The sequence below is a fragment of the Undibacterium sp. GrIS 1.2 genome (genome assembly GCF_040544435.1).
In the GTDB taxonomy this organism is placed as follows: domain Bacteria; phylum Pseudomonadota; class Gammaproteobacteria; order Burkholderiales; family Burkholderiaceae_D; genus Undibacterium.
Genome location: NZ_JBEONP010000008.1, coordinates 57672 through 115342, shown reverse-complemented (window position 1 = coordinate 115342; position 57671 = coordinate 57672). Strand labels below are relative to the sequence as shown.

Below are 57671 nucleotides of genomic sequence, written 5' to 3'. Positions count from 1 at the left end.
GGTCTGGTGCATGATTTTCGTCATCTCGCACCCTGAACTGACCAATAGCACTTAATTGCGCCAATCACGTCAGGCCATATTGGTCAGTACGGTATTGTTAGTTTTATTTGGAAACTTAATTTTTTATCTGAGGAACGATCAAAATGCTGCTTCAAAAAGAGATAAAACAATGTCGTGGCTTAGCACTGAGCGTCATTGGATTAGCGCTGATCTTAAGCGCTTGCAGCAAGGCACCTCCACCCGAAGAGCCTGTAGCGGATGCATCAACGCCACAAACCCCCGCATCCGCCCCCACCGGCCTGGTCAAAAATCCTTACAAACACGGCGCCGCTGCGGACGTAACCAAGTGGATGGATATGGCCTCGACCAAGACTCCAGCGCAAATAGCACAAGAAGAAAAATTAGCGAAGGACGCCAAAGAAGCGAAGCTGGCACAAGAAGCCAAAGCTCTGGCAGCAGCAAAGGCCGCGGCAGCATCTAAAGAAGTACCTAAAGTCGCTGTGGCTGCACCTCAAATAGTCACACCAAAAGTCGTGGAGCCTATTGTCGTGGCAACAGCGCCAACGGTGGCAGCAGCTGTACCAAAGCCGACACCTGCTCCGGCACCAGCACCAGAATCTATCGTGTTAAAAGTTGTCTCCAGCGTACAACCCAAGTTTCCTAACACGGCGATACGTTCAGGTATCACGGACGGTATCGTCAAAGCGCGTATACATATTGAGACCGATGGCAAAGTATCTCAGGTAGAAATATTGTCAGCCAAGCCCACCAGATACTTTGACAAAGAAGTCATCGCTGCTGCGTCACAATGGAAATATGCACCAATCTCCAGACCACAAACTACGCTACTGGAGTTCAACTTCAAATTAGATGACCAATCCAGATAAACGATTTTGATCTATCTCCCAGGCGACTCAGCCCAATATCGCTGGGTTGAGCGTCCATGTAGCGTAGGTCAATCCCCCCGCAAAACTGACCCAGGCCAGATACGGCAGCAGCAAGATGGCTGCAGTCGTATTGAGTCGCCAAAACGCCACAATAGTCCCCACAATCAAAGCCCATAGCAGCAAGATTTCGACAAAGGCCAACGCGCCTTGATGCCAGACAAAAAATAGCCAGGTCCAAATTGCATTCGCTGCCAACTGCATCAAAAACAAACTAATCGCAGCGCTAGCTTGACGCAATCCATGTGCACGCCAAACTAGCCAGATCGCTATCGCCATCATCAAATATAAAACCGTCCAGACTGGCCCGAACAACCAAGCCGGAGGAGCCCATTCTGGGCGCGTCAATTGCATATAAAACGTACCAGCTTGTGCTGAGGCAAACGCACCAATCGCAGCAGCAGAAAAGGTCAATATCAACCAGCCGACAAAGCCGCCAATTTGCTGGCCGGATGAATAGCGAGGAGAATTTATTTGCATTTTATTTTTTCAATTAAATTGATGTCACCAGGATTTGCACATCAGCGACAGTTAGGTAGATAAACAACGAACGATACCTCTATCTTATCGCTGTTTGTTCAGTGCTGGCGGAGGGTATTGTTATGCTCTGATCATTTTTAATTGGTGTTATTAATTTTTATAGTTCTCAAATAAAACCGGAGCGCCTGCCTTTGCCGAAACAACTCGCCGCCCCTCAGAAACCAAGGCATCCTCGTCGGGCCCACTGCGGCTATTTAATACCCAGTTTTCACTGATACGTTTATGAAAAACCCAGTCACGTAAGGCCGGCAGATACCGGAAAGTAATGAAGTCTGTCCAATGCTGCCCGCAAGACATAGCGTTTTCAATTGTGAAGTAATGGTTTTTAATGGAGATATTTTTTTCATCAGCATCAAAAGGATCACACTGACCACCCTCATCTACTTTAAACACCACATGATCATTGCGCTTTACCAAAGTAAAACGACCGTCCGGATTCTGAATAAATAATAGCAGTGGTCGTGCTGGTGCCGAATCGTCACCGTTGACTGTCTTTTCATTTTTCTTGTGTAGCACAACGACATAATCGACCAGTTTATCGTCGTTCAGCTCACCACTTTGAAAAGAATGAACTTCGTAGTCCTTGGGAATCTGATCCAGAATATTTTTCGGCAAATTTGCCGCAAACACGTTGCCGCACACAGCCAATAAAGCGATGCAGAATAATGGTTGTAAGTTTGGTTTCATCGGATGTATAAAAAAATGATGCGACTAATTCAACATCGTCAGCGCCGCTCATTATGATCACAACTAAGACTTAAGTCATGTATGAGTTTCAACATCGAGCTTACTTCTTCGGATTGATTTCAATCTGAAAAAAAATAATCAGAAATTGAAGGCAGCGCATTCAGAAATCGACCAGATTTTATCGTCTGGTTTGGCTGGCCGCACGCTCTCCGGCGGCGCGGCTTTTGGGAACAAGACCTTGTATCTTGCAGGTTTGCCACCCAGCGATTCTGTCTTGAAATAATTTTCTTTACGCTCGCGTGTCAGGGCACATATGCCACGCAAGGTGAACATGGATGAAGACACCGAGCCGCCAGAAATGAGACTGACCTCGACTTCAGAGTTATCTGAGTTTCGTGCAGTTTCTAAAAAAACCATTTCCAGTGTTTTACCATTTTCTACCGCTTGGTTTTTTACTTCTAACCGGAAAAGTTTCTCCTCCGCTTGTGCAGCCAGAGCGGTGAGAGCAGTGACCGATACAGCAGCGATGATTGCAGTAGCAAAGATGTTCTTCATGGGGTTCTCCAAAGCGATTAAGTTTACTTACAGGTTTCGGCAGAATTTTTATTGCCCAGCATGTGATGCCATGAGCCATGAATAAGTTCTATTTAAATATACTCCCCCATATTTTTATCAAATATTGGCTAACGACCAGTAAATATATGGACGATTAAATATACTGCAATGGAGTATATTTATTATTGTAAAAAGACTTGTTGTCAGTGCTTGATATTTGTCACTGAATAAGCAGCTAAATATACATCTAAACACATAGCTGAATCGGCAGCAGAACTTATGGATAGCGGCGTTTCCTCTCGGCGACAGAACCGATGATAAGTTGCTCAAGGACTTTAAGATCAACATCGCTGAGCTTGCGGATGTACAAACAGGCTTTTGCTGTCTTGTGCTTTCCCAGTTTGGCTAGCAGTTCGTCATGATCGGGGAAGCTAGCTAAAATATAGATACTAATATCGCCCTTACGTGACGAGAAACCTGTCAGGCATGAGTCACCTTCGCGGCCACTCTCGTACTTATAGTGATAGCTGCCAAAACCGACGATACTGGCTCCCCACATCTGCGGTTTGTGCTTGGTCGCTTTGGCCATCAGCTTGCTTAAATCTTCACAATCCTTGCGTCTGCAGCCATCTTCAATTGCGGCAAGATAATCTTCCACGCTGGCCTCAGTCGCTTGCGTTTTGTTCTCAGCCATGAATTACCTTTTTAGGTTGAATCATATACGTGCAATTGGATAATGCTAACCGCATCTGCACTGAAATATGCAGACTTATTCCAGGCACTTCTTAGCAATATCATTCCTGAGATTTACATCCGATATTTAAACAAGTATTCAGGCTCTGGCGCTAAGCTCCATACTTATTTAGCCCACAGGCTTATTGAGTGAGCGGTCGTTGCGGCAGGCACTAAGTGGCTTTACTTTGGCTGAGATGATCTTGGATACTTCATGTGACTCGGAGTTGGCAATGAGCTTAATACATGCGCAACCATAGCCAAAATGATTGTTCGTCCTGACCCATTGCGAGGACCCGAATTCCGGCCAATCTCCGTCTGCTTGTGCGCCACCTTGCGTGCTGATAAGCCATTCACCATCGTGGTCAACCAGCGATGCGTTCTGCGGCGTGGGATTGTGAAACCAGCCGCATCGTAGCTTCGCGGTATCGGCATTCTCGCTAGCGCTGGCCGTCAATAAGAATGTCATTGTGAGTAGCAGTACGAGTGCTTGTTTCGATGTTTGCATACAAATATTTAAAGGCGAAGCCAAAGCTCAGACATGCCGCATAATGCGACTCCCTGTAAGTCATAAAAATATCATGCCGTTCGCCTTGACTGTCATATTAATTATGTACAGTTTTAAAATAGATCCTCGCTTGCTACATGTCTATGCATCAAAAATGGATGCTACATTTTTACAGGTGAGATGAGCGCATCGCAGTCGCACCTATTGGATCAATAAAAATCCCGGCATAAAACCGGGATTTTTATTAATTGACGAAACTAAAGAATTACATATTCCGCCGGTACTGCCCACCAACCTCAAACAGTGCCGTAGTAATTTGCCCCAATGAACAAACTCGTGCTGCGTCCATTAGTTTGGCAAAAACGTTTTCATCGTTGATGGCGGCTTGCTGCAATGCTGCCAATGCTTGCGGTGCGTCTTTAGCGTGACGCTGATGGAAGTCGGCCAGGCGGGTTAATTGCGATTGTTTTTCTTCGTCGGTGGAGCGGGCTAGCTCGATTTTTTGTGGCGTCTCGCCTTGTTTAGGATTGCGGAAAGTATTCACGCCAATGATCGGTAATGTGCCGTCGTGTTTCAGGTGTTCGTAGTGCATGGATTCTTCCTGGATCTTGCCGCGTTGGTAGCCGGTTTCCATTGCGCCTAATACGCCACCACGTTCTGCGATACGTTCAAACTCTTGCATCACGGCTTCTTCTACCAGCTCGGTTAGCTCCTCAATGATGAAACTACCTTGGATAGGATTCTCGTTTTTGGCTAAGCCCCACTCACGATTGATGATGAGCTGGATCGCCAGAGCGCGCCGTACGGATTCATCTGTTGGTGTAGTGATTGCTTCGTCATAAGCATTGGTGTGCAGGCTGTTGCAATTGTCGTAGATTGCGATTAACGCTTGCAACGTGGTACGGATATCGTTGAAGTCAATTTCTTGCGCATGCAACGAGCGGCCGCTGGTCTGGATATGGTATTTCAGTTTTTGGCTGCGATCATTCGCACCGTATTTGTCACGCATGGCAACTGCCCAGATGCGACGTGCGACGCGGCCAAGCACTGTGTATTCGGGGTCCATGCCGTTGCTGAAGAAGAAGGACAAGTTAGCGGCAAAATCATCAATATGCATGCCACGTGCGAGATAGGCTTCCACAAAAGTAAAGCCATTCGACATCGTGAAGGCGAGTTGAGAAATCGGATTGGCACCGGCTTCTGCGATGTGATAACCAGAGATTGACACCGAATAAAAATTACGCACTTGGTGGTGTACAAAATACTCTTGAATATCGCCCATGACTTTGAGCGAGAATTCAGTCGAGAAGATGCAGGTGTTTTGTCCCTGATCTTCTTTCAGAATATCTGCCTGTACCGTGCCGCGCACATTCATCAGCACCCATGCGCGGATTTTTGCAGCTTCATCCGCAGTTGGTTCACGCTTATTATCGGCACGGAATTTGTCCATCTGCTGATCAATTGCGGTGTTCATGAAGAAAGCTAAAATCGTCGGTGCCGGGCCGTTGATGGTCATGGACACTGAGGTTGCCGGATCACATAAATCAAATCCGTCGTACAAGACTTTCATATCTTCTAAGGTGGCAACGGACACGCCTGAGTTACCGACCTTGCCGTAAATGTCCGGACGGATCGCTGGATCTGCGCCGTATAAAGTCACAGAATCAAACGCGGTAGAGAGACGCTTGGCGGGCATGCCTTGCGATACCAACTTAAACCGTTTGTTGGTACGGAAAGGATCGCCTTCACCGGCAAACATACGGGTTGGATCTTCTCCTTCGCGTTTGAACGCAAAAACACCCGCCGTGAACGGGAATGATCCAGGTACGTTCTCTAACATCAACCAGCGCAAAATTTCGCCATGATCGACAAATCGCGGCAAAGCAACTTTGCGGATTTTTGTGCCAGACAAGGTGCTGGTGACTAACTGCGTGCGGATTTCTTTATCGCGAATTTTGACCACATATTCATCACCGGCATACGCGGCCTGCATGTCTGGCCACATGGCGATCAATTTTTTGGATTCTGCATCCAGATGATGATCGCGCTCGGTAATCAGATCATCGAAGTCTGCCGCTTTGCCGGCCTTAGTCAACATCCGTTTGGCTTCTTGCAATTGCTGGCGTTCGCGGGCGATCACGACTTGTTTGCCGGAGTGTTTGTGGAACTGACGTACCGTATCAGCGATCTCTGCCATATAGCGGCTGCGTGCAGGTGGCACGATGACGTTTTTACCGCTGGAAAATTTGGCACTAATCGGTGCGAGTTTGCTCGGCACGGCTTTGAGTCCGCGCTCGGTCAGTGCGGGCAAAATACCTTGATATAAAGCGGTAACACCATCATCATTGAAGCGCGATGCTTGCGTGCCATACACCGGCATTTCTTCCGGTTTTTTGGTCCACAGTTCGCGGTTGCGTTGGTATTGTTTGGCGACGTCACGCAGGGCATCTAGTGCACCTTTGCGGTCAAACTTATTGATCGCAACAAAGTCAGCAAAGTCCAACATGTCGATCTTTTCTAGCTGCGATGCAGCGCCAAATTCTGGCGTCATCACATACATACTCAAATCCACGTGCGGCACGATTGCGGCATCGCCCTGACCGATACCGGATGTTTCAACGATGATCAGATCAAAGCCAGCAACCTTACAAGCAGCGATCACATCCGGTAATGCTTGTGAAATCTCAGACCCAGCTTCGCGTGTCGCCAGCGACCGCATAAAAACCTTTAGCTTGCCACCCCAAGGACTAATCGCATTCATACGGATACGATCGCCCAGCAGAGCACCGCCCGATTTACGACGTGAAGGATCAATGGAGATCAGCGCGATATTCAACTGATCGTCCTGGTCTAAACGAATCCGGCGTATCAGTTCATCCGTCAAGGAGGATTTACCAGCACCACCAGTGCCGGTGATACCAAATGCCGGCGTCTTGATGTTATCTGCGGCGGTCTGAATTGCATGACGCAGTTCGGGCGCGACACGATCATTTTCCAATGCGGTGATGAGTTGCGCCAGAGGACGATGTTTAGCGACCATATCATCGCCTTGCAAACTGGTCATCTGTGTCGGCGCATAGCCGGATAAATCGGTATCGCAGGCCTGTATCATCGACAGAATCATGCCGACCAGACCCAGGCGCTGTCCGTCTTCTGGACTAAAAATACGGGTCACACCGTAGGCATGCAGATCGGCGATTTCATCCGGTACGATCACACCGCCGCCGCCGCCAAATACTTTGATATGCGCACCGCCACGTTGCTTGAGCAAGTCGATCATGTATTTGAAATACTCCACATGGCCGCCTTGGTAGCTGGAAATTGCAATACCTTGTGCATCCTCCTGCAAAGCGGCAGTGACGATTTCTTCTACTGAGCGATTGTGACCTAAATGGATGACCTCTGCACCGTTTGCCATCAAGATACGGCGCATGATGTTGATCGAGGCATCATGGCCATCGAACAGAGAGGCTGCGGTGACAAAACGTACCTTATTGGCAGGTTTGTATTCGGTTAATTTTTGGGCGATGGACAGGTCAGTCATGTCTTCCTCAACGGTCAGGATTTTTTGTATGTTTTATCGATTTAGCTATGAATGTTCTTGCTAATGGCAACGCTTCAATCGGTAAGCTAAGTTATATGACGTTAACGTAAACGTCAATGTCAAAATTCAAAACTGGATGTCCATTGTTTATAAGGCTTACGGGCCAAAAATGGCTTGAGCGGCTTATTTTTAATGGACATCTCTTTTCAATACTATAAGGCAATCTTAGATTCAAACAATGCAGTCGGCTAGGCAACTCGTACGATCTCGCCGATCACTTTGGCTTTTGGCTTCTGCAACAAGCTGGCTTGTTCAGCATAGTAGGTTTCCATCGCTTTTTCTTTGACGTGACCAAAACCACGGACTTTCTCGGGCAAATTGGCGACTTGCACTGCCTTGTCCAGATTGTCTTTGTTTAAGTTAACGATCAGGCTTAACACGGTGTCGCGGTAATTAACGATCAAGGCGCGCTCGGATTTGCGCTCTTCTGTGTAGCCGAAGATATCCAGTTTGCTGCCGCGCAAACCCTTGAGTTTGGCCATTAATTTAAAGGCTTGCCATACCCAAGAGCCATACTGCGCTTTAATCAAATGACCTTGTCCGTCTTTTTTAGAAAATAGCGGCGGTGCTAAGTTGAACTTGAGGGAGAAGTCGCCTTCAAACTGCTGCTTGAGTTTGTCAGTAAATTGTCCGTCGGTGTACAAACGTGCTACCTCATATTCGTCCTTGTACGCCATCAACTTAAACGCGTATTTAGCGACCGCTGTTGTCAGCTTATTTCCCAGACCCGATGCTGTCTCAGCAGCGCGGACCTGGCTGACCAAATCCTGATATTGCTGCGCATAAGCGGCATTTTGGTAGGCTGTCAGATAGTCGACACGACGTTTGATTACGCTATCCAGACTTTGCGGCATTTGCACGACGACTGGTGAAGTCGGTATGGCAATTTTTTCTACTTTAGCCAAATCCACTGCGGCACGACGTCCCCATAAAAAAGCTTTTTTATTGGATTCGATCGCAACGCCATTCAATTCCACTGCGTGCATCAAAGCGGTTTCAGATACGGGGATGGAGCCTTTTTGGTAAGCAAAGCCGAGCATAAATAAATTCGTCGCGATGGAGTCGCCCATCAATGCGGTCGCTAATTTAGTTGCATTAATAAAGTCCACCTGATTACCAACAGCTTCTGCAATGAGCTGCTCGACAGATTCAGCGGGGAACTGCCAATCAGGGTTTTTAGCGAAAGGTCCTGTCGGTTGTTCATGCGTATTTACCACCGCACGAGTGCGACCAGCGCGCATTTTAGAAATGGCATCATGCGCACCGGCGGTCAACATATCGCAGCCCAAAATCAAATCCGCTTCGCCAGTAGCAATCCGTTGCGCACGCAAACGGGCAACATTATCAGCAATGCGGATGTGAGACGTAACCGAGCCATTTTTTTGCGACATACCTGTCATGTCCAATACCGACACACCCTTGCCTTCCAAATGCGCCGCCATACCGATCAATGCACCGATAGTAATCACACCAGTTCCGCCGATACCATTGAGCAAAATGTTGTAAGGCACAGCGCAGGTCGGCAAAACGGGAGCCGGCAAACTACCAAAGTCATCGGTCTTTGCCGTACCAGTTTTAGACTTGCGCAAGGTGCCGCCTTCTACCGTGACAAAACTAGGGCAAAATCCTTTGACGCAGGAATAATCTTTATTGCAGGAGGATTGATCAATCGTGCGTTTGCGACCGAATTCGGTTTCCAGTGGCATGATGGAAGTGCAGTTGGATTGCACACCGCAATCACCGCAGCCTTCGCATACGGCTTCGTTAATAAACATGCGCTGATTTGGATCGGGGAATTCTTTCTTTTTGCGGCGACGACGTTTTTCTGCAGCACAGGTCTGGTCGTAGATCAAGACGCTGGCACCAGTCAGTTCACGCATTTCACGCTGAACTGCATCCATATCTTTGCGATCATGTAGCGTCACCAGATCGGGTAATGCAGAACGATCTGTATAGCGGGATAAATCTTCAGTCACTAGCGCAATTCGCTTTACGCCTTCGGCGGCCATTTGCTGCGCCATCATGTGGACGCTGATCGTGCCGTCAACTGGTTGACCGCCGGTCATCGCAACGGCGTCGTTATACAAAATCTTATAAGTGATATTGACCTTGGCAGCCACAGCAGCGCGGATCGCTAAATAGCCAGAGTGAAAATACGTGCCGTCACCCAGATTTTGAAATACATGCGGCAACGTCGAAAACGCAGCTTGTCCAATCCACGGAGCACCTTCACCCCCCATGTGCGTCGTCAGTTTATTAAATTCGGGATAAATGGCGGTCGCCATGACGTGGCAACCAATACCTGCCAGCGCGAGACTACCTTCTGGCACTTTTGTCGACGTATTGTGCGGGCAACCGGAGCAGTAATAGGCCGGACGCGGAGGCGTATTCACGTCCTTGTTCAGTACCACATCTTTTGCCTCCAAAAACGCCAGGCGTGCCTTAATCAGATCACTAGTGTGGAAGCGCGCAATCCTTGCCGCGATGACGCGAGCAATTTGGGCGACAGAAAAATCTGCCTTGGACGTCAGCAACCAGTCACCACGTGGATGTACCCATTCGCCTTTTTCATCGAACTTACCGATGACACGTGGACGAACATCGTCGCGCCAATTGTAAAGTTGTTCTTTAAGTTGATATTCGACCATCTGGCGTTTTTCTTCCACCACCAGAATCTCATCCAAACCTTGTGCAAATTCGCGTACACCGTCAGGCTCCAGAGGCCAAGGCATAGAAACTTTATACAGGCGGATACCAATCTCGGCAGCGAATTTCTCATCAATGCCAAGTTCTTCCATCGCTTCTAATACATCGAGATACGACTTGCCAGAGGCAACAATACCGAGCTTGGCATTAGGACTATCAATCGTCGTGTGATTGAGTTTGTTGGCGCGCGCATAGGCCAGTGCTGCGTAGATTTTGTAATCTTGCATCAAGGCTTCTTGCTTGCGTGCTTGTATGCCCAAAGTATCTAATGATAAACGGGTATTCAAGCCGCCTTCTGGCATCACAAAATCTTCTGGGATCGTAATCTTGAGACGGAAAGGATCAGCATCAGCGGAAGAGCTAGATTCCACCGTATCGGCCAAGGCTTTAAAGCCCACGGCGCAACCAGAGAAGCGCGACATAGCCCAAGCATGCAAACCCAAATCCAGGTATTCCTGAACATTGCATGGGTACAACATAGGGATCATGCATGCAGAAAAAATATGGTCAGACTGATGCGGCAAGGTAGAGGAGTAAGCACCATGGTCATCACCGGCCACCAATAAAACACCACCATATTGTGCAGTACCGGCATGGTTCATATGTTTAAACACGTCTCCGCAACGATCTACGCCGGGGCCTTTGCCATACCACATGGCAAACACGCCATCGTATTTTGCGGGACCAATCAGATCAACCGTCTGGGTACCCCATACTGCGGTAGCTGCCAAGTCTTCATTTACGCCAGGTACAAACTTGACGTGACTTGCATCCAGTAATTTTTGGGTCTTCCACAAGGTTTCGTCCAAACCACCCAAAGGTGAGCCGCGATAACCAGAAATAAATCCTGCCGTATTCAGGCCTGCGGCCTGATCACGCAATTTTTGTATCATCGGCAAGCGCACTAATGCCTGAATACCGGATAGAAAAATGGTGCCGCTAGTGGCGGTGTATTTATCGTCAAGTTTGACGTCATGCAGCTGGGGAATGTCACCAGAAGATGTGGCGGAAAAGGAAGGGGATAGCGAGGAGAGTCCAGCAGACTCCATGGTGGTGTCGGACGACATGTGATGCTCCAAAATTTGTGATTTAGATTACAAAGAGCATGCGCTGTATCCGGTAAGACACAAGTTTGCTCGGAACCGATAGCGAGGTATCAGAAATCGGTTCTCATTGCGGTGGCTGTGATAGCAACCATTTTATTCGAATTCGATGAAAAGTACGATGGTGAAAAGACACCTTCGCTGCATGCTTTGCAGGTCGATCACGACTTGTTTGCTCATACCAAGCAAAAATCATTATCAAACTACTACATGTTATTCCCATCGAATAACAAAGACATCAAAAGAAGCTTTCGAAATGATGCTGCAGCGCCTCTTCGACTTCCTTTGAAATCTGCTGTGTACACATTGTAGGCAGGGATGCGTATTTGTAAAAATACGAATTTAAAATAGGGCTATCATAATTTATGATAGCTCTTGTTTTTGAAGAACACTGACCGCGTGCTTAAGTAATCTCTTGAGTAGTTTTTATGTGCCGTCGCTATCCGGGTGCGGGATATGCTGATCTGTTTTATTAGGAAGAAGTATGGTTGCAATCAAACCGCCGTCGCGATGATTTTCCAGTCGCAACTCTCCGCCATGTGCTTGAACAATACTATGGGCGATACCCAGACCTAAACCCATACCACCCGCATTTTTATGTCGACCGTGCTCCAGTCTGACATAAGGCTCCAATAAATGAGTGAAGTCTTCTTCTGGTACACCCGGGCCATGATCTCGGATTTCTATGGCGATCTGATCAGATTGTTCAGAAACATTAATCTCTACCTGTTTGCCATAGTGGATCGCATTGTCCAGTAAATTCCCGACCGCTCGCTTGAGGGCAAGCGGTTTCGCAAAAACGGTTAAACCAGATTCAATAAATAGAATTTCATGCCCTGCTAAGTGCGCACCTTTTACCATCCGACCTAACAAAGCATCAAGTCTGATTTCAGTCGGATTTTCATAAATATCACTATCCTTCACACATTGCAGCGCACCTTTGACCATCATATCCAGCTCGTCCAGATCATCATGAAATTCGGCACGGACAGCATCATCGTCAAGTAATTCTGCACGCAATTTCAGACGCACAATCGGTGTCCGCAAGTCATGAGAAATCGACACAAACAACCGCTCACGGTCATCAATATAACGCTGAATCCGCTCCCGCATTTCGCCAAAGGCCCGGGCTGTTTTTACAAATTCTTTGCTGCCGGTTTCAGGTAACGGTGGCGTATGTTCACCGTTACCAAATGCTTGCGCTGCCTCAGATAAAGCAGCTAGCGGCCTGGTTGTCCAACGTACGACTAAAATAGATAAAACCAAAACGGCGGCAAGTGAAAGTAGCTGGAGTAATACACGGTCAGAGGAAAAAGGATCGCCACTTTTAAAAAAATAAGGATTAGGCATTAAGGTCGCAAGATATAACCACTGACCGTCTGCCATCTCGGTTTGGATCACTAAGATAGGAGCAGGATTGGGCTGGGTGATCAAAATATGCTGTACCCATTTTTCTGGTACTTCACTAATTTGGGAGCCATCATCCGAAACGACCAAATCGGATGGCCATGCAAATCCGATTTTTAATTTATCTAAGGCTGGCAGCTCTTCTTTGAGGGAGGCTTGGATGTCCTGCACTGCCATGCTAGCCAGACGATTGCCAGTCAATTCGTTTAACTTGATCGCATTTTTGTTGATACTGACAAAAAACCGTGTCCCCCCCATTTCACGAAATAGCTGTATCGTCAGAGGCCGATAATTGGATGGAAGACTGGCAAAATATCGCATCGTACTGGCGGCACTGCGGGCGACATGCTGGGAAGAAGCTTTGGTTTCGATCTCGGATTCTTTACGAACCTGGGCTGTCCAGAACGCATTGCCAACAAATTGCGTCAACATCACCCCGGCAACCATCACCACTGTTAATCGTCCCAATAAAGAATGGGGGAGGATTTTTTGCAGAATCCGCTGGGAATGAGAAATGGTCGACATAGGCAGGCGTAACAATCGGGGAATAATCGAGGAACAATCGAGGAATAAGCGGGTAAAAATCGGAGAGTAATCAAGTAATCGTCAGATAATAGTCACGCAACAATCAGGCGTGAGCAGAACTGACATCTGCGGAAAAAACATAACCCGCGCCGCGTACGGTTTTGATGAGGGCTGGCTGCTTACCATCATCATGCAAACGCAAGCGAAGGCGACTGATTTGTACGTCTAAAGAGCGATCCAAAGGACCTGCATCACGACCACGCGTCTCTTCACACAATACGCTGCGATCCAGAATGTCGCCAGGATGCTCAACAAAATACTTGAGTAATTGAAAATCCAGTCCCGTCAGCGCAATCACGGTTCCATCACGGTCACTGACGGTGCGTTCAACGGTATCAAGAGTAAAGCCGACAAATCGATAATAGCGCGGAGCAGCTAGATTCTCACTACCAGTACGCCGGAGTATTGCTTTAATGCGAGCCAGCAATTCTCTAGGGCTATACGGCTTAGAAATATAGTCATCTGCCCCTAGCTCTAAGCCAACGATACGATCGGTCTCGTCTGAACTGGCCGTGAGCATAATCACGGGAACGTTGGAGCGATTTCTCACCACTTTGCACAATGCAAACCCGTCCGTATCAGGCAGCATGACATCTAAAATGACCAAAGATAATTCATCGGCATAACGATGAAACTCGGCTAAAAAAGATTCCCCGTTATGTGCCAGCTTGACCTCATATTGATTTTTTTCCAGATAGGTCTTTAACAGAGTTCTGGTTTTTTGGTCGTCATCGACTATCAGTATTTTGCGCATTATTACTTTCAATATTCTATTTTTATTTATGTCTTTGGAAGCGAGCGTGCGATGGCGGCTAATCGACGCTGTGTATCACCTATCGACATTTTGTCGTCGATAAAAAAGCGGACGATCTCAGCAATAATCGCGTCTTTAGAAATTTCGTCGGTCGCCATCCGGTGCGCAAAACTAGGCACTTGCGCGGCACTTCCCACAGAAAATGCTTTGAGCGACGCACGGGAGCAGCTATCCATTTTCGATGAATCCTGATTGCGTAAAACAGAAATAGAACCTTTGACACGGTTGTACTCTGTTTGCAGCGCTGGCGATACGACAATTTGAGCGAGCTTTTCTTGCGCGGCTCTGTGCGATCCATCCAGCGTCAGCATGACAAGGGTATCGATATCATATAGATGATAATTTTCTGTGCCTGGCACCGCCATGCAACTAAAACCAACATCGGTTGCCAATCCCCAATAATTTAGCTCGGCTTTCGCCCAGTCTCCCATGATAAACATGGCTGCATTGCCATCGGCAAACTGGCGCGCCATTTCTACCCAAGTACGCTCTTGTGAGGATACAGACATCATTTTTTTGAGCGCGCGTAAGCGTTTTAAGGCATTGGCAAAGCGCGCATCAGAGAATGCCTCGACGTCTTTTTTGACAAATAACTCGTTATAAAAACCCGCGCCTGCCTCGGATAACACCAGGTTTTCAAATAAAGTCGCAACCTGCCATGGTTCGCTGCTTTGTGCCAACGGTATCACGCCTGCCTGTTTTAATTTTTTTGCGACGACTTCAAACTCATCCCAGGTTTCAGGCGGTTTCAGATCATATTTTTTGAATACTTTTCGGTTAATAAATAATGTATTAATGCGATGAATCCCCAGCGGCGCGGCAACCAGACGTCCTTTGGGTTGCACCAAGGTCCAGACCAGCGGAAATAAAACTTTGTCCCATTTTCCAGCCGCACCAACGGCGTCAAAATCCAGCAGCAACCCCAGGTCTGACCATTCGCTGATCAGTACGCCGTTGACCTGCGATACCTCGGGCGCGTTACCTGTGAGGATGCGACTTTTAAGAACGATGCCCGCACCTATGCCTGACCCGCTAGGGATCAACGCATCGCGCCAAATAATATTTTCTTGGGCTAATTTACTCGCCAACACATCGACAGCCTTGTGCTCACTGGCGGATTTCCACCAATGCAGTACCTGCAATGTCTCTGCCCATGTTGTAGAGCTGGTCACCAGCAACAAAATGGGCAATATCAAGTTACGCACTATCTGCTGTGAGGATAGCTGGTAACGACGAGCACATTCTGCATGGGGCAACAATCTTATTTTTACTGTTTGCACCTGAGGATCCTTCTTTGTCTCGGGGGTGACTATAACGTAACTGAATGTTGTTGCGAAGGTAAATAAGCATCGATATTTGTAATGAACTGTGAGCTTACATTGCAATTTATTGCAGGCAGAAAACACATCGATTTTGCTCGTGCTCCGCTATGAGCTATCGGCGAAGAATTGCAAAAAAGCAAAAATCCCAACGTAAAGTTATGTAACAAGCCGACTTTAGCTGATTTTCAATTTTCTTATAAAAATCAATTACTTAACAGGTGATGACCAGATTGCAACTCAGGGTGTGGTGTCACAGTATCTGCGGTGCTAATGTCTGCTCGCCGCAACAATAAGTGCCAATACGGATGCTGGATTAGTACCCCGTTTTGGACAAATGATGGTGAGAAAAATTGGGCAACCATCTGCAGTAGATTAAATCCGGGAAATACCGGACATGACAGCATGCTCAAAAGCAGCGTCAGCTTGCTTGCGAGCGATTAAAAATACACAGGAGACATAATGAGTAAAACTGCATTCAGAGCGTTACCGCTCGCCCTTTCACTTGCCTTTACTGCCGGCGTAGCACATGCCAGCGATGCTGAAGGTGAGTTCCATGGCTACTTGCGCGCTGGCGTAGGCTCTAGTTCACAAAAAGGTCCACAAAGCTGCTACGACTTGGGTGGCAACACCATGAAGTATCGCCTCGGCAATGAGTGCGATAGCTACTTTGAAGGCGGTTATACAAAGGAACTGGCAAAATCAGAAAACGGCGTAAGCTGGGTCGGTACTTTGTGGATCGACGCTTACAAAAACGGTTCTGATTTCGGCAATGCCAAACCAGAAATCGCCAAAGCTTATGTAGAAGCCAAAGGGCTCGATTTCTTAAACGGTGGTACTGCTTGGATTGGTAAGCGTTACTACTTCCGTCCAGATATCCATATGCTGGATCTGCAATACATCAACTTAAATGGTACAGGCGGTGGCTTTGATAAAGTTGGCGGCTTTGGCCCTGGCAAATTCGGCTATGCCGTGTTCAAAGATAACGACACCAACGACATTGATGCGACGACCGGCAAAGTGCTCAATACGCCAGCAGCAGTGCGTCAGAACTTTATCTATGAAGGTGTGCCCGTCAACGAGAACGGTACGATTGATATGGCGATGTCGCTGATCAGTGCCCAAGGACAAAACCGTCATAACGGTTGGCAGTTCTCGATCTTCCATAAGCAAGATAAAGTACTTGGTGGCGCAAATACTGTTGGTATTCAATACGGTGTTGGTCCAGGCACTGGTATTGGCGGACCATGCTGCGACCGTATCGGTAGCTCCGGTAGCACAACGTTGGGTTCTGACGTTACCCGTTTGCGCGTATTCGATAATCTGGTGATCCAACCTACGACACAATTCAGCACTGAATTTATCGCTTTAATGCAGCGTGATAAGTCGGATGCACAGGGTTCCTCCACCTGGACTACATTAGGCGCAAGACCGGTGTATGCGTTGACTAAAAACTTTAAGCTGCAAGCAGAAGTTGGCACCAGTCGCGTCACACAAGCCAATGGCGGCGACGCTTTACGCCTGACCAAAATCACCTTCGCACCAACGCTGTCTATGGGTGAAGGCTACTGGTCGCGCCCAGAACTACGCGCCTTTGTTACCTACGGCAAATGGAATGATGCGGCAACCGCCGCTGTCAACGCCAGCAATAACTCTGGTCCGGTATATGGTAACAATACTAGCGGCACCTCAGTTGGTATTCAATTAGAAACTTGGTTCTGATACGCCTATCGGTCACTTTTACGCTCGCTTTTAAATTTGATCTTTATGACTTAGCTCATTTTTAGTCAATTTTACCGACTGCCCAGATGTGTCTGAACAAAAAAATATCAACACATCTGGCGACAGCAAAATAAAATCATTTAAAAACATTCCCCAAACATATTGGAGTAGACAATCATGAAATTGAAACAAATCGTTCAGGCAACTATTGCAGCCACAGCGTTGATCGCTGGCGCGCAAGTTCAGGCAGCAGAAGTCGAAGTCTTACATTATTGGACTTCCGGTGGCGAAGCCAAATCCGTCGCTGAATTGAAAAAAATGATGGAAGCCAAAGGCATCGTCTGGAAAGATTTCGCCGTAGCTGGTGGCGGTGGTGAAAATGCTATGACTGCGTTAAAAGCACGCGTCATTTCTGGTAGCGCACCGACTGCAGCACAGATCAAAGGCCCATCGATTCAAGAGTGGGGTAAAGAAGGCGTGTTAGCGAATATCGATGCCGCGGCGACCGAAGGCAAATGGGATGCAAGTTTGCCAAAAGTCGTCTCCAATATCATGAAGTATCAAGGACACTATGTTGCCGCACCGGTCAATGTGCATCGTGTCAACTGGTTATGGGTCAATCCAGACGTCTTAAAAAAAGCAGGCGCCAAAGCGCCGACCAATTGGGACGAATTTTTTGATGCCGCTGACAAAATCAAAAAAGCCGGCTTGATTGCCATTGCACACGGCGGTCAGCCATGGCAAGACGCGACGGTATTTGAATCCGTCGCACTCGGCGTCGGCGGTCCAGATTTCTATAAAAAAGCAATCGTACAACTGGACCCGGCCAGTCTGACTGGTCCAACCATGATCAAAACCTTTGATACCTTAGCAAAGATCAAAACCTACATCGATAAAGATGCCGCTGGCCGTGACTGGAACCTGGCAACAGCCATGGTCATCAATGGCAAGGCTGGTATGCAATTTATGGGCGATTGGGCGAAGGGTGAATTTACTGCGGCGGGCAAAGTCGCTGGTAAAGACTTCTTGTGTCTGACTGCGCCAGGTACCGAGAAAGCATTCACCTTTAATATCGACTCTCTGACGATGTTTAAAGTTAAAGATGCTGATCAGCAAAAGGCCCAACTAGTCTTGGCAAGCGCGGTGATGAGCCCGGAATTTCAGGAAGTATTTAACCTGAACAAAGGCTCTATCCCTGCCCGTGCCGGTGTCTCACGTGCTAAGTTTGATAGCTGTGCCATCAAGTCGATGGATGACATGGACGCGACGAGTAAGAGCGGTGGTTTAGTCCCTAGCTTTGCACACGGCATGGCAATCGACTCTGCTAAAGCCGGTGCGATTCAGGACGTGATTGCGAAGTTTATGAACTCCACGATGACCTCGCAAGCCGCAGTACAAGCATTAGCAAAAGCGGCTAAAGCGAAGTAAAGTAAGCTGCAGTAATAGCGACGTGATACAGAAGTAAGCTGCAAATAAGCTGGAAGTAAGCTGTAAAACAAGGTGGCAAACGTCATACGCACTGAATGAGATAACAACTCGCTGGTGCGTATGGCGGGCAGTAATGAAAATGGTGTGGAATTTTGCTTATTTTCATATACTCCCCCTTATTTTTAATAAAAATGCCTTAGTGTCCAATGATTATATGGACAATAAAATATACTCCCCATAAGTAATTGGAGCGATCATTGATATCGCTCTGGAGATTCTTGATGTCAGTTACCCCCACAGCAATATCGGGCCGCAGTCAGGCTGTCGATCACGCTCAGCGCCCCAAGGTCGCCCAAAGGCTCGCCAGTTTTGCCGATGTCTGGCTACCGCGCATCGTGTTGTCGCCAACGGTGTTGACTTCCCTCATTTTTGTCTACGGTTTTATCGGCCTGACAGCGTATCTGTCTTTGACCGAATCACGCTTGATGCCGAATTACACCTTCTCAGGATTTTCGCAATACAGCGCCTTGTTTGAAATTGACCGCTGGTGGGTTTCTGCCACCAACTTAGGCATTTTCGGTGGATTATTTATTTTGATTTGTCTGGTTGTCGGACTCTTGCTGGCGATTTTTTTAGATCAGCGTATCCGTGCAGAAGGTGCGTTACGAGCAATCTATTTATATCCGATGGCACTATCGTTCATCGTCACGGGTGCTGCATGGAAATGGATACTAAACCCAGGTCTGGGTTTAGAAAAAATGATGCATGACTGGGGCTTTGCCAACTTCTCTATGGACTGGCTAGTCGATTCTGACATGGCGATTTATACCGTCGTCATAGCGGGCGTCTGGCAATCCTCAGGATTTGTAATGGCATTGTTTTTAGCGGGATTGCGCGGGATTGACGACAGCATCATGAAGGCGGCGATGGTGGATGGTGCCAGCCTGCCGACGATTTATCGCCGTATCGTCATCCCCTCTTTGCGCCCCGTGTTCTTTAGTGTCTTGCTAGTGTTATCTCATATTGCCATCAAGAGTTTTGATCTGGTCATGGCGCTGACCGCTGGCGGTCCCGGCACCTCATCCGACGTACCTGCCATTTTTATGTACCAATTTTCTTTTACCCGCGGACAGCTAGGCTTAGGTGCAGCATCCGCAATGATGATGCTGATGACGGTACTGGCAGTATTAGTACCCCTGATTTATCTTGAAGCAAAAGAGGCACGTCATGGTCGCTAATTCTTCTCCGTCCTCTAAATTCTCTGAGGCAAATAATCCCAATCGCTCGCGGTTAAATATCGGTCGTATCTTTATCTACGTGCTCTTATTTTTATGCGCACTGTATTACCTGGCACCTTTGTATGTGATGCTGACCACCTCAGTCAAATCACTGGATGAAATCCGGAGTGGAAATTTACTGGATTTCCCTTTGCATCCAAACACTGCCGCATGGGCAAAAGCCTGGGGCTCTGCCTGTACTGGTGTGCAATGTGATGGCCTGGCACCGTATTTTTGGAACTCCGTCAAAATGGTGATACCGGCAGTCTTGATCTCCACCTTGATCGGTTCACTGAATGGGTATGTGCTAGCCCACTGGCGCTTTCGCGGGTCAGAGATTTTATTTACGGGCTTGATGGTCGGTTGTTTTATCCCGTTTCAGGTCGTAATCTTGCCTATGGCGCGCTTGCTGGGCCTGATGCATCTGGCCAATACAACGGCGGGTTTGATATTAGTGCATGTGATTTATGGCATGGCATTCACGACGCTGTTTTTCCGTAATTATTATGTATCGGTGCCAGAAGAATTGGTCAAAGCTGCCCGCATCGACGGCGCAGGATTTTTGACCATTTATCGCCGGATTATTTTCCCCTTGTCCTTGCCAATTTTTATGGTGTGCTTTATCTGGCAGTTCACCCAGATCTGGAATGACTTCTTATTCGGCGTGGTGTTCGGCGGCTCTGATGCGCAACCCGTCACTGTTGCCCTAAATAATCTGGTCAATACTTCGACAGGTGTGACGGAATATAACGTCAATATGGCAGCGGCGATTATCGCAGCACTGCCGACATTGGTGCTGTATCTGATCGCAGGAAAATATTTCGTCCGGGGGCTGACTGCCGGCGCGGTCAAAGGCTGATTCCTGATAACGACGACCGGTTGGACAAGGTCACAATCACATTAAAGTAATCGTATTTAATCTATTCAGAAGAAACGAAATAACCATGGCAAGTTTATCCATACGCAATGTACGCAAGGTCTATCCCAACGGCGCGGAGATATTAAAGGGCATCAATCTTGAGATTCAAGATGGCGAATTTTTAATCCTAGTCGGTGGCTCTGGTTGTGGCAAATCCACCTTACTGAATATGATCGCCGGCTTAGAGCCTATTTCTGATGGCGAGATTTATATCGGTGATCGCTGCATCAACGCTGTTCCTGCCAAATCGCGTGATATCGCCATGGTGTTTCAGTCGTACGCACTGTATCCGACCATGACTGTCAGAGAAAATATCTCGTTTGGATTAGGCATACGCAAAGTACCCAAAGACGAACAAAAAAAGATCGTAGAGCGGGTTGCCGAGACTTTACAAATCACCCACTTGCTAGACCGTAAACCAGCATTACTGTCCGGTGGGCAACGTCAACGGGTCGCCATGGGTCGTGCTATTGCCCGCGATCCAACGCTGTTTTTATTTGATGAGCCGCTCTCTAATCTGGATGCAAAACTGCGGGTAGAGATGCGCGCTGAAATTAAATTGATGCACCAGCGACTAGGCACGACGATCGTCTATGTTACCCATGATCAGATTGAGGCAATGACGCTGGGTGACAAAATCGCCGTGATGAAAGATGGCGTGGTACAGCAATTCGGCAGTCCGCAAGATATTTACGATCAACCTAATAATTTGTTTGTCGCAGGATTTATTGGCTCACCTTCAATGAACTTCTTAAAAGGCAAATTAGTCCCGCATGCTAATGGACTGGCATTTACTCTGGAGCATGCGGGCCAAACTAGTTTATTACCTCTACCGACCTCTTTTGCAGAACAACTCAAAGCAGGGCAATGGGCGGAGCGCGAGATCATACTCGGCATACGACCTGAACATGTGACCGACACTATCAGCGCCCGCCGCTCAGAAAGTGAAGAAGATTATCGCCCGACAGAAGTGGATTGCACAGTCGAACTGACCGAGCCAACTGGCCCTGACACTTTAGCATTTATCTGGTTTAACCAAAGCCGCATCACCTGCCGCACTCATCCACGTGCGATGGCTTTACCAGGTAAAAGTATGCGTCTGGCATTTGATTTATCGAAAGCGATTTTGTTTGATCCTAAGACGGAACAAAGAATCTCTTAGTGCATCTTGATGAATCTTGGTACATCTTATTTTTGCTAAATTTGTCTTAGCTCTTCATGATTAACTAAGGCTTTTGGTTCCTATCCATATACCGGATTCACATAAGTCATGTGCAACTTGTTGTACCAGTTTTTCTACTGCCATTGCAGCATTGGTTAATGGAATATTTTTAGAAGCGCATAGAACAACTGTCCGGGATAAGGGCGCGCCACTGATTGCATGTGCGCTTAATTCACCACGCTGTATTTCCGAAAGTAGCGGAGAGACCGGTAATATCGTAGCGCCCATATCAGCCATCAATGCCGATTTTAAAATCGCAATGGAAGTAATATCGATCACATGATCCGTCTTCAAACCAGCTTGTCTGACAACACTTTCTATCCGTGGCCTGACACCGTGCTGCACGCTAGGTAAAATCAAAGTAGCTTCCAAGGCTTTGGCTAAAGTGATGGTTTTACGCTTGCACGCAAATTGCGAGTCGCGGCGAGTGATGTACATCAGCTCTTCTTCTACTAAGGTCTTAGTAGAAAAACTGCCGAGCTGTCCGTCGTCAAACAATATCGCTAAATTCAAACGTCCCGACTTTAACTGTTCGGTCAAATTACCGGTTAATTCTTCCGTCAACTGAAACACAATATCAGGATAAGTCGCGCGTACCGCCTTCAGTAAAGGCAAGGCCAACGCGCCTGATGCGCTTTGCGGAATACCAAGAGCAACCGTTCCACTTGGTCTGTCAGAAGATTGACTGACCGCCGATTTAGCATCACTGACTTGCTTTAAGATAGCTTGTGCGTGCTCGTAAAAAATCTTACCGGCATCGGTGGCTTGCATGCCTTGTGCGGAGCGATGCAATAACAAGCACCCCAATTCGTCCTCTAATAACTGTAATTGCTGTGTCAATGCTGGTTGCACTATGTGCAGCACTTTAGCGGCACGTGACAAAGAGCCGTGATCGACTATCGCAACGAAATAGCGGAGTTGGCGCAGTTCCATTTAAGTTTGATTTCTTATAGTGTGATTTAATTCTGTCTTCATCGAAAACATCGATTTTCAACATCACGAAAACCCGTTGTTCAAGTATGCCATCGATACTCAGCTAAAACCCAGATGGGTTTCATCTATTCTGAGTCTTTAAAAATGGTTTGAAGTAATGTAACTGATTTATCTTTATTGATGTGTTCAAAAAAACTACTTGAGCACTATTGATACTGACCGCTCTGATTTCTCTGCCTCCAGGAAAAATATGTCCCGTCTGCCACGCTCTGTACTGATTGCTTTACTTACCGTCTACGTGGTGTGGGGATCAACCTATTTCGCTATCCATATCGCGCTGGCATCTTTCCCTCCGTTTATGTTAATGGGAACCCGTTTTCTGGTCGCAGGTGGTTTGCTATTTGCCTGGCAAACATGGCGCGGCGTAGCTCATCCCAGCTTAAAAGAATGGCGTGATGCGGGCGTCGTTGGAGTACTGATGCTCGGCGGCGGGATGGGCTTAACTGCGGTCGCGCAACAAAGCATTTCCTCAGGATTGACCGCGGTCTTCATTGCTTGTTCACCGATGATTTTGTCGTTTTGTGTTGGTTTTTTCGGTGACTGGCCTAACCGACGTGAATGGACAGGGATAGTGATTGGCTTTGCGGGCGCTGTGATGCTGGCATTTGGTGGCGAATTTTCTGCCAAGCCAATTGGTGTGATTAGTTTAATCGGGGCGATTTTAAGCTGGGATATTGGCTCAGTACTGTCACAGCGAAAATTAAAAATGGCGCCGGGTGCGATGGGATTTGCCAGTGAGATGCTGTTGGGTGGCGCATTTTTGATGCTGCTTGGTTTTTTGATGGGAGAAAAATTCAACACGCCAATCACTGTCAATGCATGGCTGGCATGGTCTTACCTTGTGGTTGCCGGGTCTTTGCTCGCATTTACTGCATATATGTACTTGCTAAGCGCAGTACCGCCCGCACTCGCTGGCAGCTACGCCTACGTCAACCCGGTGATTGCGGTAATTTTAGGAGTGACGTTGGGAGGAGAACAAATCGGAGGACGTGAGATGATTGCAATGGCCGTGATTTTAGGAAGTGTGATCTTGCTCACTACCGCACGCAAAAAAACTGATGCTGCGCTTGATGCAGAGCACAGCTAGGTTTTAGAAAAATTCTGCTGTGTCGTTAGACTTCTCTGCATGCAAATCGCCGCTCTCGACCAAGCTATCGTAGTAACAGGTGCGATTTCTTCCATTGCTTTTTGCAAAATATAAAGCCTGATCTGCGCGTCCCATAATCGCAACCGCAGGTTCAAACGGATCTATGCGGGCAAAGCCCACACTAACTGTAACCTGCCCGACTTGCGGAAATGGATATTGCTCTACGTTTTCGCGGAAACGATCAAAAATATGCTGAGCATCATCTTGGGCAGTAGCACGCAATAAAATCACAAATTCTTCGCCACCGAAGCGGAACAATCTGTCAGTGGGACGGAAAGACGAACGTAATAAATTAGCGATCAAAATCAATACCTCATCGCCATACAAGTGACCAAATTGGTCGTTCACCCGCTTGAAATGGTCAATGTCCAACACCGCCAACCAATGCGGCTTTTCGGGTTCGACAGCACGGCGATCTTGCTCGGGCTCGATCACTGTTTCAGTATTATTTTTTTGCTGGGAACTGACGCGCAAAATTTTTGAAAAATTATCATCAAAAGTTTTACGGTTTAATAATCCGGTCAGTGAATCACGTTCACTGTAATCCAGCAGATTCTGAAAATTGCGGTAAACAATTAAAATACCTTCCATCACTTGGAAAGTATTTTCATTGTAAGAATCAGGATTAGCGATTTCCAGGCAGGTACTGACTTTTTCATTGGTCCAGATAGGCAACCAAATCAAACGCTTACCGTCTTCTGATGATCCTTCAATCAGATTCTGATGCCTCGAAATACCATCTTCCAAATTAGGATACTTAGCAATCAAATCACCGGCGGCGCTAATAGTGCTGACGTCGACAACTTCAAGTACCTTGCCATTTTTGATCGTAATTTGGGACTGTACAAATGTTTGTCGACCCACAGTCGTGATATCCAACACGCGTGCGTATTCAGCGCGTGTTAATTCACACAGAGCCGAAATGACTGAAATATTGAGGAGATCATGGTCGCGATGACCAGTAATTTCCACAAGATGTTTAATGATGGAATCCATACTCTACTAAGAGTTGACTGCGATAAGCGAATTAAGTGGGACTGACAATACCTTAGCGACGATTAAGAAACAATAAGTTAACAACAATTTACAACATCTTTGTCACAATTACTTATTTTCATTCGCTTTATTATAGATATTTACTGCAACCAATGCATTTTGGATGCATCAACTAAGACAAAGTGACATAAAACTATTTTTGAAATAATTTTGCATTATCATGACTGACAGACGATTCGAGCTAGCTTTATCAGCCAAAAACTCAGTTTACAGAGATTATGCAGGGTAGCTTAAAAAGTTAGCTAATCATGATATCCGGTGCTTTGAAGAGCTTAAAAACCACGAAAAAACATTATCGACTATATCTATATATCTCTACGATTGATCTAGTGAGGAGAAATGCCATGATACAAAATATGAAACATACTCAATTGGCAGCCATTGCTTTTGCTCTTTTATCAGGCGCATATACATTACCAGCACACGCTGATCATGTGATTCAAGTACTCGACAACACTGGCAAACCTGTTCCTGACGCAGTGGTGTATTTCGACAATGGCAGTATCGAAAAAACCAAATCTGCCAAAGTCGATATTGAGCAAAAAGATAAAAAATTCATCCCTCTGGTGACGGTAGTACAGACTGGGACAGCCATCAGCTTCCCCAACAATGACACGGTACGGCATCAAGCTTACTCATTTTCGCCAGCGAAGCCATTTGAATTAAAACTATATGCAGGCAAGCCCGAAGCACCGATTACCTTTGACAAACCGGGGACTGTGGTAGTCGGCTGCAATATCCATGATCAGATGCTGGCATATATCCAAATTGTCGATACCCCGTATTTTGCGAAAACAGATGCCGGTGGCAAAGCAAAAATTACTATCCTGCCTGCTGGGAAATATAGTTTAAAAACTTGGTACTATCAACAAATGGCGAATAGCCCAATAAGTGAGCAAGCCGTTGTAATCAAGGACGACAATTCTGCGCTTGTTGTCAAATTGAATTACAAAGTAAATTGAACTTGATCGCAGTGTTCCGGGATTGACTGAGTGAGTTACGCTTGTAGTAAGTTGCCATTATTATGGTTTATCGACCGGATATTAAAACAGCATGCAGTCATTTCAAAAAAATGAAAATCGCCACAAATCAGCAAGGATAGTTCATGCGTTTGCATAGTCTGGAAAGCCGCGTCGTCACTCTGTTTATCGCCCTGACCCTGATGGTTCAACTCGCAGGATTTTTTGTTATTCAAAATACGATTTATCGCAATGCGCGTGCCTCGATTCAGGAAGAACTGAAGCGGAGCGAAAAAATCTTCAACCGCTTACTAGATCAGAATGCACAAAAACTGATACAAAGTGGCGAGGTGCTTGCTAAAGATTATGCGTTTCGTGAGGCCATTGGTACCAACGATACTAAAACGATAGAGTCTGCCTTAATCAATCACGGTGAAAGAATCGGTGCCAGTTTTTCTATGGTAATAGGCCTGGATCGCAGCATTACGGCAGCCACCAGCGATGTTTTTGCAAGTAGTTTTCAGCAATCAATTTTGCCTTTGGTGATACAGGCAGAACAAGTCGGCAGTTCGTACCGCAATGCCGTCGTCAAGGGTAAATCTTATCAATTAGTGATGGTGCCGATTAAAGCACCAGTTACTATAGCCTGGGTGTTGATGGCAATCCCGATTGACCAACGCATCGTCGCTGACATGCGTGAATTGTCAGGCTTACAGATATCACTGCTGACCGAGAATCATGCTGAAGGCAATAAATGGATGCCGGATGTGTCTACTCTCAATGCAGAACAAGTCGCCATACTAGCAACCCAGATTCCCAAAATTCAAGATACAAGCCAATCCATCGCAGAACTACGCATCGGCGATGAAGACTACAGCGCGCACGTCCTTAAATTAGCCGAAAACGAGAAGTGGATTACGGTCGCCGTATTGCAGGTCTCGCTGAGCGAAGCCATTGCGCCCTATAAACAACTGCAAAGAGATCTGCTGATACTCACGATACTTGGGGTCATCATCGCCAGCATTATTAGCGTTGTCACCACTAAGCGAATTACTGGCCCTATGCGTCAGTTAGCGGATACTGCCAAACGGTTAGGCGCGGGTGACTATACCGCCACGATCAAAGTGCAACGCAATGATGAAATCGGCGATCTGGCGCGGACTTTTCTGGTCATGCGTGATGGCATTGCCAACCGCGAAAAAGAAATCCGGCGCTTAGCGTATTGGGATATTTTGACCAATCTGCCAAACCGGGCACTGTTCGTCAGCATGCTGCAAGATGCGATTACACAAGCAAGGGCAAAAAAAACTACCTGCTACATTCTGATGATGGATCTGGATCGGTTTAAACATGTCAACGATGTGATGGGACATGGTTTTGGTGATCAATTACTAACGCAAGTTGCCCTCAGACTGACTAATGAGCTGGGACAAGGCACCATCAAACCTGCGCGTCTGGGTGGTGATGAGTTCGTCGTGCTGTTACCCGACTCCACTCTGTTAGAAGCACAAGAGCTGGCTGCAAAAATTTTAGCGTCCTTAGAAAAACCAATTTCGATCGAAGATCAAACCGTTGATCTGGGTGCGGGGATTGGTATTGCCGGCTTCCCCGACAATGCCAATGATGCAGAATCCCTGTTAAGCCGGGCGGAAGTGGCGATGTATGCCGCCAAGCGTGCCAACAGCGGCGCGGTAACCTATGTGCCAGCCATCGATAAATCCAGCCAGCAAAGTTTGTCTTTGCTGAGTGAATTGCGCACCGCGCTGGAACAACAGCACTTCCACTTGTATGTACAGCCTAAAGTCGCATTGGATACAGGCAAAGTAATTGCTGTCGAGGCGCTAATCCGCTGGATACATCCAGAACGCGGTTTTATTTTCCCCGATCAATTCATCCCATTTGCAGAGCAAACCGGCTTTATTCGCCAGTTAACCCGCTGGGTACTGAATGATGCCGCCCGTATCTGTAGCCTATGGATAGCGCAAGGTCTGAACCTGAAAATGTCGGTCAACCTGTCTACCCGCGATTTACTGGATCAGGATTTGCCGAATAAGTTTGCCGATATTCTGGAGCGACATCACATTACGCCTGCTGCGTTTTGTCTGGAAATTACCGAGAGTGCGATTATGGATGACCCGATCCGGGCGCAGCAGACCTTAGAAGGTTTGCATGCGATGGGCGCCGATTTGTCGATTGATGATTTCGGTACTGGCTACTCCTCACTTGCGTATTTAAAAAGCTTGCCGGTGGATGAATTAAAGATCGATAAATCCTTCGTTCTGAAAATGGAGAAAGATATTGATGACACTAAAATCGTCAAATCAACCATTGATCTTGGTCACAACATGGGATTGAGAGTGGTGGCAGAAGGAGTCGAAAATAAAGAAGTCATGCAACTGCTCAAGGACATGGGCTGTGATCAGGCGCAAGGCTATTACATCAGCAAACCCATGCCAGCCGAGCAGATGCTCACTTGGATGGCGCAATGGGATGCAAGACAAGCGACACCAGACGCTGGTAGTTAGCTTCGTTGTTTAACTAAGCAACCAATATACTCATGGTAAGTATTATATAGCTGTCCATACAATCATTGATCTGCAAGCTAATTTTACGAAAAATAATGGGGAGTATATTAAATCCTAGTCCTCATACCAAATGCATTTGGTGCGATTTGCGATCTCTTTTATGGTTGTACATACGACTGTCGGCAATCTTAATCAATCGTACATAATCATCACCATCCTCAGGGAAACACGCCCAGCCAACAGATACGCCGACACTGACCATAACATCGTCCAGCGCAATCGGCATTTCTACCAGGGTAGAAATTTTCTCTACCATGTTGTGAATATCGATAGAGCTTTTGGTGTCTTTGAGTAAGAGCACAAATTCGTCACCGCCATAACGCGCCACAACATCGGTTTCTCGAATAGACGCTTTTAGCCTGGCCGCGATGATCACCAAGGTGGCGTCACCGGCGTCATGCCCATAGTTATCATTGATAAATTTAAACCGGTCCAGATCGACAAATAAGATAGTGAATACGGTGTGCTCATGGGGATTATTTTTTGCGTGTTTTTGCAGATAACTAATTTGTGCGAATAAGGATTCCCGGTTGGCGACTTGCGTTAATTTATCAAAACGCAGCTTCTTTTCCATCTCAATAAATGTTTGAGCAAGAATGCCAATTTCATCATCGCGCCGGATATCCAGCTCTGGCAAAGGCTGACCTTCACCAAATTTTTCTGCTGCGCCGGTGAGTTTGCGGATGTCGCGCATTACCCGATCAACGATGGTCAAACCTATCGTCAATGCAAACAGAATACAGGCCACTGCAATTAACAGGCTCTCAAAAAAACCTTGGTTAACGCTACTCATAAAATCGGAGCGCGGTACAGCAACCACAGTCAGCCAGTTCAAACCTTGCTTATCACCCAAAGCCGCGACTGCCACATCGACTGTGCCAGTTGCCAGGGTAAATGACTGGGTTGACGAGATTGATTTGTCGCCTTGCAAAATTTTTCTTTGCCAGGCATAACTACGTTTATAAATCTCGCTGATTAGTGGCGTCTTCATTTCTGATGCACGCAAGCGCTGCGGCGCATCGTTTGGACTTACACGTGTTACAGCCAGCTCATCACCAGAGGTGGCGACGATGTAACCCTCACTGTCGATGATGTAAGCGACACTGTTTTTGCTGATTTCTAAAGTCCGTAAAAAATCTGACAGTACTTTTAATGTTACGTCGGTAGCGACCACGCCGATCAAAGTATGGTTGGGCTGAAATACGGGCTTAGCCAAAGTCACGGTCGGCTCTGCCGAGGTAAAGTCATTATAAATTTGCGACCATACTGGCTTATCGGATGCAATCGCCGCACGATACCAAGGCCGCAAACGCGGATCGTATTGATCCGTACGCAATAACACCGACCGGTCGCCTGGTGTTTTTGCCTGATAGACCTGGCGCTGGCGCGCGCCGGGTTCATGCCAATACACTTCAACGAAATCAGGTTTGATGCGAAATACACCAACCATGCGGCCATCCTGACCGCCGTAATAGACGTAATTATTCACATCCATAAACAGGCTGCTGGCGATCCACAATTTGGATTCCAGCAAACCAAGATCATCCGAGAATTTTTGTACTGCCGGGGCGTTTTTAGGATTAGGGGCGATCGTATCCAGTGCCACTAATGCGCTATCTAAATGCTTTCCGGTAGCGCTGCTGATACGATTAACCATATCGGTCAAAATATGTTGCGTCAGCGTGTTCACCGCATCGGTTCCGGCCCTCATTGATACCCAGCCAATAGCCGCAGCGACGCCTATTACTAAAATAGTAATAGGGACGACTAACTCACGGCGTAAGGAGGACCGGCTCATCTGTTTTCGTATAACAAAGTGTTAAATATCGTAATCTGGCTTGAGAAAAATAATGAAGAATAAGCTTAGTTTTATACGATATCAGGAATGTAGGTTCAATCAAAATCCTGATATGGCTTTGCTCGGGCAGATTTAGTTTTTTTTGGTAAAGTGTTGCGTAATTTAATGGTGTGAGATCTTTTCATATCAAGATGTTCATATTATCGATACACAAAATATCAACACCGTAAAACATCCGTAGCAAAAAGCTTAGCAATACCGATCGAGCACCAACGCTCTTTAGCCACAGGTCATTTGATGTACATAAAAAAAGTAATCGTAATCGCAAGTAATGCGCTCTTTTTTTATTTGTCCTCGCCATTATTTGGACAAGCAGCCAACGCGCAAAATTTGGCCTTGCCCGACATGGGCAAATTGACAGCGACCGGCGGTGTCAGTCAGCTAGAAGGCGCTGGCGGCGGTGGCATTACGCCTTGGGCACTGATCACCGGTTACGGCAGCGAAGATAGCTATGGCGTCAACGCACATATCACGCAAGTGGACACGCAGGATTACCGCCTTAAAACTTACGGCGTCGCGCTGGGTTTTGCTGACAAACTGGAAGTGTCTTTAGCTAAACAAGAGTTCACCGGCAGCCGCGCCCCCTTGGATCATCTCAATATTCAACAAGATATTGTCGGCATTAAATTGAAATTGTCCGGCGATGCCGTGACCGATCAAGACACGCTGTTGCCACAAATTGCGCTAGGCGTGATGTTTAAGCGCAATAACGGTGTGGCGGGACTTGGGGCACTTGGCGTCACTAATGTAAAGCAGCTTGGCGCAGTCAGTGACAACGGCGTTGATTACTACCTGTCTGCGACAAAACTATATCTGGCACAAAGCCTGTTAATCAACGCCACACTGCGGATGAGCAAGGCAAACCAAATGGGCTTGCTCGGTTTTGGTGGTGATAAAAACGATCAATATAAACCCCTGCTAGAAGGCTCTGTGGTCTATCTGATCAATCGTAAATGGGTCGCAGGGATGGAATATAGAATGAAGCCGCGCAACCTCGGTGTTGATAATGAAAAAGATTATGCCGACGTGTTTTTGGCTTATTTCCCGACCAAGAATTTTTCTGTCACTGCGGCCTATGCCAAATTGGGTGACATCACGGTGTTTAATCCCACCACGCAGCGCGGCTGGTATTTATCACTACAAGTTGGTAACTAGTAAACGACAAGAGACAATACAAATGAACGCGCGAACAGTTTTAAAAATCTCGGCTGTAAAACTCTTGAAAGCACTGCTGTTCGTCGTGCCCATGTTTGCAGCAAATTCAGACATCTACGCAGAGTCCGCAATACAGACCGATGCGCTTTATCAAGGCTTGGGTAGTGAGGCCGGCATTGGCAATATTGTTGATGATTTGATTCCATTAGTGCTGGCAGATCCACGTATCAAAGAGTCGTTCAAAGAAACCAATATGAAGCGACTGGCCAAGCTATTAAAAGAACAATTTTGCGTTCTCAGCGGTGGTCCTTGCACTTATTCTGGCGACAGCATGAAGGTGTCACACGACAAGCTCGGCATCACTGGTGCTCAGTTCAACGCCCTGGCAGAGGATTTGCAAATCGCGATGGAGCAACAGCATATTCCTTCATCGGTACAGAACAAACTGATTGCCAAACTTGCGCCGATGAAGCGGGACATCGTTGAACCGAAAAAATAGCCGCATACGATTTGACAATATGTCACACAATATTTGTCGTTATCTCGCATTGGCTTGAATCCGGTTTGCTAACGCCAACGTATTTCTTCCACGAGACGCTCGTTGCTGAGATGCTCCCAACCCACCTATCAGCGAGGAAATGACTATGTATTTGACGATGTATCTAAAGAACCGAGCTTTACAAGCCGCCATGATCAGCAGTTTTGCCATTTTCTGTCAGCAGGCGAGCGCCCAAACTAACGCACCTGCCAGCACATCGACATCAGCCGACACACCATCCAGCATGCGACCCGACATGGGCAAACTGACCGCAACCGGCGGCGTTAGCCAGCTAGAGGGCGCAGGCGGCGGCGGTCTGACGCCTTGGGCATTAATCACAGGTTATGGCACACGCGACAGCTATGGTGCGAATGTGCATTACACCCAAGTTAAAACTCAAGATTACGGACTCAGAACCTATGGCGTAGCCGTTGGTATCGCAGACCGGGTCGAATTGTCCCTGGCTAAGCAAGAATTTACCGGCAGTCTGGCACCACTTAACTCACTCAACATCCAGCAAGATATTCTTGGCATCAAAGTCAAAGTCGCGGGTGACGCCGTGTATGACCAAGATAGCTGGATGCCACAAGTTGCCGTCGGCGCGATGATCAAACGTAATAACGGCATCGGCGGCCTGGGCGCTCTGGGCATCACCAATGTCAAGCAACTAGGTGCCAAAGATGATCGCGGTGTGGATTACTACGCTTCAGCCACTAAAGTGTTTTTGGAACAAAGCCTGCTGCTGAACGGCACTTTGCGGATGACCAAAGCCAACCAAATGGGTATTCTCGGTTTTGGCGGTGATAAAGAAGACAAGTACAAGCCTATGCTAGAGGGCTCTGCTGCTTATTTAATCACCCGCAAATTAGCCTTGGGGGCAGAGTACCGGATGAAGCCACGTAACCTCAGCGTCGATAACGAAAAAGATTACTACGACGTGTTTCTGGCTTATTTCCCGACTAAAAATGTGTCGATCACTGCGGCCTATGCGACTTTGGGCGATATCACCGTATTTAATCCGACCAATCAGCGTGGCTTTTATTTGTCGCTGCAAGCCGGATTTTAATCTGACTGTATCGCGCAACACAGCACACAGGCTAAAACACATACAAGAACTGACCTATTTTAGAAAGACATGATCATGCAAACACGTCTCAGCTCCAAGCTCGTCAAAGCAGCTGTTATTTTCAGCTTTGGCATCAGCGCTACTATCGCCACTAGCACCGCGGCATTCGCCCAGACCACGCCCGACGCGGTGTACCAAGGCTTGGGTGGCAAAGAAGGCATCAATAAAATTGTGGCTGATTTTTTGCCGATAGTTTTAGCAGACGACCGCATCAAAGACGCATTCAAAGAAACTGATATGGAACGCTTGGGTTTAATGTTGGCAGAACAGTTTTGCGCACTGACTGGCGGCCCATGCAAATACAGCGGTAAAGAGATGCAAGAAGCGCACAAGGGGATGAATATCAATAATGCACAGTTCAACGCCTTGGCAGAAGACTTACAAATTGCAATGGAAAAAAATAACATCCCCTCTTCGGTTTCTAATAAGCTGGTAGCGAAACTGGCACCAATGCAACGCCCCATCGTCACCAAGTAATTTCAACCGAGATAATCCATGCGCCGTCATTCCGTCATCCGCTTACTACAAGCCAGTTTGTTCCTCAGCAGCTTTGGCCTGCTGTCCAGCGCATGGAGCGTCACCATCAGCGCCAGTGCGGTGGATAAAAATGGCGCCTTAATGCCAGATGTTGTGGTGTACGCGACGCCGATCGGCGCGCCCTTGCCGCCAGTTGGAAAAACCGAGACTGAGGTGATTGCCCAGCGCGATTTGCAGTTTGCGCCCTATGTCACACCGATACGTGTCGGCACACAAGTCAAGTTCCCCAATTACGACAAGCTGGAACATCACGTTAAGTCTTTCTCGCCCGCCAAAGAGTTTGAAATCAAAACCTACGACAAAGGCGTGACGCCACCACCCGTCATTTTTGATAAAGCGGGCATCGTCGTGGTGTACTGCTTACTACACAACTGGATGCGCGCCTATGTCTTGGTGCTCGACACACCTTATTTTGCCAAGACGGACGACAGCGGCGTATTGAAATTAGAAAATCTGCCCAATGGTCAATACGAGATCAAGGCCTGGCACCCGAATATGGGAAGTATCAAGCCGCCTTTGACGCAAACCGTCACCATCAATGGCCAATCAACACTTCTGAAGTTCCAGTTTGATTTTGTGCCTATCGCCAGAAAACCAGCAAAGATGTAATGAGTTGGCCAGGTATACTGATAGGGTGTATAGGAATAAATCGCCTTATTGTAAAGGAAATATATGGCCAATTAAATATACTCCCGTACTTTGCAATATTGAGCATGGAGGAATCCGTCGCTGAAGAGGCTTTGAACGCAATTCCAAAGTAACGCCAACTCATCCCAATGCTAAGCAGCTACCAGCTCGTGATATCGACCCCGGTATTGAAGACGTGATTTCGCGTGTAATGTAATCCACGAACAAACTCCCACCCAGGACTCCCCATCTGCGCTGGCTTGCGGTATCCTTGCACCCATCTTCTTCATCCATAAAAAAATCGAAAAAATGGCAAATTACGTCTACACCATGAACCGCGTCGGCAAGATCGTGCCGCCTAAGCGCCAGATTCTTAAAGATATCTCGCTCTCGTTTTTCCCTGGCGCCAAGATCGGCGTCTTGGGGCTGAACGGCTCCGGAAAATCCTCACTGCTTAAAATTATGGCAGGCATTGATAAGGACATCCAGGGCGAAGCCGTGCCGATGCCAAATCTGAACATTGGCTATTTACCGCAAGAACCGCAACTTGATCCAGAGCAAACTGTGCGCGAAGCAGTCGAATCCGCGCTCGGTGAAGTATTCGAAGCCAAGGCTAAGTTAGAGCAAGTGTATGCCGCCTATGCCGAGCCAGATGCCGACTTCGATGCCCTCGCCAATGAGCAGGCGCGCCTAGAAGCCATCATCTCCACTTCTAGCGGCGACAATGTTGAACTGCAATTAGAAATGGCCGCCGACGCATTACGCCTGCCGCCATGGGATGCCAAGATAGCCGTGTTGTCCGGCGGTGAAAAACGTCGCGTCGCGCTGTGCAAATTATTGCTATCCAAACCCGATATGCTCTTGCTCGATGAGCCAACCAACCATCTGGATGCAGAATCAGTCGATTGGCTGGAGCAATTTTTATTGCGTTTCCCTGGCACAGTGGTGGCAATTACCCATGATCGCTACTTTTTGGATAATGCCGCTGAGTGGATTCTGGAACTGGATCGCGGCGCAGGTATTCCATGGAAGGGTAATTACTCCTCTTGGTTGGACCAAAAGCAAACCCGCTTGAAGCAAGAAGAAGCGACCGAATCTGCCCGCCAACGTGCTTTGCAAAAAGAGCTGGAATGGTCACGCCAAAATCCTAAAGCACGTCAAGCCAAGAGCAAGGCACGTCTGGCGCGCTTCAATGAAATGAGCGAGCACGAGTACCAAAAACGTAACGAGACTCAAGAGATTTTTATCCCGGTCGCAGAGCGTCTGGGTAACGAAGTCATCGAATTTAAAAATGTCTCCAAAGCCTTTGGTGATCGTCTGCTGATCGACAACCTCAGCTTTAAAATTCCACCTGGCGCGATTGTCGGCATCATCGGCCCTAACGGTGCCGGTAAATCGACGCTGTTTAAAATGATTAAAGGTATAGAGCAACCGGATAGCGGCGAGGTGGTGCTGGGGCAGACTGCCAAAATCTCGCTGGTCGATCAGTCCCGCGAAGATCTGGGCAATACTAAAACTGTGTTTGAAGACGTCGCTGGCGGTGCGGACATTTTGACAGTCGGTCGTTTTGAAATGCCATCCCGTGCTTATCTAGGACGCTTCAACTTTAAAGGTGGCGACCAGCAAAAAATCGTCGGCAATTTGTCGGGCGGTGAACGCGGTCGTCTGCATCTGGCCAAGACACTGCTGCAAGGCGGTAATGTCTTGCTGCTGGATGAACCGTCCAATGATCTGGACGTGGAAACTCTGCGTGCGCTGGAAGATGCCTTGCTAGAATTTGCTGGCAGCGTCATGGTAATCTCGCATGACCGCTGGTTTCTGGATCGTATTGCGACACATATTCTGGCGTTTGAAGGCAATTCGCAAGTCAGCTTCTTTGACGGTAATTACCAGGAATACGAAGCTGATAAAAAGAAACGTCTGGGTGAAGAAGGTGCCAAGCCAAAACGGATACGTTACAAACCTTTGTCGGTGTAATTTACACGCGCAATTTGTCGGCACAATGTACAGAGTTGAACGGAGTTGACGATCGTTGACATATTTCTCGGCTTTGTTTTGCTGTGCTGATTTAAAATTAAAACGGATGAATGCTCTTCGTCCGTTTTTTTATGGATTTTCCGCTCATTGTTTCCCCATTGCTTCTTCATTACCTCCTCATTATTTCTACTTTTAACTCGCTGTTTTTAATAAAAACGAGCCGCATATGACGCCGCCAAGACTTCACAAAAATCTCCTGCTCAATTTGCTATACATCATTTTAATTTGCCTGAGCAGCACGTTATCGGGCTCGGCGTTTGCCAATTCGGGAGCGAAAGAAGGCGGCGGCGGTGGCAATATGACCAAGCTGGAAGCGTTCACCGTGAATTTATCCACCTCTGAAAAATACCTGCAAGTCAGCATGACGCTTCAGTTAGCTAATCCAGAAATTGCAGAAAAAATCAAAGTCTATCTGCCAGTAGTAAGGCATGTGATTTTAGTGAGCCTGAGTGGCAAAGAGCCTGGCGATATTCTCTCTTCCGCAGGGAAAAAGGAGTTAATAGAAGAAATCCGCGATACGGTCAACAAAGCGCTGGACGTCAAAGAACATGACGGCGTGACCAATATTTTCTTTGAGAATTTTGTTATTCAATAAATCGGGGCTTACAGAAAACCGTCCCAGTTGCGTTGCAGCGATAGTATTTTGTAAATTAGGTGCTAAAGGGCTGTCGTCGCTATGCCCGGCTAGGACAATTTTCCGTAAGTCATAAAAACTGAAAGCAGGATGTGAGATTGCTTCAGATTTACCTGTATTTACTTCCTCAAAGTTGAATGGTATTGAAAAGCATTCTCATTTAGATTAAAATCTAGGCTGAACTCTCCAAGCCTAGCCATATAGTGACGGTAGGGGTATGCATCACTAACCTCGTACCGAAAGCAATCACTATGAATCACCGCAAGCCCATTGCAGCAGCATTATTGACGCTGTTCGCCAGCCCGCTGCCTTTATTAGCGCAACAAACCAGCTCTTCCTTGCCAGAAATCGTCATCCAAGGCGCAAAAAATGATTTCGCGCCGGGTGCAGTGTCTGTCAGCAAATTACCTGCTGATCCACATGACATCGCGCAATCCGTCACGGTCGTGAACAAAGCTCTGATGCAATCGCAAGGTGCCAACTCCCTGGCAGATGCCTTACGCAATGTGTCTGGTATTACTCTGGGCGGTGCAGAAGGCGGCCAGATCGGCAATAACGTTAACCTCAACGGTTTCTCAGCGCGTACTGATATTTATCTGGATGGATTCCGCGACCGCGGTCAATACTATCGCGATACGTTCGCATTAGATTCGATCGAAGTCTTGATGGGGCCTTCTTCCATGCTGTTTGGGCGCGGTTCAACTGGTGGTGTGATTAACCAAGTGACCAAAAAACCTATCCTCAAGCAACAAACAGAAATCGGCGGATCAGTGACTAGCAATGGCTTGGTCAGAGCCACGGTGGATTACAACACACCAACTTCTGATACGTCCGCTGTGCGCGTATTAGCTATGGGGCAAAGTGGCAATGCCACCACCCGTGATCAGACTAAATTGCAAGACTTTGGTTTTGCACCATCGGTCAAATTTGGTATTGGCACTGCGACAGAAATCACCTTGTCCGCTTTGCTGCAACACAATCACGACATGCCAGACTATGGTCTTGGCCCGCTGAACGGCGCACCAGTCAATGTGGATCGCAAAACGGCGTACGGCTATAACGATGACCGTACCGATTCCGACATCGCCTCACTTAACAGCACCATCATCCATAAACTATCGTCAGAGGTCACATTACGCAATCAGACGCAATTCAATTACGTCAAAACTAGCGCGAGAGAAACCGCACCTAACACCATCGGTACCGTTTCTGCTAGTGGCTTTACCGCGTTGTCACCAGCAGGCATCAGTAGCTTGCCGCTGTCTAGCTTGTATGAGCGCCTGCAAAGCCATGACCGCGATATCCGCGACTATTCTTTCTTTAACCAGACTGAACTGGTCGCCAATCTGACAGCAGGTGGCTTCAAGCATAATCTCTTGGCCGGATTAGAATTAGGTCATGACGGTTACGACAATCAGAATTTTTATCGCAACGGCACATGCAATGGCAAAAACCTGAATGCCGCCGGCACTACCGCGGGCTACGTTGCCTGCGTCCCTTTGCTGAATCCGAGTAATGGCGATTCGCCAGCGGCAGTGCCAACTACTCTAGGCAATCGCGCCGGCGGATCGGCTAATACGGTGGCGACTTACGTCAATGACACGATGGAATTAAACCCTGAGTTTAAACTCGCGGGTGGCTTGCGTTATGACCGCTACACTGCTGGCATCAGCAACTCTATCAATGCCAGCAATACGACTGGTAGCACAACCCTGGCAGGCGCTAAGCAAGCGATTGGTTTCACCAGTGTGCGTTTAGGCGGCATTTGGGCGCCAGTCAAAACCCAGTCTTACTATGTTTCTTACGGTACTTCCTTCAATCCTTCACTGGAACAATTGACGGGCACAACTGGTCAGCAAAATCTTGATCCGGAAAAAAACCGTTCGTATGAATTGGGCGGAAAATGGGATTTAGCTGACGGCAATCTGGCATTGAATTCTGCCCTGTTCCAAGTGCAGAAAGAAAATGCCCGCAGTCTGATCAGCACCGGTGTGTATGAGCTAGAGGGCACAGTGCGGGTCAATGGTTTCCGTGCCGGTGCGACTGGCCGCGTGAACAAAGAGCTGCAACTTGCGCTGAATTACACCTACCTGGATGCCAAGATTGTCGGCGCATCAGCATTGGATGGCACCTCAGGCAAAACACCAGCTAACACCCCAAAAAACACCCTGACCGCCTGGACCATTTACGAGCCAGCGCCGCATTGGGAAGTGGGCGGTGGTCCAGTTTATATGTCGGAACGTTTCGCCAGCAACACCAACGTAGTCCGTGTCGGTGGTTACACCCGTTGGGATGCCACAGCAGCTTACAAACAGCCTAAATACGAACTCCGTTTAAACGTGTTTAATCTGACGGACAAAATGTATTACGACGCTCTGATCCCATCTGATGGCGGTCGTTCGGTCCCGGGTACCTCACGTGCTGCGATGATTTCATTCACTTATCGGATGTAATGCATAAAGTGAGGCAACTATCTTATTGCAGTAATTAAGTAGCGACTAAGTAATAACTGAGTACCAACTAAGCGCTAGCGAACAAACCGGAGTTGCAAGATAATTGCTGCTCCGGTTTTGTTATTGCGCCGGACAATGTTCAATTTCTAACCAATCAAACTTAGCAGAAAACTCCATGCTGGTTCATATTCCCAACGTTCTTGATACTCCGCAGTTAGACGCCGTACGGACGCTACTCAGCCAAGCTGGTGATGCCTGGGTCGACGGACGAGTAACAGCCGGTTATCAAGGTGCTGCGGTCAAGTTTAATCAGCAAATTGATGAGCGGTCCGAGGTCGCACATCATTGCCAACGGTTGATACTCACCGCGCTTGAGCGCAATCCTTTGTTCATCAGCGCCGCTTTACCTAATATCGTTTATCCGCCGATGTTTAACCGCTACAGCGAGGGCATGACCTTCGGCGCGCATGTCGATGGCAGCGTGCGGATTCATCCACATACCGGCAACAAACTACGCACCGATATTTCCGCCACTTTGTTTTTGGCTGACCCACAAGACTACGATGGCGGCGAGCTACAGGTAGAAGACACCTACGGTATGCATGCAGTCAAACTGGCGGCGGGCGACATGGTGCTGTATCCCGCAACTAGCTTGCACAGAGTCACACCGATTACCCGTGGCATGCGCCTCGCCTGTTTTTTCTGGGTACAAAGTCTGGTCAAAGACGACGGTCACCGCAGCTTGTTATTTGATATGGATAACGCGATTCAGACACTCAACCAAACCCAGGCAGACGAGCGTGCGCGCGTCAAACTAGTAGGCTGTTATCACAACTTGATGAGACAATGGAGCGAGACTTAAAATAGTTCTCAGCCTGAGTAGAACTATATACTCCCCAATTTTTTCCAAGAAAATAGCATATTGTCCAGTAAATATATGGACAACTCAAATATACTCACCGGATGTATTTACTGGATGTATCAATTAGCCGCATTCGCCAACGCCGCAATCGAGATTAAAAAAAGTCGCTTTCTAGGCCAGCTGTATCCAGTTACCAGCCGCGCAGAAGCACGTGCAATTTTGGCGAACTTACGTGCCGAACATCCGAATGCCGTACATGTTTGCTGGGTACTGATCTGCGATGGCGATTCTGGTTTGGATGATGACGGCGAACCCTCAGGCACCGCCGCCAAACCTATGTACAACGTGCTGGTACACAAGCAACTGCACAATATTCTGGCAGTAGTCGTGCGCTACTGGGGAGGTATCAAACTAGGTGCCGGCGGATTGACCCGCGCCTATGGCCAAGCCATTTCAGACGCATGTAAAACCGCAGAATTAATTCAGATCGAGCTGATGTGCGAACACGTCTATCAACTGGCATTCGCCGATGAGTCGCAGTTGCGCCGACTGTGCGAGCAACACGGCGTGACCATCATCCGCGCTGCTTATGGCGACGTCGTTGAACTGCAGTTAAAGATGAAACAAAGTCAAAGCGATGGCTTTGACCGCCTGGCAGCTAACTTGTTACGCGGTGCCTTGACGATACAAGCAGAAGACCAACGTTAAACTTATCTCTGATAAAGCTCCAATGAAACTCTGATGCAAGTTGAATTGAATTCAGCTTAGCTGGGCTACTATCCCCCTCCACTTCCATCGAACCACCTCACAAATCAGTTGCGATTTTGTATTAGCTCAAAATTTCTATGAGGCATCTTTACGTCGTGTCGGTAAATTTTACAATTAGACACAAACTTTTCCACACGAAAAGATAAGTGCTTGAAAGAAAACAAAATTTCATCACTGGCACAATATATGCGGTAGGAATTTTCGCGCACGACGCAAACAGTAGAAATAATAAGCTAGTCTAAATATCGAACGACCAATCACAAGGAGAGGTAATGTTACGTCAGAAAAGCATTTTCACAAGAGTCGCAGGAATGGCACTGATCGCCGGTGCAGTTTTCAGTTCACAAGCGCAAGCCGCAGCAGTCGATGGTACTTTTACTCCGCTCATCACCGCGGGTGCATTACCTGATACACCAAACGCACACATTGATCCAAATACACCAAGCTCAGCATATTCTGGTGTAGTCAGCATCAACATCCGCTATGACGGTCAATCTTTCTTGTGTTCCGGCGCATTAGTTGGCAAACGTCAGGTGATCTCCGCCGGTCACTGCGTTGATAGCGACGGTAATGGCCATCTGGTTGATATCAACAAACCGGGTAACGATGTTCGCGTCGTCTTCAATAGCAACGGCAATGTCAATGCATTGATTACCGCATCGAAAATTTCTATGAATCCTAACTACAACGGTTTTGGTAAGTGTCCGGCGGGCGTCAATTCATTCTGTGTGAACGATGATATTTCGGTGATCACTCTGTCTCAAGATGCGCCGGCAAGCGCAAAAATCTATAGCATCTCCGGCAATCCTGTGACCTCTGGCACACATATCATTATGGCGGGCTACGGCACAACAGGTGATGGCGTAAATGGCTATCAAAGTGGATCCGCCAGCTTTACAAAAAAACGCACTGGCGAAAACTATATCGACTTATTTGATGGTGATGATGAGCAAAATTTTGCGGGACCGAATGAAGTCTATTATGCGGACTTTGACGGTGGCGGAAAAGATACTTTCTGCACCCAATATGGTGTTTGCACTCCACAACTGGCAAACAACAAAGAATCCGGTATCGGCGCTGGTGATTCAGGTGGACCATCATTCATAACAGATCCAACTACTGGTGAATTATTGCTAGTCGCAAATAATACCTTTAGCGGCACATTTACTGGTCAGACTCCTGGTACTTTCGGTACTTACTTCGGTGGTATCTTGCTCGCAAGCTACATTCCGTATTTGGTAGAAGCAACTGGTGGTCAAATAAATGTCGTTCCAGAACCAGGTAGCATCATGATGCTCGGTTTAGGTTTAGGCATGTTGTTGATTGCACGTCGTCGCTCAAAAATGTAAATTGAATCGCTCAAAAAACGGCGACCTTTTGGTCGCCGTTTTTTATGCTGAAACACGTAAAACCAGTTCTAAATAACAGATGCTTTTTTAGCTGAATCGTCATTGCCAAAAACTAACTTCTGATAAAAGTCTAAGAAAAATTAATCTGAATTTGATTGCGCTTTCAGTACGAATCCGCTACGGTTAGTATCCCCCTGCACAATAAAAATTCCCAATAGAATTCATATGAAAAAAATTACTTTAGCGTATTATTTTTTAGCGATTTTTATTGTTAGCTCTATGACGAGTAATTGCCTCGCAAGTGACTTTCCAACTCTAGTAAAAACACTCAAACCGTCGATAGTCGCGATTGGGACTTTTCAAAAAACCCGTAGTCCGGCTGTGAATTTTTCTGGCACTGGATTTGTGGTTGGAGATGGACTTACTGTCATCACCAATGCGCACGTTGTTAATGGTCTTAGCTTACTCGCGAGTGATGAAATAATCGGTATTTTGACCGCAAAAGGCGAATCAACTGAATTCCGGTCCGCCGTAGTGATTGCCGTTGATGAAGAACATGATCTGGCGCGCTTAAAAATTTCTGGTGCGCCACTGCCAGCAATGGAATTAGGTAGCCCGGACAAAATAGCAGAAGGTCAGGCAATAGCGTTTACTGGTTTCCCCTTAGCCGCAGTATTGGGATTTCATCCTGCAACACATCGTGGCATTATTTCTGCGATTACCCCAGTGACTAAACCGACTCCAGATTCAAAACGGTTGGATGCCAAAGTCATTACCCAACTGCGACGTTCTGCGTATCAAGTTTATCAATTAGATGCAACTGCCTACCCAGGCAATAGCGGCAGCCCGGTTTATGACCCAGAGTCTGGCATCGTCGTCGGCGTTATTAATAGTGTGGCAATTAAAGGCTTAAAAGAAACCGCGATTACCAACCCAAGCGGTATTTCATACGCAATACCTGTTAACTTTGTGCATGAATTACTGATGAGAAAGTAGTTAAAAAGCGACTCTGTTGTAAATATTGGCTATGATTCTAAGGAATCCTGCGTCACGTTCTCATACAAGCATCAGCAGATATTGTGACTTTTTATCGTATCTGTTATATTGCTCAAGAATTATTATCAAAATGGAAATTTTATGGATATAGTTGGTGTCGTCGGGCTAGGTTACGTTGGCCTGCCTTTGGCTGTTGAGTTCGGCAAAAAAATAACAACAATTGGCTTTGATCTCTCTGCCAGCAAAATTGCTAGCTACAAAGAATTCATCGATCCCACCGGAGAATTATCGTCCGATGATCTGAGAGCAGCTGGCCATCTGAGCGTCAGTACAGATCCATCGGATTTGGCAAAGGCGAATTACATTGTGATAGCGGTACCAACTCCAGTGGACGCTGCGCACAATCCAGATTTCAGACCATTAATCGGCGCTAGCGAGAGTGTCGGCAAGCACTTAAAACGCGGCAGTATCGTGATTTATGAATCCACTGTTTATCCTGGCGCGACTGAAGAAGTCTGTATTCCTGTACTGGAAAAACATTCTGGATTGAAATGGAAAGAAGATTTCCATGTGGGCTTCTCACCTGAGCGAATCAATCCGGGCGATAAAGAACACACACTGACCACGATTTTAAAAATCGTCTCCGGTGATGATGCTGACACTTTAGATAAAGTTGCCAAACTCTACGAGAGAATTATTGTGGCAGGCGTGCATAGAGCGACGAGTATCAAAGTAGCAGAAGCAGCGAAAGTGATAGAAAACACTCAACGTGATTTGAACATTGCGCTGATGAATGAGTTGTCGATCATTTTTGACATGATCGGTATCGATACGCTAGAAGTCTTGCAAGCAGCTGGCACGAAATGGAATTTCCTGAACTTCCGTCCGGGTCTGGTTGGCGGACACTGCATCGGTGTTGATCCCTACTACCTCACGCACAAAGCGGATATGCTGGGCTATCACCCTCAAGTCATTTTGGCCGGACGTCGCATCAATGACGGCATGGCAAAATTTATTGCGGAAAAAGTCGTTAAAGAAATCATCAAATCAGGGCATCACGTCAAAGGCTGCGTCGTCAATGTAATGGGACTGACATTCAAAGAAAATTGTCCTGATCTGCGCAACTCCAAAGTAGCTGACATGATTTATGAACTGCAATCCTATGGCGTCGATGTGCACATCCATGATCCTCTGGCAGATGCAGACGAGGCTCAGCACGAATACGGTTTAAAACTGGAAACATGGGACAATCTACCCCGTGCTGCCGTCATTATTGCCGCCGTATCACATGACCAGTTGATGCAACGCCCGCTGTCCGATTACAAAGCAAAAACGATCGACAACGCCTGCTTTGTTGATATCAAATCGAAATTTGACAGAGCAGCTTTACATGACGCAGGCTTTAGCATCTGGCGTCTCTAATTTAGCGCATCCATTTATTTAGCAAAAAAATGACAACATATCAGACGATCCAGCAAGAATTGAAGGCGAAGCAATCTTGTTGGCTAATTACCGGAGTAGCGGGTTTTATTGGCTCCAACCTGCTGGAAACCTTATTAAAATTAAACCAGAAAGTAGTTGGCCTGGATAATTTTTCGACAGGTCATCAGCACAATCTGGATCAGGTACGTGATCTGGTCGGCGCAGAATTATGGCCGAATTTTACCTTTATTCAAGGCGATATCAGAAAGTTGGAAGACTGCCAGTCTGCGAGTCAAGGTGTTGATTATGTGTTGCATCATGCGGCCTTAGGTTCGGTACCTCGCTCGATAGAAGATCCTTTGCTGGCAAATGAAAATAACGTCACCGGCTTCATTAATATGCTGACGGCTGCCAGAGATGCCAAAGTAAAACGCTTCATCTATGCGGCATCCAGCTCGACCTATGGTGACCATCCTGATTTACCTAAAATCGAATCGGTGATCGGTAAACCATTGTCGCCATACGCGGTCACTAAGTATGTCAATGAGTTGTACGCCGACGTGTTTGCACGTTGCTATGGAGTCGAGTCAGTAGGCTTACGCTACTTCAACGTATTTGGCCCAAGACAAGATCCGAATGGTGCTTACGCTGCTGTAATTCCGCAATGGATCGCCGCATTAATCCAGAACTCGATATTACGTATTAATGGCGATGGAGAAACCACCAGAGATTTCTGTTTTGTCGATAATGTCGTGCAAGCCAATATACTAGCGGCGCTGAGTCAAAACCCAGACGCGGTGAACCAAATCTATAACGTGGCACTCAACGACACCACTAGCCTGAATCAGCTTTATCATATGATGCGTGATTTATTGCTCGATAGTTTCCCGCACGTGCAATCGCATCAGCCTAAATATGAAGCGTTTAGAGATGGCGATATCCGTCATTCTCAGGCCGACATCAGCAAGGCAAAAACATTGCTGAATTTCGCGCCAACCCATAGCGTAGATAAGGGCCTGAGAGAAGCAATGGACTGGTACAAAAAGAACTTAACCAGCGCTAGCTCGTAACAGCTAGTACCGGACACAGCCAGTACCTGAGCTAGCAACACATGGCTGGCAACCCACAGTCAACCCATGATTCATTCAAAGGGCGTTCACAAGAAAAATTGAACGCCCTTTGCCTCCCTTCTCTACACCTTATTGCCTTCATGCCGAGGTTGTTTTAATGAAGAAGGTTCGCGTTTACAAAGACTTCAAAACACTCCCTGCCACTGGCCTGCAGTTGTTTGAATCAACAACGTCGCACAAAAATATCTTCGCCAGCCTCGCCTGGCTAAAAAACTTAGATCTGTCTGCGCGACCTGCTAATAGCGCTTTGCATATTTATTGCCTCGAATCAGAAACCGATGCAAATCCAATGACAGCAGCACTACCGATGTGGGCGGCGCGGTACTCGCAACTTGGCTTATCTATCAACACGCTGACCTCTTTGTCGAATTTTTATACATCGCTGTATTCAGTGATTGCACACAATGATGGCGAAGCTCAACGTAGCGATATACAAGCATTAATCGCTATGATGGCGTCAGAAAAACCACGCTGGGACGTAATCAATTTCCATCCTATGGATCCGCTAACTTCTGATTTTGACGCGCTAGAAGCTGCGCTGAAACGTGTCAACATGGCGATACAAACATATTTTTGTTTCGGCAATTGGTATCTCGATATCAGGGGACGCTCATATCAAGAATACTTTGAACAACTCCCGTCAAAATTAAAAAATACCATACTCAGAAAATCCAAGCAGTTGATTAAAGCCGAGCGCCTAGAGATGACTATTTTTCAGCAAGGCGAGTCGCTAGATAAGGCGCTTCAGGATTACCAAACTGTGTATGCGGCAAGTTGGAAAAATTCAGAAACTTATCCTGCATTTATCCCGCAATTGATCGCATTATCGGCGGACGAAGGCTGGCTGCGTCTGGGTATTGCCTACATTGACGGGCGGGCAGCGGCAGCGCAAATCTGGCTAGTTCATCACCAAGTCGCATCCATCTACAAACTCGCTTACGATGAGCAATATGTCAAATTATCAGTCGGCTCTATCTTGACTGCGCATGTGATGCGACATGTGATTGATATCGACAAAGTGACTGAGGTGGATTACCTGACCGGAGACGAACCGTACAAGCAGGAGTGGATGTCGCATAGACGAGAACGTTGGGGCATTACGGCCTTCAATCGCGGTACGCTTGTGGGAGTTGCTCTGGCTGGTCGGCATATCCTTGGGCGACGTATAAAAATTGGACTGCAATCTTTAGCTGGATTCCTGAATAAGTCCGTCTCAAAAAACGACATAAAGTAAAGAGTAGCTCGTCTTTATTACCTGAGAGCATATTTCGTTTTATCGCTGTGGGAATCAGTTTAAAAATAGTGTAATCTCGGCAAAATAACTTTAAATAAAAAACAGAATGGGAAGACAACATAAGATTGCGAAAAATAACGCTGCGTTCCGAGATTCATGTTGGCTGGCCCTACCAGGCAAGTCAACTGCAACGCCAAACGCGGGAGCAGCAAATGTCGGTCTATCCGCTCCGAGGTACATCCATCATTATAAAATATACTCTTAGCGAGTATATTTTCAGTGTCCATATAGTTACTGGACAACTGAGCATTAATTAATATTTTTATGGGGAGTATATAGAAATCGATCTAGAAATCGATCGGTTTTAGACTATCGCAATTGAGGTATATCGAAGTTGCGCCAAGATCCATCGGTTATTGCTACTCCATACATCACCAACCCGCATTCATTTGAGTTATAGGATAAACATATGTCACGCAATCGCAACAAACAAGCATCAGTCGCCATGCTGTCAGCAACCGTTGTACTCATAGCAAGTTTGGGTGCCTGCAGTAAGACACAAAGTTCAGAAAAACTGCTCGCCGAAGCTAAGCAATATCAACAAAAAGGCGACACCAAAGCAGCGATCATCCAGCTCAAAAATGTTCTCCAAAAAGATCCTGACAATAAAGACGCCCGCTTCTTACTCGGCGCTATTTATAACCAGACCGGTGATGCAGTATCCGCAGAAAAAGAAATTCGTAAAGCGATCAGTTTAGGTGCTGATCAAAACGCCTTAATGCCGGATTTAGCGAAAGCCTTACTAGCCCAGGGTCAGTTTCAAAAAGTCATAGACGAAACAGACAAAGATCCTAAATCAAAAACAGACCCCGATTTATTGACGCTACGCGGTAATGCGTTTTTGTCGCTCGACAAGTCACCAGAAGCAAAGGACGCGTTTGAGCAGGCATTAAAAGCCAAGCCAGATTTTCCAGATGCGTTAATCGGTATGGCTAAATATTCGTATGCCACCAAGAACATGGAAGAGACCGTTCGCTATACAGATCAGGCGGTCACAAAAAATCCTGCGAGTATCTCGTCATGGTTATTTAAAGGTGATTTGATGCGCGCTCAAGGCAAGTTGGACGAAGCCTTGGTTGCCTACACCGGAACACTGAAATTGCAGCCAGAAAACGCGTCAGCGCTGCTCGTCAGAGCTAATCTGGAAATTGGCATGAAAAAATTCGCCGAAGCCAAACTAGACATTGATGCTGCAAAAAAAGCGTCCAGCGGTAATTTGCTAGCGATGTACACACAGGCACTGCTGGACTTCAGCCAAGGCAAAAATTCTGCGGCAAAAGAATCGCTGCAACAAGTCTTGCGTGTTGCCCCTGAATATATGCCTGCCGTTTTGTTATCTGGCGCAGTGCAGTATGCGTTGGGTGCGACACAACAAGCTGAGCAAGATTTAAAAAAATATCTGGAAAAAGTACCAAGTAGTATCTACGCACAGAAATTACTGGCTGCCACAGTACTTAAAAATGGTGAGCCGCAAAAAGCGATTGCCTTAGTCGAAGCTGCACTCAAATCTAGTCCAGATGACGTTCAGTTGCTAGGCTTAGCCGGTGAAGCGTATATGCAGGCAAAAGACTATACCAAAGCAGCAGAGGTGTTTGACAAGGCAAGTACATTGGCACCCAAAACGGCGGAGTATCATACTGCGCTAGGTATGAGTAAGCTGGGACAAGGCGACAGTACTCAAGCGATTGCAGAATTAGAAAAAGCCGCCGCGATGGATGACAAGTCACCTAAAGCTGACGTCTTGTTAATCATGACTCATCTCAAACTAAAAGAATACGATAAGGCGCTTGCTGCAGCAAAAGCGGCAGAGAAAGAACAACCTGAGAATCCGGTAATACAAAATCTAAAAGGCGGCATTTATCTGAGCAAGAAAGATCCTGCCAATGCACGTGCCAGTTTTGAGCGTGCAGTGAGTTTGCAAGCAAACTTTTTCCCTGCGATCGCCAATTTAGCCAGACTCGATGTTGACGAGAAAAAACCTGACGCTGCAAAAAAACGCCTCGAAGCCGTCCTGGAAAAAGATAAAAAAAATCTTGCGGCAATGACTGCTTTAGCAGGACTCGCTTTATCTAAAGGTGATAATGAAACTGCAAAAACCTGGTTGGAACGTGCCAACGCAGATCACCCGGAGAATGCACAAATAACGCAATTGCTAGCAACGCAGTATCTGCGTATGAACGACAAACAAAAAGCGATTACGTTTGTGAAAAATGCGCAAGCGACTAATCCAAAGAGTCCCGACTTGATTGCCCTGCTCGGGCAAATTCAGACAGCAACGGGTGATAAAGCCGCTGCGCTGGATAGTTTTACCAAGCTTGCCGCTCTATTGCCAGAATCCGCGCCAGCACAATTCCAAGTCGCCGCCACGCAGATGTCTATGGGGAATGAGGCAGCAGCGATGGAGTCACTGAAAAAGACTTTGCGTCTGGATGCTAAATTTTTGCAAGGTCAACTCGCAATGGCTAGCCTGCAAATTAAGAATAATAATTTTGATGAAGCTCTCGCTATTGCTCGACAAATACAAAAGCAAGATCAAAAAGTACCAACAGGATTCCTGCTTGAAGGCGATACATTAACGCTGCAAAAAAAATCCGCTTTAGCGATCAAAGCCTACGAGCAGGCATTCAAAATCAATGCGAACGGGCAAACTGTCGTCAAATTGCACAATGTCATGATCCAGGATGGCAAAACTAAAGAAGCAGATGCCCGTGTAGTCCAATGGCTTAAAGATCACCCGGACGATAATGCAGTACACATGTATTGGGGCACGTACAACCTGACTGCCCCTAAAGGCAAACAGATAGCGATAGAACAATTCCAGATTATTTTAAAAAGCGATCCTAATAATATTGCCGCGCTAAATAATATTGCCTGGGCTTATTCTGAAGAAAAAGATAAACGTGCCGTTGAATATGCGGAACGGGCCAGCAAACTAGCACCCGATAATCCAGCGATTATGGATACGCTAGGATGGATATTGCTTGATCAGGGCAATACCGCACGCGCTTTGCAATTGCTGCAAAAAGCGAGTGAGTTACAGCCAGATGCCTTGGATATTCATTACCATTTCGCGGTTGCGTTAGCTAAATCCGGCGACAAAGTCAAAGCAAAAAAAGAGCTGGAAATGATTACCGCACCAGGTAAAAACTTTGCAAAAACAGATGAGGCAAAGACGTTACTAAAACAACTGTAAGCTGATCTGATTTGGTGATGTAAAGTGATCAAACTAAAAGCAGAGCTGAGGTAAAGCTCTGCTTTTTGATATGCAGCCTTAATGTCGGGCAATCATTACCAGTTCCCACATTGATGGCTTTTAGATTTTCCACTAGAGCAGCAACCAGTAGGCATATGGCGAACTAAGCCACCAGATGCGAGGACGATACAAACAATATTTTCTGTATCTTGCCCAGATAATTGTCGCTGTAACGCTTGCAGTCAAATGGGAAGTCTGGATGCGATATACTACCGGCAAGTATATTTTGATTGTCCAGAGAATCATTGGACAATGAAGCATAATTGAAAAAATATTGGGGGAGTATAAGCAATATGTTTTTACCCAATAAGAAAGCCACTTCTAAAAAATCAGAAGTGGCTTTCTTGTAAGGAAATTTGATTTTCTTAAGTTTGATCCACTTAAATCAAATGAAACCTTGATGTAATTTCTTTTCGAAGATTTCGCAACACTTAAAAAAAGCTTTGCGGAATTACCAGAATATCGCCAGGACGCACTGGTACGTTAGCAGAGATATCGCCATCTTTGATCAGGTCATTAAGACGTACATTCAAAGATTGTTGCTTTCCATCGATGGTGCGAATAATGTTTGCTTTATTGCCGGAAGCGAATTCTGTCATGCCACCTACGGCGATAATCACATCCATCACAGACATCCCTTTGCGGTAAGCCAGTGCTTGTGGTTTAGCTGCCTGGCCGATGACGCGAATCTGTTCTTCGTAAGGACCGGCAAAATTAGTCACGATCACTGTCACAACTGGCTGCTGAATAAATTTAGCGAGGGCCTTTTCAATATCTCGCGCTAGTTCGGTCGATGTTTTGCCGATAGCGACGACGTCCTCTACCAACGGCGTAGTAATTTTACCGTCCGGTCTGACTGACACAACCATTGATACCTCTGGATTGCGCCAGACAATGATGTTGACCGTATCGCCAGCACCGATCAAATAATCGTGAGTAGGCGCTTGCGATTCCGCCGTCGGCGCCGGGGTTAAGTTGCTCGCGCATCCGCTAATCGCCAGCATGAGCAATGATGCTGAGATAAATGAAAGCCATCTTAATGTTTTGGTATGTAGCTTTTTCACGCGAGTCCCCTATTCCTATTTACGATGATTGAGTGTCCTGCCGCATCAAGCCGCGTATATACGACTCAACAGAAGTTAACAACATGATGGTACCACCAACAGGCTTAAAAACAAGACAATAAATTGCTATTAAAGCATAACTTTATTGACATTTTTAGTCGGATTGTGGGAAAAAATAGACAGTAACTTTCTACAAAAACGAAAGCTTATGTCAAATATGTTATTCATAGAATGAACAGAATTCAGTTTAAAAATAGGACTTATTTCAAAAAGTATTGGCAGAGATGCAAAGTATGCACAACTCTCGAAAGAAAACTCGTTTTAAGGTCATACTTTCATTGTATTTAGCGCGCATCGCATCAAGAATATACTTGTTTTTTTTATATTTACATAATATTATGAGGCACAAAATAATCGTGCTTTTATATCCGCGCCGATAACTGATTGCAACTACAAATTGCTACTGAAAATAGCTCATATGGAGACTTTAAGAAGATGGAGGAACTGGTAACGCAGCTACAATCCCTGTTGAGGGGTGGGTGGAAATATCGCTGGTATGCAGTAACGATAGCCTGGCTCGTTTCTCTATTGGGTTTTGTGGTTGTTTACACGCTTCCAGATAATTACCAGTCCTCTGCACGTGTTTTTGTAGATACCCAAAGCATTTTAAAGCCGCTGCTATCAAGCATGACCAGCGTCCCCAATGTAGAACAACAAGTCTCTATCATGAGTCGTACCTTACTCAGTCGACCTAACGTTGAGAGAGTCATGCGTATGGTCGATTTGGATATCAAAGCCAACACTGGTAAAGATCGGGAACGTCTGATCGAAAACCTGATCGCTCAAATAAAAATTGGCGGCACGGTACAAAACGATATTTATACAATTACTTACAACGACGAAAATCCGAAATTAGCAAAAGATGTAGTTCAGGCGCTGTTGACGATTTTCGTTGAAGGAAGTTTCGGCGATAAAAAACAAGACTCTAGCAAAGCCGTCGTGTTTATTGACGGACAAATCAAAATATACGAAGAAAAATTAGTCACTGCAGAGAATGCTCTGAAAGATTTCAAACTAAAAAACATGAGCCTGCTGCCTGGGCCAGGTAGTGACTCTGGCACCAAGCTGTCGGCAATGACAGAAAGTTTGAACCAGGCTCGGTTAGAACTAGTAGAAGCTGAACAAGCTAGAGATGCAATTAAACGGCAAGTTTTAACCACTGAAAATACGCTTAAACCAGGTCAAACCTCCTCTGCGCCAAATCCAGAGATTGATACGCGCATTCAAACCCTTAACAAAAATCTGGATGCACTACGCTTACAGTTCACAGAAGAGCATCCAGATATTGTCTCCACAAAACGACTGATCGCACAACTTGAAGCGCGAAAAATTGAAGAGGCAAAAGTAAGGAAGCCTGACGCAGAAATCGTTTCAGCGAATCCTTTGTTGCAACAATTGAAGATTTCTTTGTCTGGAGCAGAAGCTCGGGTGGCGTCAATGCGAGCCCGCGTAGATGAGTATGCAAATCGTAGTACAAAACTAAAAGCGCTGAGTATTGCTGCGCCGGAAATAGAGTCTCAGTTATCGCAATTAAACCGCGACTACCAAATTAATAAAGAAAATTACGAAAAATTAGTGGCCAGCAGAGAATCGGCAAAATTGTCAGGTGATTTGAGTACCACGACAGAAATGATGACTTTCCGCGTTGTTGATCCACCTACAGCGCCGCTTACTCCGATAGGTCCAAACAGAATAAGACTGTTATCACTGGTGTTTCTCGCAGCGATTGCAATAGGTTTGGCGGGCGCTGTTTTGATGAGTAAAATCAGACCAACTTTTCTATCTCATACCGACTTACTGGAAGTTACAGGATTACCAATTCTTGGTACGGTATCAATGAATTGGACAGACAATGAAAAGAAACGCCAGAAACAAAGCCTGTATGGTTTTGCGGCATCTTCATTCGTTCTATTCGCTTTTTTTGCGGCAATCATGGGCATGGTTTATCTAAAATAATAATCAGCCCTTAAGTACCATTACAATGAGCCGATTCAAATCAGGATCCGGCCGTAAAAGAAGTAAATTTATTTGGAGTTAGCGTGAGCATTATTGAAAAAGCGGCGAGTAGATTAGAGCAAGGAAAAGCCATTGCTGCGCATCCAATCGAAGCGCCAGTAGAAGCTACGCCGCCACAAGCAGTCACAAATAAACCTGCCATTAATGACATCGTAATTAATCCACAGCAGGCTCCTGGTAAAAATAGCACCAGAAAAGTTGAAATAGACATCGCTCAATTGCATCGCTTAGGCATGGTAACGCCTGATGCAGAGCGCACTGCCATCGCTGAAGAGTTTAGATTAATTAAGCGTCCTCTTATCGAGAAAGCGTTTAATCAAAAAAATGGTCCGATTCACCATGGCAATTTAATTATGGTGACCAGCTCATTACCTGGAGAAGGTAAGACCTTTTGCGCTGTCAATCTAGCGATAAGTATCGCGATGGAATTGGATCACACAGTTTTATTGGTTGATGCGGATGTAGCCCGCCCGTCAGTTCCAAGATATTTAAATCTACAAACAACCGGTGACACCACAGAAATCGGACTATTGGATGTTTTACTCGATGACAAACTTGATCTGGCAGACGCAATGCTCAGAACTAATATCGATACTTTAAGTATTCTGAGAGCAGGGAATAGTCATAAACGATCAACAGAATTATTAGCCAGCCAAGGTATGAGTAATTTGCTCAATGAGATCGCAAGCCGGTATCCAGATCGTATTGTGATTTTTGATTCACCACCTTTATTGCTGACGACAGAAGCGAGAGTATTAGCAAATCAGATGGGGCAAATTGTCTTGGTGGTTGAAGCAGAGTCAACAACTCAACACGTAGTGAAAGAAGTATTAGGCCAATTAAAATCTCGCTCCAATGTGAACTTAATTTATAACAAAGCTAAAGCGTTCTCAAATGGGGATTACTATGGCCATTATTACGGTTAAGAAATTACCCGTTTCGGCGCTCATGGCGATTCCATCTCGCGTGGTGTCGAGCATACCTTTGATCGGCTTATTATTTGCGCAACCTGTTCTGGCAGCAGAATGGAAGTTTGTGCCAAGTGTCAATTTGAGTGAAACTTATACTGACAATGTGCGCCTGTTACCAAAAGGCAATGATGAGAGCTCTTTCATTACACAGGCATCTCCGGGATTCTCGCTGACAGCAACCGGTTCGCAATTAAAGTTGCATGCAGACTATGCCATGCAAAATCTTTATTACTCGTCAGATAGTGCTGGAGTAAGGACTAACCATATACTGAACGCTACGGCCAATAGCGAACTTATTCGCGGTCTTTTTTTTTTAGACGGTAGTTCAAATATTAGTCAGCAAAATTCATCGCCATTTCAAAGTGCTGCCGCTGACAATCTTAATTTATCAAATAATCGTGTCGAGGTAAGAACCTATAGCGTTTCTCCGTATTTCCGCAAAAATTTTGATAACGAATTTTCAAGCGAACTACGCTATACCAGAAGCAGTGTCGCTACCAGCGTGCAAAATGGCTTAGATAGTAAGGCTGACCAGTTACAGCTCAGCGCAAACAGCGGCTCCGCATTTAAAACAGTCACTTGGGGACTGCAATATAACGACCAAAAAATCCATTATCCTCAGCAAAGCGATGTCACTTTTCAAACGACAACGGCTAATGCCAGTTATTTCATCTCGCCTCTATTCGCTATTACCGCAACTGCTGGTTATGAGGATAATAACTATAAAACTACGGGTGAAAAACCATCTGGATATTTTTGGTCAGGCGGCTTTGCTTGGACGCCGACAGAGAGAACTAAACTGGCCGTCAGTGCGGGGAAAAGATTTTATGGCTCGACTTATTCGTTGACTGCAAATCAAAGAACACGAGGCAGCATCTGGAGCCTAGGATATAACGAAGACATTACGACAACACGTGGACAATATTTAGTCGCGGCAAGCGTGAATACATCCGATTTCCTTAATCAGCTATGGAAAGCAAGCGTTCCTGACAATGCAGCCAGACAGCAATTAATTGATAACTTCATTAAAGATACCAACCTGCCGGCTAGCCTCTCTCAACCAGTAAACACAATAACCAATCGCGTTTTTCTGCAAAAGAGTCTGCAGGGATCGGTAGCGCTCAACGGCGCAAGAAATACTGTTATTTTTAATGTGTTCAGAATCGGACGTGAAGCGCAATCGATCAGTGATGTTGATGTGGCTTTATTGGGCGCCAATGATCCAAGCCTGCTCGACAACACCAGACAGACTGGCGCTAATGTAGTCTGGAATTGGCAATTGTCTTCCAGAACAAATGCCAATGTCAGTGCGACTTTTACCAGAGTCAATTCGCTTGCTACCGATATTAAAGACAATAACAAATCGCTACGCGCCTCTATTTCCAGGCAATTACAAGCGAAACTCCGAGCCACGCTTGAAGTACGCCGAGTCGAAAAACAATCGACATTAAGCAGTAACAGCTTCACAGAAAATGCAGTCACACTATTTTTATTGCTAGGTTTCTAGCGGAGTCAGGTATCAGATGTATGAGTTACATTACGGTTTTAGCGCAAAACCTTTTCAATTAAAACCAGATCCACGCTTTTTCTTTGGTAGCAAAGGACATAAGCGTGCGATGGCATATCTGGAATATGGTATTTCACAAGGCGAGGGCTTTATTGTCATCACGGGTGAAGTTGGTGCGGGCAAAACAACCCTGATGCGCAATCTATTTTGCGAACTGGAATCTGAAAATATTCTTGCCGCACAAATTGTCAATACGCATGTGGGTTCCGATGACATTCTGCGCCTGGTTGCTTCAGCATTCGGCGTTGAATATGAAAACGCATCAAAAGCAACTCTGCTGACGCGTTTGGAGCAATTTCTTAAGCAATGTGATCAGCAAGGTAAACGTGCGCTATTGGTAGTTGATGAAGCGCAAAACCTGACACCAAGAGCTGTAGAAGAACTACGAATGCTATCCAACTTTCAGACAGCGGACAAATCATTGCTACAGACCTTTTTGCTTGGTCAGCCTGAGTTTAGGCGAACCCTACTGAGCGACGATATGCAGCAACTATTGCAGCGGGTGATTGCCAGCTATCACCTCGGGCCACTCGACTTAGCTGAAACGCAGTCTTATATCGAGCATCGCTTACACACCGTCGGCTGGAAAAATGATCCTAGTATTGATGCAGGAGCATTTGCGGCTATTTACAACTATAGCGGTGGCATCCCAAGAAAAATTAACTCTTTATGCGACCGTCTGTTCTTGATGGGTTATCTGGAAGAATTACATGCATTCGGAGAGGCTGAAGTCAATCAAGTGATTGCCGATATCAGACAAGAGTTTCAATTACCCGCTAAGGATGCCGATCAAGGTAATAACGTGTTGAATGCAAGAGATTCGTCAAATACCAGTTTGGAAAATATAGACGACAGAATGGCAAAAATGGAACGCTCTATCCTTTCAGTAATTGATGCCTTAAAAAAAATGCTTCCACCGACACGAATTAATCAATATTCTGAGAAGGACAATTAATGCAGGTTTTAAATCCAAGTTCAAGCGGCACGAGCAGCATTATCTGCGTCGTCGGTGCGCGCCCAAATTTTATGAAAATAGCGCCTATCATGGCCGCTCTGAATGCATTAAAACCTCATCTAAAAGTGACCTTATTACATACAGGTCAGCACTATGACGTCGCAATGAACGAACAGTACTTTGACGC

44 protein-coding genes (1 of these 44 only partly in view) are annotated in these 57671 nt (G+C 46.5%); 30 read left to right on the top strand and 14 right to left on the bottom strand.

Annotated elements, in window-relative coordinates; genetic code table 11:
• The first annotated feature begins 143 nt into the window (after window positions 1-143).
• Entirely contained in the window at window positions 144-887 is a 744-nt protein-coding gene (locus AAKU61_RS05315; RefSeq protein WP_354330263.1) for an energy transducer TonB, read from the top strand.
• 27 nt (window positions 888-914) lie between these two features.
• Here AAKU61_RS05315 and AAKU61_RS05310 read toward each other — a convergent pair whose 3' ends face one another.
• From AAKU61_RS05310 to AAKU61_RS05265, 10 genes are all read right to left on the bottom strand, one after another.
• Window positions 915-1424, bottom strand: coding sequence for a TspO/MBR family protein (locus tag AAKU61_RS05310; protein WP_354330261.1), 510 nt, complete (start codon window positions 1422-1424; stop codon window positions 915-917).
• 150 nt (window positions 1425-1574) lie between these two features.
• Window positions 1575-2171, bottom strand: coding sequence for a hypothetical protein (locus AAKU61_RS05305; protein WP_354330259.1), 597 nt, complete (start codon window positions 2169-2171; stop codon window positions 1575-1577).
• Between the two features lie 138 nt (window positions 2172-2309).
• Window positions 2310-2726, bottom strand: coding sequence for a hypothetical protein (locus AAKU61_RS05300; RefSeq protein ID WP_354330257.1), 417 nt, complete (start codon window positions 2724-2726; stop codon window positions 2310-2312).
• A gap of 277 nt (window positions 2727-3003) precedes the next feature.
• The gene (locus AAKU61_RS05295; RefSeq protein ID WP_354330255.1) at window positions 3004-3420 is read right to left on the bottom strand and encodes a DUF1801 domain-containing protein; all 417 of its coding nucleotides are present in this window, start codon (window positions 3418-3420) and stop codon (window positions 3004-3006) included.
• Window positions 3421-3588: 168 nt separating this feature from the next.
• Complete coding sequence (locus AAKU61_RS05290) at window positions 3589-3966, bottom strand: DUF4087 domain-containing protein (protein ID WP_354330253.1); 378 nt, start codon at window positions 3964-3966, stop codon at window positions 3589-3591.
• 265 nt (window positions 3967-4231) lie between these two features.
• Window positions 4232-7510, bottom strand: a complete 3279-nt coding sequence (icmF, locus tag AAKU61_RS05285) for a fused isobutyryl-CoA mutase/GTPase IcmF (RefSeq protein ID WP_354330251.1) — start codon at window positions 7508-7510, stop codon at window positions 4232-4234.
• Window positions 7511-7758: 248 nt separating this feature from the next.
• Window positions 7759-11343: an indolepyruvate ferredoxin oxidoreductase family protein gene (locus AAKU61_RS05280; RefSeq protein ID WP_354330249.1), complete on the bottom strand. Its 3585-nt coding sequence runs from the start codon at window positions 11341-11343 to the stop codon at window positions 7759-7761.
• 462 nt (window positions 11344-11805) lie between these two features.
• Window positions 11806-13311, bottom strand: a complete 1506-nt coding sequence (locus tag AAKU61_RS05275) for an ATP-binding protein (protein ID WP_354330247.1) — start codon at window positions 13309-13311, stop codon at window positions 11806-11808.
• 103 nt (window positions 13312-13414) lie between these two features.
• On the bottom strand, window positions 13415-14128 hold the full coding sequence (locus AAKU61_RS05270) for a response regulator (RefSeq protein WP_354330287.1): 714 nt from the start codon (window positions 14126-14128) through the stop codon (window positions 13415-13417).
• Window positions 14129-14151: 23 nt separating this feature from the next.
• Complete coding sequence (locus AAKU61_RS05265; RefSeq protein WP_354330245.1) at window positions 14152-15465, bottom strand: ABC transporter substrate-binding protein; 1314 nt, start codon at window positions 15463-15465, stop codon at window positions 14152-14154.
• A 501-nt stretch (window positions 15466-15966) separates the two neighbouring features.
• Between AAKU61_RS05265 and AAKU61_RS05260 the strand changes: the two genes are divergently transcribed.
• The 5 genes from AAKU61_RS05260 (at window position 15967) to AAKU61_RS05240 (ending at window position 22012) form a co-directional block, all read left to right on the top strand.
• A complete protein-coding gene (locus AAKU61_RS05260; protein WP_354330243.1) occupies window positions 15967-17226 on the top strand; it encodes a maltoporin in 1260 nt (419 codons plus the stop codon).
• 177 nt (window positions 17227-17403) lie between these two features.
• Window positions 17404-18654: an ABC transporter substrate-binding protein gene (locus AAKU61_RS05255; protein WP_354330241.1), complete on the top strand. Its 1251-nt coding sequence runs from the start codon at window positions 17404-17406 to the stop codon at window positions 18652-18654.
• A gap of 281 nt (window positions 18655-18935) precedes the next feature.
• Window positions 18936-19892, top strand: a complete 957-nt coding sequence (locus tag AAKU61_RS05250) for a carbohydrate ABC transporter permease (protein ID WP_354330240.1) — start codon at window positions 18936-18938, stop codon at window positions 19890-19892.
• Complete coding sequence (locus AAKU61_RS05245; protein ID WP_354330239.1) at window positions 19882-20790, top strand: carbohydrate ABC transporter permease; 909 nt, start codon at window positions 19882-19884, stop codon at window positions 20788-20790. Before AAKU61_RS05250 ends, AAKU61_RS05245 begins: the two co-directional genes overlap by 11 nt.
• Before the next feature lie 85 nt (window positions 20791-20875).
• Window positions 20876-22012 (top strand): ABC transporter ATP-binding protein, encoded by a 1137-nt coding sequence (locus tag AAKU61_RS05240; RefSeq protein WP_354330237.1) that lies wholly within the window; start codon window positions 20876-20878, stop codon window positions 22010-22012.
• A 60-nt stretch (window positions 22013-22072) separates the two neighbouring features.
• On the opposite strand, the gene AAKU61_RS05235 is transcribed toward AAKU61_RS05240, so the two are convergent.
• Window positions 22073-23005 carry a LysR substrate-binding domain-containing protein gene (locus AAKU61_RS05235; protein ID WP_354330235.1) on the bottom strand — a complete coding sequence of 311 codons (933 nt, stop codon included), beginning with the start codon at window positions 23003-23005 and terminating at the stop codon, window positions 22073-22075.
• 250 nt (window positions 23006-23255) lie between these two features.
• Between AAKU61_RS05235 and yedA the strand changes: the two genes are divergently transcribed.
• Window positions 23256-24152, top strand: coding sequence for a drug/metabolite exporter YedA (gene yedA / locus AAKU61_RS05230; protein WP_354330233.1), 897 nt, complete (start codon window positions 23256-23258; stop codon window positions 24150-24152).
• Between the two features lie 3 nt (window positions 24153-24155).
• Here the strand turns inward: yedA and AAKU61_RS05225 are convergent, their stop codons facing one another.
• On the bottom strand, window positions 24156-25208 hold the full coding sequence (locus AAKU61_RS05225; RefSeq protein WP_354330231.1) for a GGDEF domain-containing protein: 1053 nt from the start codon (window positions 25206-25208) through the stop codon (window positions 24156-24158).
• 404 nt (window positions 25209-25612) lie between these two features.
• Here AAKU61_RS05225 and AAKU61_RS05220 point away from each other — a divergent pair, with 404 nt between their 5' ends.
• Window positions 25613-26230 carry a methylamine utilization protein gene (locus AAKU61_RS05220; protein ID WP_354330229.1) on the top strand — a complete coding sequence of 206 codons (618 nt, stop codon included), beginning with the start codon at window positions 25613-25615 and terminating at the stop codon, window positions 26228-26230.
• Between the two features lie 143 nt (window positions 26231-26373).
• Window positions 26374-28752 carry a putative bifunctional diguanylate cyclase/phosphodiesterase gene (locus tag AAKU61_RS05215; RefSeq protein ID WP_354330227.1) on the top strand — a complete coding sequence of 793 codons (2379 nt, stop codon included), beginning with the start codon at window positions 26374-26376 and terminating at the stop codon, window positions 28750-28752.
• 121 nt (window positions 28753-28873) lie between these two features.
• Here the strand turns inward: AAKU61_RS05215 and AAKU61_RS05210 are convergent, their stop codons facing one another.
• Entirely contained in the window at window positions 28874-30610 is a 1737-nt protein-coding gene (locus tag AAKU61_RS05210; RefSeq protein WP_354330225.1) for a sensor domain-containing diguanylate cyclase, read from the bottom strand.
• A 405-nt stretch (window positions 30611-31015) separates the two neighbouring features.
• Here AAKU61_RS05210 and AAKU61_RS05205 point away from each other — a divergent pair, with 405 nt between their 5' ends.
• From AAKU61_RS05205 to prsT, 16 genes are all read left to right on the top strand, one after another.
• Complete coding sequence (locus AAKU61_RS05205; protein ID WP_354330285.1) at window positions 31016-31825, top strand: DUF3034 family protein; 810 nt, start codon at window positions 31016-31018, stop codon at window positions 31823-31825.
• Window positions 31826-31847: 22 nt separating this feature from the next.
• Entirely contained in the window at window positions 31848-32324 is a 477-nt protein-coding gene (locus AAKU61_RS05200) for a group I truncated hemoglobin (protein ID WP_354330224.1), read from the top strand.
• Between the two features lie 283 nt (window positions 32325-32607).
• Entirely contained in the window at window positions 32608-33429 is an 822-nt protein-coding gene (locus AAKU61_RS05195) for a DUF3034 family protein (protein ID WP_354330283.1), read from the top strand.
• A 75-nt stretch (window positions 33430-33504) separates the two neighbouring features.
• On the top strand, window positions 33505-33966 hold the full coding sequence (locus tag AAKU61_RS05190; protein ID WP_354330222.1) for a group I truncated hemoglobin: 462 nt from the start codon (window positions 33505-33507) through the stop codon (window positions 33964-33966).
• 18 nt (window positions 33967-33984) lie between these two features.
• Complete coding sequence (locus tag AAKU61_RS05185; RefSeq protein ID WP_323492769.1) at window positions 33985-34635, top strand: methylamine utilization protein; 651 nt, start codon at window positions 33985-33987, stop codon at window positions 34633-34635.
• A gap of 327 nt (window positions 34636-34962) precedes the next feature.
• Window positions 34963-36630, top strand: a complete 1668-nt coding sequence (gene ettA, locus AAKU61_RS05180) for an energy-dependent translational throttle protein EttA (protein WP_354330220.1) — start codon at window positions 34963-34965, stop codon at window positions 36628-36630.
• A 226-nt stretch (window positions 36631-36856) separates the two neighbouring features.
• On the top strand, window positions 36857-37285 hold the full coding sequence (locus tag AAKU61_RS05175) for a flagellar basal body-associated FliL family protein (RefSeq protein WP_354330218.1): 429 nt from the start codon (window positions 36857-36859) through the stop codon (window positions 37283-37285).
• Window positions 37286-37575: 290 nt separating this feature from the next.
• Window positions 37576-39777 carry a TonB-dependent receptor gene (locus AAKU61_RS05170; RefSeq protein WP_354330216.1) on the top strand — a complete coding sequence of 734 codons (2202 nt, stop codon included), beginning with the start codon at window positions 37576-37578 and terminating at the stop codon, window positions 39775-39777.
• A 175-nt stretch (window positions 39778-39952) separates the two neighbouring features.
• Complete coding sequence (locus AAKU61_RS05165) at window positions 39953-40639, top strand: Fe2+-dependent dioxygenase (RefSeq protein WP_354330214.1); 687 nt, start codon at window positions 39953-39955, stop codon at window positions 40637-40639.
• A 75-nt stretch (window positions 40640-40714) separates the two neighbouring features.
• The gene (locus tag AAKU61_RS05160; RefSeq protein ID WP_354330212.1) at window positions 40715-41347 is read left to right on the top strand and encodes an IMPACT family protein; all 633 of its coding nucleotides are present in this window, start codon (window positions 40715-40717) and stop codon (window positions 41345-41347) included.
• A 332-nt stretch (window positions 41348-41679) separates the two neighbouring features.
• Window positions 41680-42756, top strand: coding sequence for a trypsin-like serine protease (locus tag AAKU61_RS05155; RefSeq protein ID WP_354330210.1), 1077 nt, complete (start codon window positions 41680-41682; stop codon window positions 42754-42756).
• 225 nt (window positions 42757-42981) lie between these two features.
• Window positions 42982-43752, top strand: a complete 771-nt coding sequence (locus AAKU61_RS05150; protein WP_354330208.1) for a S1C family serine protease — start codon at window positions 42982-42984, stop codon at window positions 43750-43752.
• A 141-nt stretch (window positions 43753-43893) separates the two neighbouring features.
• Window positions 43894-45174 (top strand): nucleotide sugar dehydrogenase, encoded by a 1281-nt coding sequence (locus AAKU61_RS05145; protein WP_354330206.1) that lies wholly within the window; start codon window positions 43894-43896, stop codon window positions 45172-45174.
• A gap of 29 nt (window positions 45175-45203) precedes the next feature.
• The gene (locus AAKU61_RS05140) at window positions 45204-46244 is read left to right on the top strand and encodes an SDR family oxidoreductase (RefSeq protein WP_354330204.1); all 1041 of its coding nucleotides are present in this window, start codon (window positions 45204-45206) and stop codon (window positions 46242-46244) included.
• 157 nt (window positions 46245-46401) lie between these two features.
• On the top strand, window positions 46402-47538 hold the full coding sequence (locus AAKU61_RS05135; RefSeq protein WP_354330202.1) for a GNAT family N-acetyltransferase: 1137 nt from the start codon (window positions 46402-46404) through the stop codon (window positions 47536-47538).
• Window positions 47539-48007: 469 nt separating this feature from the next.
• Window positions 48008-50791 (top strand): XrtA/PEP-CTERM system TPR-repeat protein PrsT, encoded by a 2784-nt coding sequence (gene prsT / locus AAKU61_RS05130; RefSeq protein ID WP_354330200.1) that lies wholly within the window; start codon window positions 48008-48010, stop codon window positions 50789-50791.
• Between the two features lie 491 nt (window positions 50792-51282).
• Here the strand turns inward: prsT and AAKU61_RS05125 are convergent, their stop codons facing one another.
• Complete coding sequence (locus AAKU61_RS05125; RefSeq protein ID WP_354330281.1) at window positions 51283-51855, bottom strand: XrtA/PEP-CTERM system exopolysaccharide export protein; 573 nt, start codon at window positions 51853-51855, stop codon at window positions 51283-51285.
• A gap of 555 nt (window positions 51856-52410) precedes the next feature.
• On the opposite strand from AAKU61_RS05125, the gene AAKU61_RS05120 reads away from it, so the two are divergent.
• From AAKU61_RS05120 to wecB, 5 genes are all read left to right on the top strand, one after another.
• Window positions 52411-53931: an XrtA system polysaccharide chain length determinant gene (locus tag AAKU61_RS05120; protein WP_354330198.1), complete on the top strand. Its 1521-nt coding sequence runs from the start codon at window positions 52411-52413 to the stop codon at window positions 53929-53931.
• A gap of 83 nt (window positions 53932-54014) precedes the next feature.
• Complete coding sequence (locus AAKU61_RS05115) at window positions 54015-54917, top strand: XrtA-associated tyrosine autokinase (RefSeq protein WP_354330196.1); 903 nt, start codon at window positions 54015-54017, stop codon at window positions 54915-54917.
• The gene (locus AAKU61_RS05110) at window positions 54898-56469 is read left to right on the top strand and encodes a TIGR03016 family PEP-CTERM system-associated outer membrane protein (RefSeq protein WP_354330194.1); all 1572 of its coding nucleotides are present in this window, start codon (window positions 54898-54900) and stop codon (window positions 56467-56469) included. The genes AAKU61_RS05115 and AAKU61_RS05110 overlap by 20 nt, the downstream gene beginning before the upstream one ends.
• A 16-nt stretch (window positions 56470-56485) precedes the next feature.
• Entirely contained in the window at window positions 56486-57484 is a 999-nt protein-coding gene (locus AAKU61_RS05105; protein ID WP_354330192.1) for an XrtA/PEP-CTERM system-associated ATPase, read from the top strand.
• A protein-coding gene (wecB, locus tag AAKU61_RS05100; RefSeq protein WP_354330190.1) for a non-hydrolyzing UDP-N-acetylglucosamine 2-epimerase crosses the window boundary here: on the top strand, window positions 57484-57671 show its start. The gene runs 979 nt beyond the window's last position; only the first 188 of its 1167 coding nucleotides appear in the window; its start codon is at window positions 57484-57486; its stop codon lies beyond the right edge, outside the window. The genes AAKU61_RS05105 and wecB overlap by 1 nt, the downstream gene beginning before the upstream one ends.

What these genes read in the sequence shown, in the direction of transcription:
- AAKU61_RS05315 (WP_354330263.1), top strand. Translation starts at nt 144, where the DNA reads ATGCTGCTTCAAAAAGAGATAAAACAATGTCGTGGCTTAGCACTGAGC.
- AAKU61_RS05310 (WP_354330261.1), bottom strand. Translation starts at nt 1,424, where the DNA reads ATGCAAATAAATTCTCCTCGCTATTCATCCGGCCAGCAAATTGGCGGC.
- AAKU61_RS05305 (WP_354330259.1), bottom strand. Translation starts at nt 2,171, where the DNA reads ATGAAACCAAACTTACAACCATTATTCTGCATCGCTTTATTGGCTGTG.
- AAKU61_RS05300 (WP_354330257.1), bottom strand. Translation starts at nt 2,726, where the DNA reads ATGAAGAACATCTTTGCTACTGCAATCATCGCTGCTGTATCGGTCACT.
- AAKU61_RS05295 (WP_354330255.1), bottom strand. Translation starts at nt 3,420, where the DNA reads ATGGCTGAGAACAAAACGCAAGCGACTGAGGCCAGCGTGGAAGATTAT.
- AAKU61_RS05290 (WP_354330253.1), bottom strand. Translation starts at nt 3,966, where the DNA reads ATGCAAACATCGAAACAAGCACTCGTACTGCTACTCACAATGACATTC.
- icmF (WP_354330251.1), bottom strand. Translation starts at nt 7,510, where the DNA reads ATGACTGACCTGTCCATCGCCCAAAAATTAACCGAATACAAACCTGCC.
- AAKU61_RS05280 (WP_354330249.1), bottom strand. Translation starts at nt 11,343, where the DNA reads ATGTCGTCCGACACCACCATGGAGTCTGCTGGACTCTCCTCGCTATCC.
- AAKU61_RS05275 (WP_354330247.1), bottom strand. Translation starts at nt 13,311, where the DNA reads ATGTCGACCATTTCTCATTCCCAGCGGATTCTGCAAAAAATCCTCCCC.
- AAKU61_RS05260 (WP_354330243.1), top strand. Translation starts at nt 15,967, where the DNA reads ATGAGTAAAACTGCATTCAGAGCGTTACCGCTCGCCCTTTCACTTGCC.
- AAKU61_RS05255 (WP_354330241.1), top strand. Translation starts at nt 17,404, where the DNA reads ATGAAATTGAAACAAATCGTTCAGGCAACTATTGCAGCCACAGCGTTG.
- AAKU61_RS05250 (WP_354330240.1), top strand. Translation starts at nt 18,936, where the DNA reads ATGTCAGTTACCCCCACAGCAATATCGGGCCGCAGTCAGGCTGTCGAT.
- AAKU61_RS05245 (WP_354330239.1), top strand. Translation starts at nt 19,882, where the DNA reads ATGGTCGCTAATTCTTCTCCGTCCTCTAAATTCTCTGAGGCAAATAAT.
- AAKU61_RS05240 (WP_354330237.1), top strand. Translation starts at nt 20,876, where the DNA reads ATGGCAAGTTTATCCATACGCAATGTACGCAAGGTCTATCCCAACGGC.
- AAKU61_RS05235 (WP_354330235.1), bottom strand. Translation starts at nt 23,005, where the DNA reads ATGGAACTGCGCCAACTCCGCTATTTCGTTGCGATAGTCGATCACGGC.
- yedA (WP_354330233.1), top strand. Translation starts at nt 23,256, where the DNA reads ATGTCCCGTCTGCCACGCTCTGTACTGATTGCTTTACTTACCGTCTAC.
- AAKU61_RS05225 (WP_354330231.1), bottom strand. Translation starts at nt 25,208, where the DNA reads ATGGATTCCATCATTAAACATCTTGTGGAAATTACTGGTCATCGCGAC.
- AAKU61_RS05220 (WP_354330229.1), top strand. Translation starts at nt 25,613, where the DNA reads ATGATACAAAATATGAAACATACTCAATTGGCAGCCATTGCTTTTGCT.
- AAKU61_RS05215 (WP_354330227.1), top strand. Translation starts at nt 26,374, where the DNA reads ATGCGTTTGCATAGTCTGGAAAGCCGCGTCGTCACTCTGTTTATCGCC.
- AAKU61_RS05210 (WP_354330225.1), bottom strand. Translation starts at nt 30,610, where the DNA reads ATGAGCCGGTCCTCCTTACGCCGTGAGTTAGTCGTCCCTATTACTATT.
- AAKU61_RS05205 (WP_354330285.1), top strand. Translation starts at nt 31,016, where the DNA reads ATGGGCAAATTGACAGCGACCGGCGGTGTCAGTCAGCTAGAAGGCGCT.
- AAKU61_RS05200 (WP_354330224.1), top strand. Translation starts at nt 31,848, where the DNA reads ATGAACGCGCGAACAGTTTTAAAAATCTCGGCTGTAAAACTCTTGAAA.
- AAKU61_RS05195 (WP_354330283.1), top strand. Translation starts at nt 32,608, where the DNA reads ATGCGACCCGACATGGGCAAACTGACCGCAACCGGCGGCGTTAGCCAG.
- AAKU61_RS05190 (WP_354330222.1), top strand. Translation starts at nt 33,505, where the DNA reads ATGCAAACACGTCTCAGCTCCAAGCTCGTCAAAGCAGCTGTTATTTTC.
- AAKU61_RS05185 (WP_323492769.1), top strand. Translation starts at nt 33,985, where the DNA reads ATGCGCCGTCATTCCGTCATCCGCTTACTACAAGCCAGTTTGTTCCTC.
- ettA (WP_354330220.1), top strand. Translation starts at nt 34,963, where the DNA reads ATGGCAAATTACGTCTACACCATGAACCGCGTCGGCAAGATCGTGCCG.
- AAKU61_RS05175 (WP_354330218.1), top strand. Translation starts at nt 36,857, where the DNA reads ATGACGCCGCCAAGACTTCACAAAAATCTCCTGCTCAATTTGCTATAC.
- AAKU61_RS05170 (WP_354330216.1), top strand. Translation starts at nt 37,576, where the DNA reads ATGAATCACCGCAAGCCCATTGCAGCAGCATTATTGACGCTGTTCGCC.
- AAKU61_RS05165 (WP_354330214.1), top strand. Translation starts at nt 39,953, where the DNA reads ATGCTGGTTCATATTCCCAACGTTCTTGATACTCCGCAGTTAGACGCC.
- AAKU61_RS05160 (WP_354330212.1), top strand. Translation starts at nt 40,715, where the DNA reads ATGGACAACTCAAATATACTCACCGGATGTATTTACTGGATGTATCAA.
- AAKU61_RS05155 (WP_354330210.1), top strand. Translation starts at nt 41,680, where the DNA reads ATGTTACGTCAGAAAAGCATTTTCACAAGAGTCGCAGGAATGGCACTG.
- AAKU61_RS05150 (WP_354330208.1), top strand. Translation starts at nt 42,982, where the DNA reads ATGAAAAAAATTACTTTAGCGTATTATTTTTTAGCGATTTTTATTGTT.
- AAKU61_RS05145 (WP_354330206.1), top strand. Translation starts at nt 43,894, where the DNA reads ATGGATATAGTTGGTGTCGTCGGGCTAGGTTACGTTGGCCTGCCTTTG.
- AAKU61_RS05140 (WP_354330204.1), top strand. Translation starts at nt 45,204, where the DNA reads ATGACAACATATCAGACGATCCAGCAAGAATTGAAGGCGAAGCAATCT.
- AAKU61_RS05135 (WP_354330202.1), top strand. Translation starts at nt 46,402, where the DNA reads ATGAAGAAGGTTCGCGTTTACAAAGACTTCAAAACACTCCCTGCCACT.
- prsT (WP_354330200.1), top strand. Translation starts at nt 48,008, where the DNA reads ATGTCACGCAATCGCAACAAACAAGCATCAGTCGCCATGCTGTCAGCA.
- AAKU61_RS05125 (WP_354330281.1), bottom strand. Translation starts at nt 51,855, where the DNA reads ATGCTGGCGATTAGCGGATGCGCGAGCAACTTAACCCCGGCGCCGACG.
- AAKU61_RS05120 (WP_354330198.1), top strand. Translation starts at nt 52,411, where the DNA reads ATGGAGGAACTGGTAACGCAGCTACAATCCCTGTTGAGGGGTGGGTGG.
- AAKU61_RS05110 (WP_354330194.1), top strand. Translation starts at nt 54,898, where the DNA reads ATGGCCATTATTACGGTTAAGAAATTACCCGTTTCGGCGCTCATGGCG.
- AAKU61_RS05105 (WP_354330192.1), top strand. Translation starts at nt 56,486, where the DNA reads ATGTATGAGTTACATTACGGTTTTAGCGCAAAACCTTTTCAATTAAAA.